Annotated in this window: 51 protein-coding genes, 2 pseudogenes and 1 riboswitch (2 of these 54 only partly in view); of the genes and pseudogenes, 26 read left to right on the forward strand and 27 right to left on the reverse strand. The window is 58.5% G+C overall.

Going from position 1 to position 55,973, the window contains the following annotated elements; genetic code table 11:
• From PspCFBP13508_RS14825 to PspCFBP13508_RS14840, 4 genes are all read left to right on the forward strand, one after another.
• A protein-coding gene (locus tag PspCFBP13508_RS14825) for a DUF637 domain-containing protein (RefSeq protein ID WP_137214945.1) crosses the window boundary here: on the forward strand, positions 1-5,333 show its 3' portion. 2,944 nt of this gene lie to the left of the window's left edge; only the last 5,333 of its 8,277 coding nucleotides appear in the window; the start codon falls outside the window, past its left edge; its stop codon occupies positions 5,331-5,333.
• A gap of 3 nt (positions 5,334-5,336) precedes the next feature.
• Positions 5,337-5,969: an SMI1/KNR4 family protein gene (locus tag PspCFBP13508_RS14830; RefSeq protein WP_241669519.1), complete on the forward strand. Its 633-nt coding sequence runs from the start codon at positions 5,337-5,339 to the stop codon at positions 5,967-5,969.
• A 222-nt stretch (positions 5,970-6,191) separates the two neighbouring features.
• A complete protein-coding gene (locus PspCFBP13508_RS14835; protein WP_122691844.1) occupies positions 6,192-6,884 on the forward strand; it encodes a transposase in 693 nt (230 codons plus the stop codon).
• Positions 6,885-7,138: 254 nt separating this feature from the next.
• The gene (locus tag PspCFBP13508_RS14840) at positions 7,139-7,504 is read left to right on the forward strand and encodes a hypothetical protein (RefSeq protein ID WP_137214946.1); all 366 of its coding nucleotides are present in this window, start codon (positions 7,139-7,141) and stop codon (positions 7,502-7,504) included.
• Positions 7,505-7,968: 464 nt separating this feature from the next.
• On the opposite strand, the gene PspCFBP13508_RS14845 is transcribed toward PspCFBP13508_RS14840, so the two are convergent.
• A complete protein-coding gene (locus PspCFBP13508_RS14845) occupies positions 7,969-8,307 on the reverse strand; it encodes a hypothetical protein (protein ID WP_024013217.1) in 339 nt (112 codons plus the stop codon).
• A 397-nt stretch (positions 8,308-8,704) separates the two neighbouring features.
• Here PspCFBP13508_RS14845 and PspCFBP13508_RS14855 point away from each other — a divergent pair, with 397 nt between their 5' ends.
• Together PspCFBP13508_RS14855 and PspCFBP13508_RS14860 are read left to right on the forward strand one after the other, a co-directional pair.
• Positions 8,705-9,097, forward strand: coding sequence for a hypothetical protein (locus tag PspCFBP13508_RS14855; RefSeq protein ID WP_137214948.1), 393 nt, complete (start codon positions 8,705-8,707; stop codon positions 9,095-9,097).
• Positions 9,098-9,140: 43 nt separating this feature from the next.
• A complete protein-coding gene (locus tag PspCFBP13508_RS14860; RefSeq protein ID WP_178084491.1) occupies positions 9,141-9,692 on the forward strand; it encodes a hypothetical protein in 552 nt (183 codons plus the stop codon).
• Between the two features lie 54 nt (positions 9,693-9,746).
• Here the strand turns inward: PspCFBP13508_RS14860 and PspCFBP13508_RS14865 are convergent, their stop codons facing one another.
• Positions 9,747-10,790 carry an LLM class flavin-dependent oxidoreductase gene (locus PspCFBP13508_RS14865; protein WP_137214949.1) on the reverse strand — a complete coding sequence of 348 codons (1,044 nt, stop codon included), beginning with the start codon at positions 10,788-10,790 and terminating at the stop codon, positions 9,747-9,749.
• Positions 10,791-10,993: 203 nt separating this feature from the next.
• On the opposite strand from PspCFBP13508_RS14865, the gene PspCFBP13508_RS14870 reads away from it, so the two are divergent.
• A complete protein-coding gene (locus PspCFBP13508_RS14870) occupies positions 10,994-12,940 on the forward strand; it encodes a methyl-accepting chemotaxis protein (protein ID WP_137214950.1) in 1,947 nt (648 codons plus the stop codon).
• 139 nt (positions 12,941-13,079) lie between these two features.
• On the opposite strand, the gene PspCFBP13508_RS14875 is transcribed toward PspCFBP13508_RS14870, so the two are convergent.
• On the reverse strand, positions 13,080-13,565 hold the full coding sequence (locus PspCFBP13508_RS14875; protein WP_042606747.1) for a flavin reductase family protein: 486 nt from the start codon (positions 13,563-13,565) through the stop codon (positions 13,080-13,082).
• Positions 13,566-13,888: 323 nt separating this feature from the next.
• Between PspCFBP13508_RS14875 and PspCFBP13508_RS14880 the strand changes: the two genes are divergently transcribed.
• Positions 13,889-15,295 carry a cytosine permease gene (locus tag PspCFBP13508_RS14880; protein WP_137214951.1) on the forward strand — a complete coding sequence of 469 codons (1,407 nt, stop codon included), beginning with the start codon at positions 13,889-13,891 and terminating at the stop codon, positions 15,293-15,295.
• Between the two features lie 249 nt (positions 15,296-15,544).
• The gene (locus PspCFBP13508_RS14885; protein ID WP_137214952.1) at positions 15,545-16,645 is read left to right on the forward strand and encodes a polyamine ABC transporter substrate-binding protein; all 1,101 of its coding nucleotides are present in this window, start codon (positions 15,545-15,547) and stop codon (positions 16,643-16,645) included.
• A gap of 123 nt (positions 16,646-16,768) precedes the next feature.
• Here the strand turns inward: PspCFBP13508_RS14885 and PspCFBP13508_RS14890 are convergent, their stop codons facing one another.
• Positions 16,769-17,743, reverse strand: coding sequence for a TerC family protein (locus PspCFBP13508_RS14890; RefSeq protein ID WP_137214953.1), 975 nt, complete (start codon positions 17,741-17,743; stop codon positions 16,769-16,771).
• A gap of 239 nt (positions 17,744-17,982) precedes the next feature.
• Positions 17,983-18,771, reverse strand: a complete 789-nt coding sequence (locus PspCFBP13508_RS14900) for a helix-turn-helix transcriptional regulator (protein WP_137214955.1) — start codon at positions 18,769-18,771, stop codon at positions 17,983-17,985.
• 82 nt (positions 18,772-18,853) lie between these two features.
• Between PspCFBP13508_RS14900 and PspCFBP13508_RS14905 the strand changes: the two genes are divergently transcribed.
• The 7 genes from PspCFBP13508_RS14905 (at position 18,854) to PspCFBP13508_RS14935 (ending at position 23,932) form a co-directional block, all read left to right on the forward strand.
• Positions 18,854-19,852, forward strand: a complete 999-nt coding sequence (locus PspCFBP13508_RS14905; protein ID WP_137214956.1) for a bile acid:sodium symporter family protein — start codon at positions 18,854-18,856, stop codon at positions 19,850-19,852.
• A gap of 425 nt (positions 19,853-20,277) precedes the next feature.
• Entirely contained in the window at positions 20,278-21,615 is a 1,338-nt protein-coding gene (locus tag PspCFBP13508_RS14910) for a saccharopine dehydrogenase C-terminal domain-containing protein (protein WP_137214957.1), read from the forward strand.
• Between the two features lie 41 nt (positions 21,616-21,656).
• On the forward strand, positions 21,657-22,379 hold the full coding sequence (locus PspCFBP13508_RS14915; protein ID WP_130910056.1) for a hypothetical protein: 723 nt from the start codon (positions 21,657-21,659) through the stop codon (positions 22,377-22,379).
• A gap of 26 nt (positions 22,380-22,405) precedes the next feature.
• Positions 22,406-23,119 carry a hypothetical protein gene (locus tag PspCFBP13508_RS14920; protein ID WP_241662851.1) on the forward strand — a complete coding sequence of 238 codons (714 nt, stop codon included), beginning with the start codon at positions 22,406-22,408 and terminating at the stop codon, positions 23,117-23,119.
• A gap of 14 nt (positions 23,120-23,133) precedes the next feature.
• Positions 23,134-23,472, forward strand: coding sequence for a hypothetical protein (locus PspCFBP13508_RS14925; protein ID WP_137214997.1), 339 nt, complete (start codon positions 23,134-23,136; stop codon positions 23,470-23,472).
• 17 nt (positions 23,473-23,489) lie between these two features.
• A complete protein-coding gene (locus PspCFBP13508_RS14930) occupies positions 23,490-23,654 on the forward strand; it encodes a rubredoxin (RefSeq protein ID WP_130910057.1) in 165 nt (54 codons plus the stop codon).
• 74 nt (positions 23,655-23,728) lie between these two features.
• Complete coding sequence (locus tag PspCFBP13508_RS14935) at positions 23,729-23,932, forward strand: hypothetical protein (RefSeq protein WP_130910058.1); 204 nt, start codon at positions 23,729-23,731, stop codon at positions 23,930-23,932.
• 70 nt (positions 23,933-24,002) lie between these two features.
• Here the strand turns inward: PspCFBP13508_RS14935 and PspCFBP13508_RS14940 are convergent, their stop codons facing one another.
• On the reverse strand, positions 24,003-24,608 hold the full coding sequence (locus tag PspCFBP13508_RS14940; RefSeq protein WP_137214958.1) for a response regulator transcription factor: 606 nt from the start codon (positions 24,606-24,608) through the stop codon (positions 24,003-24,005).
• Positions 24,609-24,721: 113 nt separating this feature from the next.
• On the opposite strand from PspCFBP13508_RS14940, the gene PspCFBP13508_RS14945 reads away from it, so the two are divergent.
• Positions 24,722-26,329, forward strand: coding sequence for a hybrid sensor histidine kinase/response regulator (locus tag PspCFBP13508_RS14945; protein WP_137214959.1), 1,608 nt, complete (start codon positions 24,722-24,724; stop codon positions 26,327-26,329).
• Between the two features lie 19 nt (positions 26,330-26,348).
• On the opposite strand, the gene yecR is transcribed toward PspCFBP13508_RS14945, so the two are convergent.
• Complete coding sequence (yecR, locus tag PspCFBP13508_RS14950; RefSeq protein ID WP_137214960.1) at positions 26,349-26,657, reverse strand: YecR family lipoprotein; 309 nt, start codon at positions 26,655-26,657, stop codon at positions 26,349-26,351.
• A 339-nt stretch (positions 26,658-26,996) separates the two neighbouring features.
• On the opposite strand from yecR, the pseudogene PspCFBP13508_RS14955 reads away from it, so the two are divergent.
• Together PspCFBP13508_RS14955 and PspCFBP13508_RS14960 are read left to right on the forward strand one after the other, a co-directional pair.
• Positions 26,997-27,214: pseudogene (locus PspCFBP13508_RS14955) on the forward strand (bile acid:sodium symporter); the annotation flags it as partial.
• A gap of 169 nt (positions 27,215-27,383) precedes the next feature.
• Positions 27,384-28,346 carry a toll/interleukin-1 receptor domain-containing protein gene (locus tag PspCFBP13508_RS14960; RefSeq protein WP_137214961.1) on the forward strand — a complete coding sequence of 321 codons (963 nt, stop codon included), beginning with the start codon at positions 27,384-27,386 and terminating at the stop codon, positions 28,344-28,346.
• Positions 28,347-28,357: 11 nt separating this feature from the next.
• On the opposite strand, the gene PspCFBP13508_RS14965 is transcribed toward PspCFBP13508_RS14960, so the two are convergent.
• Positions 28,358-29,002: a hypothetical protein gene (locus tag PspCFBP13508_RS14965; protein WP_137214962.1), complete on the reverse strand. Its 645-nt coding sequence runs from the start codon at positions 29,000-29,002 to the stop codon at positions 28,358-28,360.
• Here PspCFBP13508_RS14965 and PspCFBP13508_RS14970 point away from each other — a divergent pair.
• Positions 28,984-29,313, forward strand: a complete 330-nt coding sequence (locus tag PspCFBP13508_RS14970) for a hypothetical protein (RefSeq protein WP_137214963.1) — start codon at positions 28,984-28,986, stop codon at positions 29,311-29,313. The genes PspCFBP13508_RS14965 and PspCFBP13508_RS14970 overlap by 19 nt on opposite strands.
• Positions 29,314-29,543: 230 nt before the next feature.
• Here the strand turns inward: PspCFBP13508_RS14970 and PspCFBP13508_RS14975 are convergent, their stop codons facing one another.
• Both PspCFBP13508_RS14975 and PspCFBP13508_RS14980 read right to left on the reverse strand, forming a co-directional pair.
• Positions 29,544-30,716 (reverse strand): cystathionine gamma-synthase, encoded by a 1,173-nt coding sequence (locus PspCFBP13508_RS14975; protein ID WP_137214964.1) that lies wholly within the window; start codon positions 30,714-30,716, stop codon positions 29,544-29,546.
• Positions 30,713-32,089: a pyridoxal-phosphate dependent enzyme gene (locus tag PspCFBP13508_RS14980; protein ID WP_137214965.1), complete on the reverse strand. Its 1,377-nt coding sequence runs from the start codon at positions 32,087-32,089 to the stop codon at positions 30,713-30,715. Before PspCFBP13508_RS14980 ends, PspCFBP13508_RS14975 begins: the two co-directional genes overlap by 4 nt.
• 365 nt (positions 32,090-32,454) lie before the next feature.
• On the opposite strand from PspCFBP13508_RS14980, the pseudogene PspCFBP13508_RS14985 reads away from it, so the two are divergent.
• Positions 32,455-33,555: pseudogene (locus PspCFBP13508_RS14985) on the forward strand (5-methyltetrahydropteroyltriglutamate--homocysteine S-methyltransferase); the annotation flags it as partial.
• A gap of 127 nt (positions 33,556-33,682) precedes the next feature.
• On the opposite strand, the gene PspCFBP13508_RS14990 reads toward PspCFBP13508_RS14985, so the two are convergent.
• Genes PspCFBP13508_RS14990 through PspCFBP13508_RS15000 form a run of 3 tightly spaced genes read right to left on the reverse strand, consistent with a single transcriptional unit; the run spans position 33,683 to position 36,470 of the window.
• Complete coding sequence (locus tag PspCFBP13508_RS14990; protein WP_130910638.1) at positions 33,683-34,447, reverse strand: ABC transporter ATP-binding protein; 765 nt, start codon at positions 34,445-34,447, stop codon at positions 33,683-33,685.
• On the reverse strand, positions 34,444-35,460 hold the full coding sequence (locus tag PspCFBP13508_RS14995) for an iron ABC transporter permease (RefSeq protein ID WP_137214966.1): 1,017 nt from the start codon (positions 35,458-35,460) through the stop codon (positions 34,444-34,446). Before PspCFBP13508_RS14995 ends, PspCFBP13508_RS14990 begins: the two co-directional genes overlap by 4 nt.
• On the reverse strand, positions 35,457-36,470 hold the full coding sequence (locus tag PspCFBP13508_RS15000) for an ABC transporter substrate-binding protein (RefSeq protein ID WP_137214967.1): 1,014 nt from the start codon (positions 36,468-36,470) through the stop codon (positions 35,457-35,459). Before PspCFBP13508_RS15000 ends, PspCFBP13508_RS14995 begins: the two co-directional genes overlap by 4 nt.
• 138 nt (positions 36,471-36,608) lie before the next feature.
• Positions 36,609-36,803, reverse strand: a riboswitch (cobalamin riboswitch).
• 209 nt (positions 36,804-37,012) lie between these two features.
• Between PspCFBP13508_RS15000 and PspCFBP13508_RS15010 the strand changes: the two genes are divergently transcribed.
• Positions 37,013-37,240 carry a ParD-like family protein gene (locus PspCFBP13508_RS15010; protein WP_137214968.1) on the forward strand — a complete coding sequence of 76 codons (228 nt, stop codon included), beginning with the start codon at positions 37,013-37,015 and terminating at the stop codon, positions 37,238-37,240.
• Positions 37,237-38,028 (forward strand): type I methionyl aminopeptidase, encoded by a 792-nt coding sequence (map, locus tag PspCFBP13508_RS15015; RefSeq protein ID WP_137214969.1) that lies wholly within the window; start codon positions 37,237-37,239, stop codon positions 38,026-38,028. Before PspCFBP13508_RS15010 ends, map begins: the two co-directional genes overlap by 4 nt.
• A gap of 203 nt (positions 38,029-38,231) precedes the next feature.
• Here map and PspCFBP13508_RS15020 read toward each other — a convergent pair whose 3' ends face one another.
• The 5 genes from PspCFBP13508_RS15020 to ribBA all read right to left on the reverse strand — a co-directional run bounded on the left by PspCFBP13508_RS15020 (position 38,232) and on the right by ribBA (position 43,636).
• Complete coding sequence (locus PspCFBP13508_RS15020) at positions 38,232-39,386, reverse strand: ABC transporter ATP-binding protein (RefSeq protein ID WP_137214970.1); 1,155 nt, start codon at positions 39,384-39,386, stop codon at positions 38,232-38,234.
• Positions 39,387-39,403: 17 nt separating this feature from the next.
• Positions 39,404-40,213, reverse strand: coding sequence for an ABC transporter permease (locus tag PspCFBP13508_RS15025; protein ID WP_007918021.1), 810 nt, complete (start codon positions 40,211-40,213; stop codon positions 39,404-39,406).
• Positions 40,214-40,219: 6 nt separating this feature from the next.
• Positions 40,220-41,128: an ABC transporter permease gene (locus tag PspCFBP13508_RS15030; RefSeq protein ID WP_016775019.1), complete on the reverse strand. Its 909-nt coding sequence runs from the start codon at positions 41,126-41,128 to the stop codon at positions 40,220-40,222.
• A complete protein-coding gene (locus PspCFBP13508_RS15035) occupies positions 41,125-42,150 on the reverse strand; it encodes an ABC transporter substrate-binding protein (protein ID WP_122602413.1) in 1,026 nt (341 codons plus the stop codon). The genes PspCFBP13508_RS15030 and PspCFBP13508_RS15035 overlap by 4 nt, the downstream gene beginning before the upstream one ends.
• Positions 42,151-42,526: 376 nt before the next feature.
• Entirely contained in the window at positions 42,527-43,636 is a 1,110-nt protein-coding gene (gene ribBA / locus PspCFBP13508_RS15040) for a bifunctional 3,4-dihydroxy-2-butanone-4-phosphate synthase/GTP cyclohydrolase II (protein WP_016775017.1), read from the reverse strand.
• 68 nt (positions 43,637-43,704) lie between these two features.
• Here ribBA and PspCFBP13508_RS15045 point away from each other — a divergent pair, with 68 nt between their 5' ends.
• Positions 43,705-44,001, forward strand: a complete 297-nt coding sequence (locus PspCFBP13508_RS15045; protein ID WP_137214971.1) for a DUF1330 domain-containing protein — start codon at positions 43,705-43,707, stop codon at positions 43,999-44,001.
• A gap of 126 nt (positions 44,002-44,127) precedes the next feature.
• On the opposite strand, the gene PspCFBP13508_RS15055 is transcribed toward PspCFBP13508_RS15045, so the two are convergent.
• From PspCFBP13508_RS15055 to PspCFBP13508_RS15090, 7 genes are all read right to left on the reverse strand, one after another.
• Positions 44,128-44,691 (reverse strand): NUDIX hydrolase, encoded by a 564-nt coding sequence (locus PspCFBP13508_RS15055; RefSeq protein WP_024013191.1) that lies wholly within the window; start codon positions 44,689-44,691, stop codon positions 44,128-44,130.
• 1 nt (position 44,692) lies between these two features.
• Entirely contained in the window at positions 44,693-45,457 is a 765-nt protein-coding gene (locus PspCFBP13508_RS15060; RefSeq protein WP_016775014.1) for a GntR family transcriptional regulator, read from the reverse strand.
• 57 nt (positions 45,458-45,514) lie between these two features.
• Positions 45,515-45,904, reverse strand: coding sequence for a carboxymuconolactone decarboxylase family protein (locus tag PspCFBP13508_RS15065; protein ID WP_039763896.1), 390 nt, complete (start codon positions 45,902-45,904; stop codon positions 45,515-45,517).
• Between the two features lie 131 nt (positions 45,905-46,035).
• Positions 46,036-46,521, reverse strand: a complete 486-nt coding sequence (locus tag PspCFBP13508_RS15075; protein ID WP_137214973.1) for a flavin reductase family protein — start codon at positions 46,519-46,521, stop codon at positions 46,036-46,038.
• A gap of 12 nt (positions 46,522-46,533) precedes the next feature.
• Positions 46,534-48,015: an aldehyde dehydrogenase gene (locus tag PspCFBP13508_RS15080; protein ID WP_042606772.1), complete on the reverse strand. Its 1,482-nt coding sequence runs from the start codon at positions 48,013-48,015 to the stop codon at positions 46,534-46,536.
• Positions 48,012-48,845 carry an alpha/beta fold hydrolase gene (locus PspCFBP13508_RS15085; RefSeq protein ID WP_137214974.1) on the reverse strand — a complete coding sequence of 278 codons (834 nt, stop codon included), beginning with the start codon at positions 48,843-48,845 and terminating at the stop codon, positions 48,012-48,014. The genes PspCFBP13508_RS15080 and PspCFBP13508_RS15085 overlap by 4 nt, the downstream gene beginning before the upstream one ends.
• A gap of 31 nt (positions 48,846-48,876) precedes the next feature.
• On the reverse strand, positions 48,877-49,467 hold the full coding sequence (locus PspCFBP13508_RS15090) for an amino acid synthesis family protein (RefSeq protein WP_007968626.1): 591 nt from the start codon (positions 49,465-49,467) through the stop codon (positions 48,877-48,879).
• A gap of 462 nt (positions 49,468-49,929) precedes the next feature.
• Between PspCFBP13508_RS15090 and PspCFBP13508_RS15100 the strand changes: the two genes are divergently transcribed.
• Both PspCFBP13508_RS15100 and PspCFBP13508_RS15105 read left to right on the forward strand, forming a co-directional pair.
• Positions 49,930-50,973, forward strand: coding sequence for a YCF48-related protein (locus tag PspCFBP13508_RS15100; RefSeq protein WP_137214976.1), 1,044 nt, complete (start codon positions 49,930-49,932; stop codon positions 50,971-50,973).
• Positions 50,970-53,354 (forward strand): RND family transporter, encoded by a 2,385-nt coding sequence (locus PspCFBP13508_RS15105; RefSeq protein ID WP_137214977.1) that lies wholly within the window; start codon positions 50,970-50,972, stop codon positions 53,352-53,354. Before PspCFBP13508_RS15100 ends, PspCFBP13508_RS15105 begins: the two co-directional genes overlap by 4 nt.
• A 348-nt stretch (positions 53,355-53,702) precedes the next feature.
• On the opposite strand, the gene PspCFBP13508_RS15110 is transcribed toward PspCFBP13508_RS15105, so the two are convergent.
• Together PspCFBP13508_RS15110 and PspCFBP13508_RS15115 are read right to left on the reverse strand one after the other, a co-directional pair.
• Positions 53,703-54,422 carry a FadR/GntR family transcriptional regulator gene (locus tag PspCFBP13508_RS15110; RefSeq protein WP_024013185.1) on the reverse strand — a complete coding sequence of 240 codons (720 nt, stop codon included), beginning with the start codon at positions 54,420-54,422 and terminating at the stop codon, positions 53,703-53,705.
• Positions 54,423-54,609: 187 nt separating this feature from the next.
• A protein-coding gene (locus PspCFBP13508_RS15115) for an IlvD/Edd family dehydratase (protein ID WP_041480068.1) crosses the window boundary here: on the reverse strand, positions 54,610-55,973 show its 3' portion. 373 nt of this gene lie beyond the right edge of the window; the window shows 1,364 of its 1,737 coding nt (coding positions 374-1,737); its start codon lies off the right edge, out of view — the gene reads right to left on this strand; its stop codon occupies positions 54,610-54,612.

Here is a 55,973-nt window from a genome sequence, read left to right on the forward strand (position 1 = left end):
CAGCCAGCGGCAAAGCCGGGCTGATTTCCAGCCTGATTGATGACTTGACGCTGACCGTGACGCGCCTGGCTAACCGCGCCGGCAAGATGTTCGGCAAGGATCAGGTGATCTTCACTGGTGCCAGCCTGGACAACACCAGCGGCGAGATCAGCGGTAATCAGCTGGGGCTCGAAGCCGTCGGGCAGGTTCTCAATCAGGGCGGCCTGATCGAATCGGCAAACAGCCTCAAGCTGACTGCCTACGGCTTGGATAACAGCGCCGGTGGCCAGCTCCGCGCCCTCGGTGGCGCTGCGAGTCAGATCAAGCTGACCGGCAATCTGAACAACCAGAGCGGCGTGATCGAAATCGGCAGTCAGGACCTGCTGCTGTCGGGTGCCGAAATCAATAACTTCAGCGGCAATGTGCGCCACGCGGCGCAGGGCCTTTTCGACCTGGATGTGAGCCAACTGGCCAACAACCAGGGCAGTCTCACCGGGCTGGGCAATGGTGTATGGGATGTCGGCTCGGTCAACGGTGTTGGTACCTGGCAACTGAACGGCGGGCTGACCTACACCAGTGCGCAGAACCTGACGCTCAATGCTGGCGAACGGATCGCCAGTACTTCGGGGCTCAGCCTCAACGTGGCCAACCTGAACAATGCCGGACAATTGCTCAGCGGCGGCGATCTGGCGCTGACCCTCGGCGGTAATCTGCTCAACAGCGGCAAAGCCTCCGCGCAGCAGAAACTCACGATCAGCGCCAACGACGTGATCCAGCAGGACGGGCGACTGGTCAGCGGCGGCGACACCGTGATGACCTTGCGCGGCACACTGGACAATCTCGGTCGCCTGATCGCCAACCAGAACCTCACGGTGACGGCGGCACGGATCAATAACAAAGGCACCCTCGGCGCCCAAGGCAATCTCGAATTCACCGCCGCCAACGGTCTCTACAACGATGCCGACACGCTGCTGTTCAGCGGCGGCACGATGAAGCTGCACGGCAACAGCCTGAATAACTATTACGGCGATATTTACAGCCGCGGCAACATGAGCTTCGACGCTGTCGATGGCGGGCGCGCGGCGTTGTTCAGCAACTTGTCGGGCACCATCGAAGGCGAGGGTGACGTCGACATCAACGCGGTTTCCTTCGAAAATGCCAAAGCCGAGTTCGAGCTGACTTCCGGTCAGTCGTCCGGCAGTTTGAGCTGGGTGTGCGGTCAGCACTGCGATGGTGGTGATGGCTGGAAGCGCGGCACCATCACCATCACTACCCAATTCAACGACGAGGTGCTCAAGGACTCGCGCGCGGCGCGATTCGTGGCAGGCAAGAACTTCACCATCCACGCCAACCAGTTTGAAAACCGTTACAGCCTGCTGGCCGCCAACGGCGACCTGACCGTGACGGCTGACAGCCTGCTGAACCAGGGCGCGGAGTCGCGTTCGGGGACGCGCGTGGTGAAAAGGGGCACCCCTGGGCGTATCGACAACAGCCTCTGGGACAAGATGGAGTTCGTCGATGTTCCGGCGTTCAACGCGGCTACCGCGGCCGGCAACTTCGATCAGGCGCGGTTCGATGAACTGATCAGTCGCTCCAGTGATTCGCGATTCTCTTTGATGAGTGACGTCACCACCTGGAATGCAAACGGCAACGCCGTTTACGCTGCGGTGATGCAGGCCGGCGGCAAGGTCAAGCTCGACGTCACCAACAGCATCCAGAACGGCACGCTATACGACAACACTTATGATCAACTGACAGGTTCCCTGGCCAGCGACCAGACAGACGCGGTCGGCGGCATCAACATCAACCTGGGCAAACATAGCACCGACGCTGTCGCCCAAACCTCCAGATCCGTTACCCGTATCGAGCATGTCGACGCCGATGGCGTGAAGCAGATCAGCTTCACGCCGGTGGACTTCAAAGGTGTGCCGTTCGCCGCAGTCGACCCGACGGCTTCCTCGACCTTCCGGTTGCCGAAAGGCCCGTACGGCATGTTCGTGCAAAGCACCAATCCGCAGAGCCGTTATCTGATCGAAACCAACCCAGAGCTGACTCAGACGACCGCGTTCATGAGCTCCGACTACCTGCTCGGTAAGCTCGACTTCAGCGCCGACGAAGCGGCGCGTCGCCTCGGTGACGGTCGCTATGAATCGCGGCTGATCAGCGACGCCGTCATGGCCCAGACCGGCCAGCGTTTTCTCGCCGGTGGCCTGGAGAACGACTACGAGCAATTTCGTTATCTGATGGATAACGCGCTCGCCAGCAAAAATCAATTGAACCTCTCAGTCGGCGTCAGCCTGACCTCGGCGCAGGTCGCTGCGCTGACCCACGACATTGTCTGGATGGAAGAGCGCATCGTCGACGGCCAGAAAGTGCTGGTGCCGGTGTTGTATCTGGCGCAGGCCGAGTCGCGCAACGTGCGCGGTGGCAGCCTGATTCAGGGCCGAGATCTGGAAATGCTGGCCGGTAGCGATCTGGTCAACGTCGGCACATTGAAGGCCAGCAACGACGTGTCCGTCGACGTCAAGGGCAGCCTCTATCAGGGCGGTCTGGTGGAAGCCGATGAGCGCATCAAACTCATGGCCACCGACAGCATCCGCAACGCACTTGCCGGCGAAATCCGCGGCAATCAGGTCGAACTGACGACACTCAAGGGCGATATCGTCAACGATCGCACCGCCATCGCGGTGCGTGATGGCAACGGCATGCGCACCCTCGTCGACGACGGCGGCATCATCAGCGCCCGCGACAGCCTGACCATCAAGTCCGGACAGGATCTGATCAACGCGTCTGCCATCAGCAGCGGCGGTGACGCCAGCCTGAGTGCAGCGCGCGACATCAACCTGTTGGCGACACGCGACGAAGACGAACTCCACGAATCCTTCGATGGCGGCCACCGCTCAGTCATTACCACCACCGTGGAAAACCTCGCGTCGACAGTGAAAACCGGCGGCGACCTGAAGCTCGATGCCGGTCGCGACATCAACGTCGTCGCCAGCACAGCGGAAGCCACCGGCAACCTCACCGCCGAGGCCAAGCGCGACATCAACATGTCCTCGGCCGGAGATGAACACAACGTCGAAACCCATAGCAAGGACGGCAAGAAACGTGTCCATGAACAGGATGACCACACTGTTCAGAAAGCAGCTGAGTTCATCGCCGGCGGCGACGTAAAAACCAGTTCCGGGCGTGACACCACACTGGTCGCGAGCAAGATCAGCGCAGGCAATGAAGCCTACGTCTACGCCGGTAACGACCTCAGTCTGCTGGCTGCGCAGAACAAGGACCACACGCTCTACGACACGAAGGAGAAGGGCGGTTTCGGCAACCTGAAACTCCAGCGCGACGAGGTCACCCAGGTCACCCACGTCGGCAGCGAAATCAAGACCGGCGGCAACCTGTCTCTGGTCAGCCTGGGCGACCAGCATTACCAGGTGGCCAAACTCGACAGCGGCAAGGACATCCTCCTCGACAGCGGCGGCGCCGTCACCTTCGAAGGGGTGAAGGATCTGCATGACGAGAGCCATACCAAAACCAACAACAACGCGGCGTGGGTCTCGGCCAAAGGTCGCGGCAACAGCGACGAAACCCTGCGCCAGACGCAGATGATCGCCAAGGGCAACATCGTCCTGAAAGCGGTCGATGGGCTGAAGATTGATATCAAGGATGTGAGTCAGGAGTCCGTCAGCCAGACCATTGATGCGATGGTCAAGGCTGATCCGCAACTGGCGTGGTTGAAGGATGCGGAGGCTCGGGGAGATGTTGATTGGCAGCGCGTGAAGGAGATTCACGAGTCGTTTAAATACGAGAACTCGGGCGTCGGGCCAGCGGCGCAAATTGCCATCGCCATCATGATGTCTTTTGTGATGGGGCCGGCAGGACTGGGCTTGGTCGGCGGTGGCTTCGGCGGCGCATTCGCCACAACCCTCGCTACGACGGGCGTGACAAGCACGATCAGCAACAAAGGGAACCTCGGCGCTGCTTTCAAGGAAACATTCAGCGCCGACAGTCTCAAGAACGCAGCTATCGCTGGCTTCACCGCAGGCATGCTTGATTATGCCGATGCCAATTGGTTTGCAGCGGGGGGCAGCAAAGCCGCAAGTATTCTGACCAGCAGTAATTTTACCGACGTAGCGATCCGAACTGCAGGTCGCGCGGTCATTTCCAGTGGCATCTCTACCACCATTGGTGGCGGTAGCTTTGGTGACAACTTTGGTTCCGCGTTGCTGGGAGAAGCGGGCAGTGTCGCGATGGCGACCGGGTTCAATTTTGTTGGCGATCAAACGATCAAGTTCCCGGAAGGTGGCGTAGTAAAAGTTGTCGCGCATGCGCTGATGGGAGGCTTGCTTTCCGAGGCGATGGGTGGGGATTTTGCTACTGGTGCGGCGGCTGCCGGGCTGAACGAAGCGGCGATGAATGTCCTTGTGAAGTTCGCTGGTGGCAATGATCAGATGCAGGTGATGCTGTCGCAGCTGACGGGCGTGTTAGCGGCTGCCGCCGTGGATGAAAACACCCAGCTAGGGGCCGCCATCGCAGGGAGTGCGACGACCTATAACTACCTCTATCACCGTGAGGTGAAAGAGATGCTGGCCGAAATGGACAGCAAATCCACTGATGAGGAAAAGCTGGCGGTCAGGGATAAATACGAAGCGCTCGACAAGCAACGAGAGTTGGAGCGTGACGAGTTTTGTAAAGGAGCAGCTGATACTTGCCGTCAGATCTCACGCGATTTGGCCGACGATGACGAAAAATTTTCAGAACTCATAAACAAACTGAGGAGTGAAGGCAACGGAGCAGAGGCCTATTGGGTAAGCTCTGTTCAAGAAGGGAATTTATATTCTGCTGGATCAATGGCTTCCGTTGTGAAAGCACAGGAGGGTGGCTTCTTTGCAAAATTGGGCGCTGTGGTTTTCGAGATGGGCGCCGGAATTTTTCCGGGGCGGGCTATCGGAAAAGGCACGACGGCTAAACATGTGGATGATGAAAAGGTTGTTGATGTAAAAGGGGTTGCTGGCGGCGCAGGCGGTACTGAAAAAATCGTCACGATCAGCAAAGATCGCTACCCCGAGTCGGCGCAACATATTGAAGATGCCATCGGGGCAGGAAAGCCTGACACGTTGACCATAGATCGAGATAATGCGGCAACGCGCAGGCGTGATTCTTTGCGCGGAATTGAAACAAAACCGGGCCTCGACCGTGATGAATATCCGCCCGCCATGTTCCAGGAAGGGGGGCAGGGAGCCTCAGTAAGGCATATCCCCGCTGGTGATAACCGTGGGGCGGGCGCTTGTATTGGCGCTCAATGCAGAGAGTTGCCTAACGGGACGAAGGTTAGAATAGAGGTGATAGATTAGATTATGAATAATCTGGATAAGTTGTTATCGATTGCAAGTTCGTCCTTGAGTGAACGTGAGCCAGAACTGTCTGGGCCAATACGCAAACTGGCAGGGACTTCGGCGGAACAACTTGTTAATGTGCTGCGTCAGCGCAATGGCTTCTATGCTTTTGAAGGCGCGCTGCATGTTTTTCCAAGTGACTCCAGTCAAAGTGAAATGGGAATGTCTGATTGGAATCACGCTGACCTGTGGCGCAGTAGCTACAATGGCCTAGCCGATAACGTTGTCTTTTTTGCTGAAGATATCTTTGGTGGACAGTTCTGTATTAAGGATGGCAGTATCTACATTTTTGATCCGGAAACTGGCTCGTTAGAGTACTTGGCTGCGGATGTTGAAAGCTGGGCTGAAGTAGTTCTGCACGACTATGAAGTATTGACAGGCTATCCGTTGGCTCATCAGTGGCAAAAGCGCAATGGTCCAGTTCGTGCGGGGATGCGTTTGCTGCCCAAAGTGCCTTTTGTAATGGGCGGCGATTTTTCCTTGGATAATTTATATGTTGCCGATGCTGTAGAAGGCATGCGGCTCAGAGCCGATATAGCCGATAAGATTAAAAATTTACCAGACGGTACTCAGGTTAAATTCAGTCTGGACTGACAGGAGAAAATAAATGGGGGCGGACCACGTTTAGAAAGGGATAAATGGGGACAGACCACGTTTAGAAAGCACTCCACTCCAAGAACGTGGGTCTGTCCCCGGGAAAAAGGGTGGCAAACCACGTTTTAATGTAATTGACTGCAACAATACGTGAAAATTTGCCGTCATGTTTACCTTGCGGCCCGCTAAGCTTTCAGTTCGACCAATTGAAAGGATTCATCAATGCCGCGTAGAGCCCGAGTTTTGATACCAGGCGTACCGCTCCACTTGATTCAGCGAGGAAACAATAGATCTGTCTGTTTTTTTACCGAGGAAGACTACCATTTTTATCTGGAGCTGTTGGCTGAGCAGGCGTCGAAAAATGACTGTGATGTTCATGCGTGGTGCTTAATGACCAATCACGTTCATTTGTTAGTCAGTCCTCATCATGCCAATAGCGCAAGCCTGCTGATGAAAGGTATTGGCCAGAGATACGTTCAATATATAAATCGCGTGTACAGACGCAGTGGAAGTTTGTGGGAAGGCCGGTATCGTTCATGCCTTGTTGAGAGTGAGCGATATTTATTGTGCTGTTATCGGTACATCGAAATGAATCCGGTGAGAGCGAAAATGGTAGTTCATCCAGCCGAATATCGCTGGTCAAGCTACCGTGTTAATGCACAATCAGAGCGCTCGCACATTGTTACCCCTCATGCTCAATACTTGGCGCTTGGAGTGCAGGGCGGGCAACCGGCAGATGCCTACCGCGAACTGTTCAATAAAGACTTAGAGTCAGAAGTGGTTGACCAGATTCGTGCCGCGACCAATGGGAATAATGTTTTTGGCGGTTCAAAGTTTGCTGTTGAAGTGGAGGCAATGATCGGTCGTCGTGTGCAGCGAGGGAGCCCGGGACGGCCGAAAAAATCGACCATTTAGTAAAAGGTGGTCTGTCCCCGTTTTTTACTCGTGCCGCGACCAATGGGAATAATGTTTTTGGAGGTTCAAAGTTTGCTGTTGAAGTGGAGGCAATGATCGGTCGTCGTGTGCAGCGAGGGAGCCCGGGACGGCCGAAAAAATCGACCATTTAGTAAAAGGTGATCTGTCCCCGTTTTTTACCGTTTTTTACTTTTTAATCATCCTGATATGGCGAATCAGGGAACATTTAAAGTGTTTAATCCTGGGAAACCGCAATGAGCAAGCAGTGTTTTATGGGGTGCGAGCAGTGTGGAGGGGAGCTGTCTGTCTACAGAGAAGGCAGCGCCCAAGGAGTAAAATGTTCTCAGTGCGGTTGGTCGGTAGTTACAACCCACATTCCAGAGATTAAGGTGGACGAGACTCAGTATGAGGTGCGCTGCCGGGGTGACTATCAGAATAAAGCCCATGTAAAAGCTGTTTCTGAAGTTACAGGCCGTAATTTCTTGTCTTCCAGAACTACTCTCCAGCAAGATCTTGCTCTGGTGTTTGTCGGTCAAGCGGAGAAGGTTTTGCAGGTTAGAAATACTCTTGTTTTTGCGGGAATGACGTGTGAGATTACGCCTGATTTTCGCTGGGTATGAACGTTGCAAATAACCTCGGACAGATCACGTTTAGAAAGCGTTGCGAAAACGTAGTCTGGGTAAATGGGGACAGACCACGTTTAGAAGGCACTCCAAAACGTGGTCTGTCCACGTTTCCTTCCAAAACGTGGTCTGCCCCCGTTTCCTTCCCCCGGAATGAAATCAGTAAAAGAGGTGAAATAATATGAAGCGCGCTCTCTCTCTTGGACGGTCGGTTTTGGCGGAACCTGTGAAGGTGGCACGCAAAGAGATCCATCTTGGAATGATGTAGTTGCGCACCTTGAAGAATCCTGCCGAAGTTTGGGGAGTGTAACCCTGGATATTGAAGAATTAGCAGGCTTCGAACTATTGACATTGCAGGTTGTTGCAGAGAGAAACAAGTACGCGCTGACTCTCGGCGTTGATGATGGCGATGACAACGATGTCGAAGTATTTTGCGGCGATAAAAATCGTGGCGGAATCATTCATATCCAAGGCGACGCCGTTGCTGGTTCAGCCATCTGCTCAAATTTTGAGATTGTCGTAGAGATATTCAACCAGCTCTTCGACAGTGGCCGAGTGTCGCCAGCGCTCATGAACTGACGTTTGGAGATAAACGGGGATAGACCACCTTTCATTTCGCGTCGAGCGTATAACGCGATGGTGACCTGAAGCTCGATGCCGGTCGCGACATCAACGTCGTCGCCATCGCCGAAGCTACCGGCAACCTTACCGCCGAGGCCAAGCGGGACATCAACATGTCCTCGGCCGGTGAGGAACACAACGTCGAAACCCATAGCGAGGACGGCAAGAAACGCCTCCATGAGCAGTACAACCACACCGTTTAAAAAGCTGTTGAATTAATCGCTGGCGGCGACGTAAAACCCAGCTCGGGCCGTGACATCACTTTGATCGCGGGTAAGATCTGCGCAGGCAACGACGTCTACACCGGCAATGACCTGAACCTGCTGGCCGCGCAGAACAAGGACCATACCCTATGCGACATGGAGGGGTAAAACGTGGTCTGTCCCCCGTTTTCAACAATATTTCTGACATGCTGGGAGGCTATAAAAACGCCAGCGGGACGATAGATATTTTTAGTGAGCTAAAGGTTTGCGCTAGCTGCAGCAATGCTATTGCACAATTCATGGATCGCTTTCCCAATATCAATGTGAATGTGATCGCGAACCCTAATGGTCATAGAATTTTGAGAGACTGATCATGTCAGCGATTTTAAGTTATAAAGAAATAATGCAGCGAATGTTTTACTACTATCCCATTTACTGCAGGACTAAGATCAGGAAGAACAAAAAATCAGGTTTTTCCTGGGTTGAAGGGGAACTTGAAGTCGGCTATGCATTAAATGAGATGGGAGAAAGTTTTGTTACTCCAGTTGAAAAGCTAATGCTCCAGACTGCCGGGCTTGTGTTGTCGGCGGGAAGAGAGCCCAAGGTCGCTTTTGATTTTTCGGTTGACCATATAAAAGGGATTATTGAGGTGCATGGGTTAGCGTCTCTTATGTCACAGTTGTCTGAGCAAGATGCTGTGCAGGTCGAGTCGGACTTAAAGCTTTTAGACATTATTTTAACGATTGCTGCAGGGCAGGTTTATTGAACTCGATAAGTCTGCCCGCTAAGTCTTTACGGGGTAATAAAAAGTGATTAGAGCGGGAATTTTGCTTTCACTGGTTTTCCTGATTGCAGGCTGCCATTCCAACGTCAGAGACTCTTCCCCCAGTCTTTTAAAGGAGGGTGTCCAACTTCAGCAAAAAACGGTAACACCAGATGCACAACACGCCAAAATCATCATGAAAGCGACAGGTTACACATACCCTGTCGAGTTCTCGGTTCGCCGGGCTTCAGATCCCGATCAACGAATGGAAGTGCTGGGTACTGTGGTGGATTCCGGGCGGGGTAAGGTATTCGGCTGGATCGCCAAGCTTAACGAAGCGGCCAACAGCGCCACATTCAAGCACTTCCCTCAGTTGGAAGCGCAAGCCAATGCCGACGAACCCTTCGAAGTGTCGGGGCGTTCCAACGGCATGGGCACCGGCAACACTTATAGCTGCGGGCCGCTGAGCAGTACCTTTACGCCGGAGCGAAGCAAGGTCTACCTGGTGGAGTTTCAGTTTGTTGGACGGGGTTGCGAGCAGCGTGTTTACGATGTCACCCAGCCAGGCCAGCGCATTCCCGTGATCTCTAAAAACTAAAGCCCCGGACAAGTCCGGGGCCTTTTAGTGGGTCAGAGACCGTCCGCCGAGTAATCAACGAAACGCCGGCACCACATGCTTGATAAACAACTCCAGCGACTTCTTCTTCTCTTCATGCGGCAAACTGTTGTCACACCAGAAACTAAACTCATCCACCCCCAGTTCCTGGTAGTACTTGATCCGCGGAATGATCTCTTCCGGCGTACCAATCATCGCGGTCTTGTGCAGACTCTCCAGTTCAAACTCCGGACGTCCGGCAAACTTCTCTTCCGGGCTTGGCGCGAGGAAGCCATTGACAGGGGTTTGCTTGTTGCCGAACCACGCATCGAACGTGCGATAGAAACGTGAGATGGCTTTGGCGCCAACTTGCCAGCCGTCCGGGTTATCAGCGGTGTGCACGTGGGTGTGGCGCAGCACCATCAATTGTGGGCGCGGTACGTCTGGGTTGTTGTCCAGTGCAGTCTGGAATTTGTTCTTCAGGTCGAGGACTTCTTCGTCGCCTTTCATCAATGGCGTGACCATGACGTTGCAGCCGTTGGCCACGGCGAAGTTGTGCGAATCCGGGTCGCGGGCGGCGATCCACATTGGCGGGTTGGGCTTCTGGATCGGCTTCGGCACGCTGGTGGAGGTGGGGAATTTCCAGATGTCGCCTTCGTGGGCGTAGTCGCCTTGCCACAGGGCGCGGACCACCGGGACCATTTCGCGCAGGGCCTGGCCGCCGCTGGAGGCGGGCATGCCGCCGGCCATGCGGTCGAATTCAACCTGATAGGCGCCACGGGCGAGACCGACTTCCATGCGGCCGTTGCTGATCACGTCGAGCAGGGCGCATTCGCCGGCGACGCGCAGCGGGTGCCAGAACGGCGCGATGATGGTGCCGGCGCCGAGGTGGATGGTCGTGGTTTTCGCTGCGAGGTAGGCCAGCAGCGGCATCGGGCTTGGGGAGATGGTGTATTCCATGGCGTGGTGTTCGCCGATCCACACGGTGCTGAAACCGCCGGCCTCGGCCATCAGGGTCAGTTCGGTCAGGTCTTCGAACAGTTGGCGGTGGCTGACGCTTTCGTCCCAGCGTTCCATGTGTACGAACAGGGAAAATTTCATGACGCTACCTCGAGTCTTTTGTAATTGGCCGGTCGTATGCGGGCCTGTCGAACTGACGTGAGCGCTGTGCGCTCGCGAGTCTTCTCACCATTCAGGCACGCCTTCGAGGACGGCTGTTCGGTTGATTGAATATTGGTATACCATAATACGGAATATCCGCAAAATATTTCTGACCGACACTTCGAACAAGGAAGGCGCAAGCAATGAACATAAAACAAAAACTGACTCTGGCGTTTGCGGTAATCGCCAGCCTGCCGGTGTTGCTGGTGGCAGCGCTGATCATCCTCAATGTCCGCGAGGGCGCGCGCGACACCTTTACTGACAGCACCGGGCGCGAAGTGCGTCAGGTGGAAAACGCGATGCAGCTGTTTTTCGAGGGCATCAGCCAGAACGTTGCTTACCTGGCCGAGCATCCGCAACTGCAGAGCATCGACACCAGCCTCAAACGCTACCTGAGCAGTGACGCCGCGCAAGTGCCGATGGGGCCGCAGGATCAACAGCTGTTCAAACTGTTCGACGGTCTGGCCAAGGCCCATCCGGCCTACACCTATCTATCTGTCGGCACCGAGCAGGGCGGTTATCTGTTCTGGCCGGGCGATGCGAAGTTGGCGAACTACGATCCGCGCACCCGCCCCTGGTACAAAACCGCGATGGCCAATCCCGGCAAAACCCTGCGCACCGAGGCCTATTACTGGGCGGCGGATGACGTGGTGCTGGTGAGCACTGTGCGCAGCTTCAACAACCAGTTGGGCAGCAATGCTGGCGTGGTCAACATCGATGTGTCGCTCAAGCAATTGACCGATCTGGTTAAGCAGATCCGCCTCGGCGAGAGCGGTTATCTGATGCTGATGGAAGCCAACAACACCGTGCTGGTCGACCCGAGCGATCCGGCGCACAACTTCAAGAAACTCAGCGATCTCGGCGACGGTTATCAGCAACTGGCCGAGGCGGGCAAAGGCCTGGTCGAGGTGCAGCTGGCCGGCGAGGATTACATGGCTCTGGTCTGGCCCTCGCAAGCGTTGGGCTGGCGGTTTGTCGGCTTGGTGAAAGCCAGTGAAGTGATGGCGGGGGCAACCCGTTTGACTTGGCTGATTGGCGCTATCGCTGTGGTTTGCGCTCTGCTGTTCGCGACGGCTGGCGCGTGGTTCGCGGGTTTGATGGTCAAGCCGATTCGTGGTGTCGCCAGTGGTCTCGAAGGTATTGCTCAAGGCGAGGGCGATCTGACTGCGCGACTGGAAGTCCGTGGGCAGGATGAAACCGCGCAACTGGCCGGCTGGTTCAACCAGTTTCTTGAAGCGATTCGTACGTTGATTCAGCGCATCGGCCAGGCAGCGGGGCAGATTCACAGCAGCTCTGGCAGCGCCACCGAAGTCTCGGCGGAAATGGCCGACGTCGCTTCGCGTCAGCGTGAGGCGGTGGACATGGTGTCGACCGCATTCCACGAAATGGTCGCCACTTCCAACGAGGTTGCGCGCTCGTGCAGTCAGGCGGCCGACTCGGCAGACAACGGTCAGCGTCAGGCTCACACCGGGCAGCAGCAGATCGACGCGGCGGTGAGTAACGTCGGGCGCTTGAGTCAGGAGATCGGCCACAGCGCCGAGTCGATGCAGCAACTGGAGCAGGACAGCAACGACATCCAGTCGATCCTCGGCACCATCCGATCGATTGCCGAGCAGACCAATCTGCTCGCGCTCAACGCCGCCATTGAGGCCGCGCGCGCCGGTGAACAGGGCAGGGGCTTTGCCGTGGTCGCCGATGAAGTTCGCGCGCTGGCCAAACGCACTTCCGACTCCACCGGTGAGATTGACGCACTGCTTGGCAATCTGGCGCGGCGCACCCACCAGATGGGCAAGCAGATGCACGCCAGCCTCGAGGTCTCGCAGGAAACCGTGGTGTCGATCAACGAGGCGCGGGCGAGTTTTGAATTGATCCGTGAATCGGTTGACGTGATCCGCGACATGAATACGCAGATCGCCACGGCGGCGGAGGAACAGCATCAAGTGGCGGAGGACATCAATCGGCACATCAGCCAGATTCATGGTGATGCGCAGTTGGTGGCGAGCCTGGCGGATTCAACTCGCCAGGATGCGCAGAACCTGACGGCGTTGTCGCAGACGTTGAATCAGTTGGTGAGCCGGTTTCGGACCTGACACAGTCGCCCAGGCAATACCAAAACCTGTGGGAGCGAGCTTGCTCGCGAAGGCGTCAGATCAGTCAAAAATGTAACAACTGACCCATCGCTTTCGCGAGCAGGCTCGTTCCCACATGGCTTTTCGGCGGTTTTGAAAATCAAGCCACAACCGGCAACGCGCCCATCTTGCCGTGGCAATACACCAGCGGCCCGGCGACCTGCTCGGGGACGATCAGGTTCTTCACCGCGCCGACCATGATCGCGTGGTCGCCACCTTCGTATTCACGCCACAACTCGCACTCGATCACCGCCGTCGCATTGGCGAGGATCGGGTTGCCCAGTGCGCTCAATGTCCACTCGATGCCCTGCGCCTTGTCCTTGCCTTTGCGGGCGAAGGCATAGGCCTCGCTCTGCTGCACGCTGGACAACAGGTGAATCGCAAAGCGTTTGTTCTTGATCAGCACGGGATAGGAATCGGAGCTGTAGTTGGGGCAGAACAGCACCAGCGCCGGGTCCATCGACAGGGAGCTGAACGCGCTGGCGGTCAGGCCGACGATCTGACCGTCGTCGTCCAGCGTGGTGATGACGGTGACGCCGGACGGGAACGAGCCCATGACTTGTTTGTAAATGGCAGCATCGATCATTGGGTGGTCCTCGGGTGGTGTGACGCGGTTTTTATGGTTTGTAGGTCTGATGGTATACCGTAATACATATCTTGCAAGAGCTTTTCTGGTGAACCGATAAACGTGCCACTTTCGTCGGAAACTCAGTGTTTACGGGGCTTTCAGCTAGCCGGTCAGGGGTGGGATCAGCGAGGATAGCGGATCTGAGAGCAACAGATTCAGCGGATCAGGCTTGTGCAAAGTCTGGAATACCATAATATGGTCTGCATCTGAGGGGCGACCCAAGAGTCCTCCCGGTTTGGCTTCATACAAAGATAAAAACAGACAAACTCGAGTTCATGCATATGTCCCAGATGTCCCGGCAAGATCCGTTGATCGAGAATCATACGGTCGATTACGTCCCACTCGCGGAACGCCACGGGAAGGCCCGCGATCTGTTCACTCTTTGGTTCAGCACCAACATCGCGCCACTGCCCATCGTCACCGGCGCCATGGTGGTCCAGGTGTTCCATCTGAATCTGTTCTGGGGGCTGCTGGCGATTGCGCTGGGGCATATGATCGGCGGCGTGGTGATTGCGCTGGCCTCGGCGCAGGGTCCGCGCATGGGCATTCCGCAAATGGTCCAGAGTCGCGGTCAGTTCGGTCGTTATGGCGCACTGCTGATCGTGTTCTTCGCGGCTCTCATCTACATCGGTTTCTTCATTTCCAACATCGTGCTAGCCGGCAAATCCATCGTCGGCATTGCGCCGTCAGTGCCAGCGCCGCTGAGCATTCTGATCGGCGCGCTGGCCGCCACCGCGATCGGTGTGATCGGCTACAACTTCATCCATACGCTCAACCGCATCGGCACCTGGGTGATGGGTGGCGCGTTGCTCGCCGGGTTCATCTATATCTTCGCCCATGAACTGCCAGCGGACTTTTTGACGCGCGGCAGTTTCAATCTGTCCGGCTGGCTGGCGACGGTGTCGCTGGGGATCATCTGGCAGATCAGCTTCTCGCCGTACGTCTCCGACTATTCGCGTTATCTGCCAGCAGACATCGGTATCGCCAAACCCTTCTGGGCGACGTATCTGGGCGCGACGCTGGGCACGATTCTGTCGTTCAGTTTTGGCGCGGTGGCAGTGCTGGCGACGCCGGAAGGCACTGAAGCGATGGCGGCCGTCAAGCAGTCCACCGGCTGGCTGGGGCCGATTCTGATGGTGCTGTTTCTGCTCAACATCATCAGCCACAACGCGCTCAATCTGTATGGCGCGGTGCTATCGATCATCACCTCGATCCAGACGTTCGCCAGCCAGTGGACGCCGAGCATCAAGGTGCGCGTGGTGCTGTCGAGCGTGATCCTGGCCGGATGCTGTGTGGTCGCCCTCGGTGCCTCGGCGGATTTCATTTCCGAATTCATAGGACTGATTCTCGCGCTGTTGCTGGTGCTGGTGCCGTGGGCGTCGATCAACCTGATCGATTTCTATCTGATCAAGCGCGGTAACTACGACATCGCCTCGATCTTCCGCGCTGACGGTGGCATCTACGGGCGCTTCAACCTGCACGCGATCATTGCTTACTTCATCGGCATCATCGTGCAACTGCCGTTTGCCAACACCTCGCTGTACGTGGGGCCGTACGCCAATCTGGTGGAAGGTGCCGACCTGTCGTGGCTGGTTGGCCTGGTGGTGACCGTGCCGCTGTATTACTGCCTGGCGACTCGCGGTCAGGCGCAGCAGAGCAGGGCGGCCAGACTCGGCTATACCGACTGATCCCAACGGCAACCCGACAATGCCCGGCCCAGCGCCGGGCATTTTTGTTTGCGTATTTCAGCGGTCACGGAAATTGGCCATATCGATCCCCTTTTGGCCTGCCGCCTACTGTCATCGCGCTACGCTGTCAGCAAGAATCGAAACCATAACAACAGGCTCGACCTTTTTTGCCCTTGGCTACCGTTACAGCCACTGCCGTGTACAGAACATAAAAACCATCGATCTCACGTCGCATTCGGGGAAACAACCATGGTCACGATCAAACGCATTCTGGGCGCCACCGTGTGTGGTCTGACGCTGCTGGCCGGCGCCGTCCAGGCCGAGCAGCGCGAATTGCGGGTGTACAACTGGGCGGATTACATCCTGCCGGCAGTGCCCAAGGACTTCGCCGAGCAAAGCAAGATCAAAGTGACCTGGGACACCTTCGACACCAACGAATCCCTGGAAGCCAAACTGCTCACCGGCAACTCCGGTTACGACCTGGTGGTGCCGTCCAACCAATTCCTCGAAACCCAGATCAAGGCCGGCGTGTTCCAGAAACTCGACAAGTCGAAACTGCCGAACTGGCAGCACCAGGATCCGGCGTTGCTCAAGTTGCTCGACGCCAACGACCCCGGCAACCAGTACGGCGTGCCGTACATGTACGGCACCGTGCTGATCGGCTTCAACCCGGCCAAGGTCAAGGCTGCCCTGGGCGAAAACGCGCCGGTGGACAGTTGGGATCTGGTGTTCAAGCCCGAGAACATGGAAAAGCTCAAGGCCTGTGGCGTGGCGATGCTCGATTCGCCGTCGGAGATCCTGCCGCTGGCCCTGCATTACCTCGGCCTCGACCCGAACAGCCAGAACCCGGCGGACTATGAAAAGGCCAAGGCCTTGATGATGAAGATTCGTCCTTACGTGACCTACTTCAACTCGGCCAAGTACATGACCGACATCGCCAACGGCGACATCTGCGTGGCGATCGGTTATTCCGGCAGCTTCTACCAGTTCGGCAATCGCGCCAAAGAGGCGGGCAACGGCGTGGTGGTCGACTGGCGTCTGCCAAAGGAGGGCGCGCCGATCTGGTTCGACACCTTCGCCATTCCGAAGAGCGCGAAGAACGTCGCCGAGGCCCACGAATTCCTCAACCACTTGCTCGACCCGAAAGTGATCGCACCGATCAGTGACTTCCTCGGTTACCCGAATGCCAACAAGGACTCGATGCCGCTGGTCAACAAGGACATCACCGACAACCCCAACCTGACCCCGAACAGCGAAGCGCTGAAAACCCTGTATGTGGTGCAACCGTTGCCGCAGAAAATGGAGCGGGTGCGCACGCGGGTGTGGACCAGTATCAAGTCCGATAAATAAGAGCACCGCACTTCAAATGTGGGAGCGAGCCTGCTCGCGAAAGCGGTGTGTCATTCAACTCCTATGTTGAATGATCCGGCGTATTCGCGAGCAGGCTCGCTCCCACAGGTGGGTTGTGTTGTGTCATTCAGGGCGGCGTTCTGCCTCGCGGCTGGTCACCAGGCTCAACAGCACCGACCCGAGAATCACCGTCCCGACGATTGCCAGCGACCATTCCACCGGCATGTGGAACCACGGCATCAGCACCATCTTGCCGCCAATGAAAACCAGCACGATCGCCAAGCCATACTTGAGCAGGTGAAAGCGGTCAGCCATGTCTGCCAGCAGGAAGTACAACGCACGCAGGCCCATGATCGCGAAGATGTTCGAGGTGAAGACAATGAACGGGTCGGTGGTGACGGCGAAGATCGCTGGAATGCTGTCGACGGCGAACATCAAGTCGCTGGCCTCGATCAGCACCAGCACCAGGAACATCGGCGTCGCCCAGCGCACGCCGTTCTGCAGGATGAAAAACTTCTCGCCGTGAAAGCCACTGGTGATGCGCATATGCCCGCGAACCCAGCGCAATAACGGATTCTTTTCCAGATCCGGTTGATGATCAGCGAACACCAGCATCTTGATCCCGGTGATGATCAGGAACACACCGAATGCATACAGCAGCCACTCGAACTGCGACACCAGCCACACACCGGCAAAAATCATGATCGCGCGCATGACAATCGCGCCCAGCACGCCGTACAGCAGCACTCGTCGTTGCAATTCCGGCGGCACGGCGAAGTAGCTGAAGATCATCACGAAGACGAACATGTTGTCGATCGATAGCGACTGCTCGATCAGATAACCGGTGAGAAATTCCAGGGTTTTCTGTCGGGCGATTTCACCGCCGAATTCGCCGTGCAGATACCACCAGAGCAATCCCGCGAAGCTCAGCGCCAACAGGCACCAGGCAACCACCCAGGCCGACGCTTCCCGCACCGACACCCGGTGCGCCTTGCGCCCGCCGAAGACAAACAAGTCCAGGGCCAGCATGGCCAGAACGAAGACGATGAAGGCGCCCCACATCCAGGGTTCGCCGATGTTGATGTTCGTGGCAGGCATGGCACGCTCCCCTGTCTTTTTATTTGCAGCAAGCACCTCTCCTGTGGGAGCGAGCCTGCTCGCGAATGCGGTGGATCAGTGAGATGGAGGTTGCCTCACACCCCGCATTCGCGAGCAGGCTCGCTCCCACAGGCATCACTGCACCCTCTCGATAAAGTCTGACGGGGCCATGCTAGCGACGGATCTGGAGCAAAGAAAAATCGTTTATTCCTGACGGACAGTTCGGCAAAAACGAAGTGTCAGCGGAAAAACTCTCCCGGCGTTTCGCCAAACTGCTGACGAAACGCGGCGATAAACGCCGAGGTCGAGTCGTATCCGCAGGCCAGCGCAACATCGGTCACTCGCTCGCCTTTTTCCAGCGGGGTCAGGGCGCCAAGCAAGCGCAGGCGTTGACGCCAGGCGCGGAAGGTCAGGCCGGTGTCGCGCAAAAACAGGCGGGTCAGAGTCTTTTCGGTGATGCCGAATTTTTCGCTCCAGTGGCTCAGGGTGGTCTGCTGTTCCGGGTGTTGTTCCAGGCTCTGGTAGATCTGCTTCAGGCGAGCGTCCTGCGGCAGCGGCAGCATCAGGTCGATGGTCGGCGCGTCGCCGAGTTGATCAAGGATGACCTGGGCTAGGCGTCCGTCAGGGCCGTTCTCGTCATAGTCGACCGGGACCTGACTGAAGGCGCGGATCAACTCCCTGAGCAGATCGCTGACGCCCAGCACATGGCAATGCCCGGCGGCCCAACCGGTGACGCTGCTGTCGATGTACAGGCTGCGCATTTCCGTATGCGGTGCGCTGAACACCCGGTGCGGCACGCCGGCCGGGATCCACACCGCACGCTCCGGCGGCGCGACGAATCGGCCGGCGCTGGTCTGCACTTCGAGCACGCCCTGAATCGCGTAGGACAACTGCACCCACGGATGACTGTGGCGGCGGGTGAGGGCGCGATTCGGCAGCGATTCGGTGCGTCCGTACACGGGGCGCGGCAGGCTGGGCAGCCCGGGAACGCTGCGGCGAACACTCTTGGCATGTCCTTTAGGCGGCATCTTGCGGCTCTTCGGCGTTAGTCGGTAATTGCCAGTCACGTTAGAGTCGTCCGCACGTACTGGCAACCTCCGGATGAATCTTATGACGCGCCCACGTTTTTTGCCCGATAACTTCACCCTGACCTTGATCGGCGTCGTCTTGCTGGCGAGCTTTCTGCCCGCCAGCGGCCAGGTCGCGGTCGGCTTCGGCTGGCTGACCAACATGGCCATCGCCCTGCTGTTTTTCCTGCACGGCGCCAAGCTGTCGCGAGAATCGATCATCGCCGGCGCCGGCCACTGGCGTTTGCATCTGCTGGTGTTTGGCCTGACCTTCGTATTGTTCCCGATCCTCGGTCTGGCGCTGAAGCCATTGTTGTCACCGCTGATAGGCGATCAGCTGTACATGGGCATGCTCTATCTGTGCGCGTTGCCGGCCACTGTGCAGTCGGCGATTGCCTTCACTTCGCTGGCGCGGGGCAATATTCCGGCGGCGATCTGCAGTGCGGCGGCTTCAAGCCTGTTCGGGATTTTTCTCACGCCGCTGCTGGTGACGCTGCTGCTCAACGTTCACGGTGACGGCGGTTCGACCCTCGATGCCATCGTCAAGATCAGTGTGCAATTGCTCCTGCCATTTATTGCCGGGCAGATCGCCCGGCGCTGGATCGGCGCGTGGGTAGGGCGCAACAAGAACTGGCTGAAATTCGTTGATCAGGGTTCGATTCTACTGGTGGTGTACGGCGCATTCAGCGAAGCGGTCAACGAGGGCATCTGGCAGCAGATTCCGTTGTTCGAGTTGCTCGGTCTGGTACTGGTCTGTTGCATCCTGCTGACGTTGGTTCTGGTGGCATCAATTCTGTTGAGCAAAGCGTTCGGCTTCAACCAGGAAGACCGCATCACCATTCTGTTCTGCGGCTCGAAAAAGAGCCTGGCCACCGGCGTGCCGATGGCGCAGGTACTGTTTGCCGGCAGCACTATCGGCGTGCTGATTCTGCCGCTGATGCTGTTTCACCAGATTCAGCTAATGGTCTGCGCGGTGTTGGCGCAGCGTTATGCGCGCCGGCCGGAGTCGGTGCCGGAGCTGATGGCGCAGGTTGACCCTTAGTCCAGAGCACATGTGTGGACATAACGAATCGAAGCATCGCAGCTCCAGCGGCTACCGAGGTGAGGTTGTTCACGGAAGTGATGCAACGGTCTTATCGTGTTTAATTCATTTTTATCAATTAGTTAGTGATTGCCAGGTTTGAGAGCAAGCATTTTGTCCGTGAAAAACGTTCAAAAATATTCTTGTTTTGGGGTTGCCATGCCGCAGTCGGCTGTTTAGGATCCAATCTTCGCAAGCATGGATACCGGGCATGAAGCTTGGTACTACGAGAGTTATAAGGACATCGTCTTCGCAGACATCAACCTATAGTGGTCAGTCGCAGACTCAGCGATTATCGACTGCCGAGTGTCGATACTTTTTGCAATATTGGTACTTCGCGACCGCGCGCCTGTATGTGAATAGGATTTACGTAAAGGACTCTACGTATGCAAACTATAAGTCGGATTGTCATTGTCGGATTTGGTAGCATTGCCCAGGCCTTGCTGCCCCTGATTAATGAACGTTTTCAGGTCGATGTTGTAATCTTTGATAAAGATCTGGACGTCTCCAAACAGGCCATTGCGCAAGAATATTCAGCGACTTTGATAAAGAAACTGATTACCCCGCATAACTTTGAAGAGGTTATAGGGCCTTTTCTGAATGACCAGGTTTTTTTGTTGAATCTGGCTGTTTCGGTCTCCACTCAATCATTGATAATGTTGGCTCAGAGGCACGATGCACTGTATTTGGATACTTGCATCGAACCTTGGGAATACACAGCCGAAGTCGAATCAGGCCTGACCAGCAATTTTGCTTTGCGGGAGGGTCTCAAGCGTTTTACAAAACAGCAACGCCCTGATGGTGCAACGGCTGTTGTCGCTCACGGTGCCAATCCGGGATTCATTTCCGTGTTGCTGAAAAAAGCATTGACGCAAATGGCCGCGGTCAATGACGTTGCTTATAAAACCGGGGATCGCGAAGATTGGGCTGAACTGGCCGAGCGCTTGGGTATCAGGGTCATCCAGATATCCGAGCGCGATACTCAAGTCTGCGGAGATCAGCGTCCGGAACAGCACTTCATGTGCACTTGGTCGGTGGACGGTTTGATTACCGAATGCCTGCAGCCAGCAGAACTGGGCTGGGGCAGTCATGAGGTCAGATTGCCTGAAGCGGCGATTCGCAACGATTACGCGATAGCCATGAGTGAGCAAGGGCGTGAGGTCAGAGTCAGAAGCTGGTCTCCGAACTATCTGGACTTTTCCGGTTACCTGTTGACCCACAATGAGTCGCTGTCGATTGCCGAATATCTGACCGTAGGCGATGGCGATAACCCCCGCTATCGCCCTACCGTTTATTACGCATACCACCCCTGTGACCAGGCCGTGGCTTCAATGTCCCTGCTGGACAATGGAAATGAACAGCGGGTGTTAACCAAGGAGGTATTAAAAGACGGCATTGTTTCCGGTATCGATGAACTGGGCGTGTTTCTGATCAGTGACAAGTATCCGTCAGTGTGGATGGGCTCGAATCTGTCCATTGGCAAGGCACGCAAGATGGCCAAATACAACAGCGCTACGAGTCTGCAGGTGGTGTCCAGTATTGTCGCTGGAATGGCGTGGGCGCAGGCCAATCCTCGGGCCGGAATTCTGGAAAGTGAATATCTGGACTGGGAGTTCATCTACGGAATCGTTGAAAAGTACTGGCAGCCGATTGTTTTTCAGCAGACCGAATGGCGACCGGATGCCGCCACTGATGCACTTTTGTTTGGCAATTTTCTGGTCTGAGTGTTTTCCAGGTTCTTGTTCAATCTATCAAGGAAGAATGTATGTCGATGGCAACCGGCGCGATCACGCGCACCACTCCCGATGCTTCCGCAGTCTTGTCTGGTTTCAGCTTTCCCGCAGTGGAACTGAACGAGTCGGAGCGCGAGGAATGGAGGGAGATATTTTTCGATTCGGTAATCACAGAATATGACGCGCGCCGGTTGTACTGGTATCTGGAAGGTAATTATCCAGAGGTCTTCAAATCCCTCGAAGACGTGCTCAATCCTTGGTTGAAAGATGAAATTGACCATGCCTACGGTTTTGCGCTTATTTATGCTTCGTATTCGGCTATTCCTTTTGATGAAGTTTCACTGAGTGTTGAGCTGCGCAAGCCGGACTTCAGCATTGTCGATAACATTGCGGCTGATCCGCTAAAGCTGTTGGTGACTCTTGCTTATGACGAGATCATCACGACGCACGTTTATCATCGCAGCATCGCAAGCTACGATAACTTCAATTCGGAACAGTTGTCGGCATGGATACGTAAAACCAAAAAAGACGAAGTAACGCACTTCTTCGCCTTCGTAAAAAAAGCCAGGGAATTGTATCCGCGAAGAATTCAGGAAGTGCCTGCGATACTCGAGGAGATTTTTCAAATTGATTTCGAGAAGCCCAGTTACACCGGAACATTCGTTTTGGATCATAACGCGCCGGATTTCCCGATTTCCCGGCAGGAAATCAAGGACATGATTATTCCGGCAATTGTAAAAAAATTCAGTGAATGACTGCATGAAATCGGGAGAGAAATAGCATGGAAGCGGCTTTCTTGAAAAAGCGTAACTGGAGTTCAAGGGCTATTTTCGAAGATGTCGCTACCAGTGGATGGATCAATCCTGGCATCGATCAGTCTTTTAAGGCGTTTTTTATGGCCGATCTTGTGTCTGAATACGACTCTGTGAATCTCTATAATTTTTTGTACACCCGGCGTAGAGAATTTTCCCCTTATTTCGTTCAGTACCTGGATTTCTGGTATGCCGATGAGCGCAATCACGCGGACGGATTCTTCGAGCTGAACCGGCTGGTCTTTGGCGCTGACGAACGTGAACTCATCAATTACCTGAAAGGTCGTGTTGGCGATTTCACAGGGCTTGAAGACATACTTGCCAGTGAATTCAATCTGCTCCTGTTATTCGCTTACGACGAATACGTTTCGGTGAAAACGTACAAGAAAGACACCTTTTACCAGGACTTCGGCCATCCCGGATTCAACTTGTGGATCAAGAACCTGATCGCCGACGAAGCCATTCATTTTGGCAATGCGATAAAAATTTTAAAGACCTTTCACGCCGATAAGCTTGATCGGGCGGAGAGCATACTGCGAAAAATTGGTGGCTTTGAAGGTGCAGAGTACAAAAACACGTTTCTGTTTGACCACGATGGCCCACATTTTCAGTTGGACAGCGACGAAGTAGGCGAAATTGTTATCAATGAAATCCTGTCAATCCTGCAGAAGAGATCTTTGTGAAAAAAGAACATTACATAATCATCGCTCTTTTGCTGATGGTCTTTGGCGAGATACTGACAATCTACAGTGAGGTCTACGCCTCCAAGCTTCCGGGCAAGGTCTTGGAAACCCCCGGCATGTTCATCAAACCGATGTTCTTGATATGCATAGCCGGGATCAGTTTGGTTCTGGCTTATTGGCTCGGCTATCAAGGTACCGGGAATATCTGGGTGGTAACGGTCGCTTCATTGACGTTGTTGCTGGTGCTGGAGCCTATTGTGATCTACGCCATGCTCCGCGAGTTGCCGCAACGCGGCGCATTGATTGGCTTCATCCTTGGCGCTGCCGGCCTGATTTCAACCGTCGCACTTTAAACAGAAGGAGATCGATGATGTTGACGCAAGAACAGACTAAAACCTGCACCGTTTGCGGTTACGAATACGATCCGGCGACCGGAGATCCGGAAAACGGAATTGCGCCCGGTACGGCCTGGCAAGACGTTCATGAAGACTGGCTATGCCCGGACTGCCAAATGCCCAAAGCAGATTTTGCCTGATTGGCGCGATTAGCCGAGTGGCTCATCTGGCCCGTTGAATCTTTACAGGCAGGCGAAACAGGCCTGTCTGAATCATGCTGGAACCTGCGGCATCAACCCAGGACATCGAGTCACGCAATTACAACGCCGCCGGTGCGGTCACCTCCAGATACAGCGACAACGCCACCACGCCGTCGGTCAGCACGTTGGTCAAACCCTGGGGCGACGGCTGCCTTTACTACGCCTGTGTTCAATGCTTGAGCCAAGGCGACATTGCTGGCTTTACCACTCACCAGTGACGCGATCTATACCGATCGCCAGTAAGCCAATCAGGTTAATACCCAAGAGCCGGGGCTGCACGGCTGAGCCTCAGAATCCTGCGGAAAACTTTACTGCCGCGGCCGCCCGCGTCGGCACATCCAGCGTACGCAACAACGAGGACACATGGATGCGTACCGTGAACGGGGAGATATCCAGTTCACGGGCGATTTCCTTGTTGGTTTTGCCTTGCGCGATCAAACGCAGCACGTCTTGTTGACGCGGCGTCAGCGTTGTCGCAGTTTCCAGCGGCAACAGGCCGGACGGCGCCGACTTCACCAGCACCTCACCATTGCGGATCGCCAGAATCGCCTGGCCGATTTCATCCGGCGCAATGTTCTTGCCGATAAAACCGTCAATGCCCGCCGCCATGACTTCACTGATCAGCGCTTGATCGTCGACCATCGACACCACGATCAGCGTGGTGCGCGGCAATCGTTGGCGCAAGTCGGCGAGCTGGCTGATGCAGGTCAGCCCGGGAAAACGCAGATCGAGCATCAACGTGTCCGGCTCGTTACCCAGCGCCAACAGCCCCAGCACAGCGTCGAAGTCTCCGGCTTCTTCGGTATCCGCACTCGGCAGCAAGCGCTGCACAGTACGCAACATCGCTTCGCGAAACAGTGGGTGATCGTCGGCTATGATGATCCGGCACGTCATGATGCGACCCTCCCTGGGTCAGGCGTGATTCAAGGCCTGCACCTTAGCACTGGACGCGAAGGTTGCCTGTAGGCTGCTTCCGAAACTGCAATTGCTGCACAAGGACGTTTCCCATGAAGTTCGAGAAAAACACCGAACTCGACCAGGCCAACCTGCGCATCATCATCGCCGCCATCGCGGTGGTTTACATGGTCGTACTGGTCTTTTTGCCGGGCCATCGCTTCGAGACCTACCTGCCGGTCATCACCTACATCAGTCTGTTCCTGCTGGCGTCGATCGTGTTTCGGCAAGCCATTGCGCGTTGGCCGGGGCATTACCCGGCGCGGCGGATTTTTGCCATGGTCCACGATTACACCGGTACCTGTTTTGGTCTGGTGATTGGCGGCGAGGCGGCGCTGCCGCTGTATGCGGTGATGGTCTGGGTCAACCTCGGCAACGGCATGCGCTACGGCTCGCGCTATCTGGCGATCGCCACCGGCCTGGCGCTTACGGCGCTGCTGGTGGTCTATCGCCTGACGCCCTATTGGCAGGCGCAGCCGTTCATGGTGTTGATGCTGCTGATCACCAGCACGGTGATCCCGTTTTATGCGCACTTGCTGTTGGAGCGTACGCGCAAGGCGTCCGAAGAAGCGGTGGCGGCGAATCTGGAAAAGTCGCGCTTCCTCGCGCAGGCCAGTCATGACCTGCGTCAGCCGATACATTCGATCGGCTTGTTTACTGCCTGTCTGCGTGAGTCGCGCCTGGGCGAAGACGAGCGCCGGCTGGTGGATAACATCGATCGATCGCTGCTCAACGTCTCGCAGTTGTTCCGGTCGATTCTCGACCTTTACACCCTGGATAACGGTCGGGTCGAGGCGAAAATGCAAACGCTGAACCTCGGCGAATGGCTCGCGGACATAGTCCGCCAACATCAGGAAGCAGCGCGTTGGGCGGGCGTCGAGCTGCGCCTGCGACCGTGCACCTATTGGGTCAGAACCGACCCGGCGCTGCTGGCGACCATGGTGCAGAACGTGCTCTCCAACTGCTTCAAGTACGGCGCCCAGCGTCCGGTGTTGATCGGCGTGCGTAGACGCGGAGCAGGGCTGGCGATCGTCATTTATGATTGCGGCAACGGCATCGCCGAAGAACATCTGCAGAAGGTCTTCGAGGAATTTTATCGCGTGCGGCAAGTGCGCGATAAAGACGTCGAAGGCGTGGGGCTGGGGCTGTCGATCATCAAGCGTCTGAGTGAACTGATCGGTCTGCAAGTGGCGCTGCGTTCAAAGTTGGGGCGCGGCACGGCGGTGACCCTTGGCGGTTTGCCGATCGTAGCGGCACCGCAGTCACTGGTTGTCCGCGGTGAAGCGCGGCAAGCGGGTTTGCTGACGGGGCTGAAAGTGTGCCTGGTGGAGGATGACCGCAACGTGTTGCTGGCAACTTCAGCATTGCTTGAACGCTGGGGCTGTGTGGTGCAGGCCGAGTGGTCTGCTGAAGATCTGCACACCGACTGCGACATCATCGTCGCCGACTATGACCTCGGCACCCACGCTACCGGCATCGAGTGCATCGATGAGGTGCGCAAGCAACGCGGCTGGGCAGTGCCGGCGATGATCATCACCGGGCATGACGTCGAAAAGATCCAGGCTGCCTTGCACGATCGACAGATTGCGATTCTGTCGAAGCCGGTGCGTCCCGCCGAGTTGCGCGCAACTCTGCGCGGGTTGCGCGACCGGCAGCTTTAGCGTCGAAATAATCGAGCTGTCATCGCTTGCAGAGGTAGTCCTGAGTAATGGTGGTTTGCAGGCAATTGAACTTGCCCATGGTGCGGCAGATGTTTTTTTCCGAGCCGGTGATCTCGGCAGTTTTATAGCCCCACGTTTTGCAGCGTTGCTCGGCGATAGTCAGGCCTTGCTCGGCGTTGGTCTGGCCGCTTTCGAATTGGCCCAGTTCATAAGAGACCTGGACGACGCCATCGGTTTTGCTACCGCCGGTGGCTTCCCATTGTTTCGGCGTGGCGCAGCCAGTAAGGAAAAGTGCGCTAAGGGTGAGTGTTGCGATCAGGGATTTCATGAGTGTTTCTTCCTTGGTGTCGTTCTAAATTGCGGGCACAACGATCCCGCGCGCTGCGAACGGGCAACGATGGGAGCGTCTTGAGGGTGCAGGGAATATAGCGCCGAGGGGGCGAAGGGTCGACTAGCACAAATGTACTAGTGCAACGTCGGGCGACTCGAATGAGGCGCCCGCCATTGAGGTATTACACCGGCGCGGTGCTAGATTTTCGCCAGTGCCTGCGCCAGGTCGGCACGCAGGTCTTCGACCCCGACCGAAAGCCGCACACCGCTGCTCTTGACGCTGCTGCTCAATGTCCTCGGCGACGGCGGCGCGACCCTCGACGCGATCGTCAATCACGAAGACCGCACCACCATTCTGTTCTGCGGCTCGAAAAAGAGCGTGGCCACCGGGGAACCGATGGCGCAGGTGTTGTTTGCCGGCAGCACTATCGGCGTGCTGATTTTGACGCTGATGCTGTTCCATCAGATTCAGTTGATGGTCTGCTCGGTACTGGCGCAGTGTTATGCGAAACGGCCGGAGCCGGGTCGGATCTGATGGCGCAGGTTGACCCATAACCCTTTTCAGTTCCGGACAAGATGCCATGCATAGCGGCAGACGGCGAAATCAATCAGATGCCGCGTGCGATGCCTTGAACGAAAGTGGCTTGCAGACCGTTGATCGGCCATTATCCTGCTCGGAAAGTTGTGGCTGCCAGTGCCACTGATATCAAAGGGATCTGGTCGAATGCTGGAAGAAAAAAAGAAGGACGCGATTTTTATTTCTTACGCGTGGGGCGGGCCGCTGGAGCACAAAGAGTGGTTACGCCAGCGCATCATTAAGCCTTTGGACTGGAAATATCGCGTGTTCTGGGATCGGGACAGTATCGGTTTCGGTGAGTCGATCGACAAAACTATTGCCCAAGCGCTGGGGCAACGCCCTGTCAGCGTGTTCTGCATCTGTGACAGCGACTACCTCGTCGCGGCACAACGGGTCAATTCAGGCTTATATCGGGAACTCCAGATGCTGACGCAAATCGCTGACCATGACGGCGTCAGGATAATTCCGGTGATTTTCGATGCTGACAGCGCGGCGGACTTGCCCGAGCCGCTGGCAGGCAGGGCGTATCTGAATATTCACCCGCTGCTTGAACGCGGCCTGGATTTGAGCACCGTATTGCTGGGTGTAGCTGAAGGCGCGACACAGGCACAAGTGAACACTTACATGGCCGGAAGGCTCAGGGCTAATGACCTGCGTCAGCGCGCCGTTCACTATTTTAGCCGACAGAAAATGGAGCTCTGGGGGAATGCACTCACTCATGAGGTGCGGGTATGTCAAGCCGGAAGGCCTCCGCGTTTGCTGCTCCCCGCGCAGTGGATGTGCGACAGCGACGAGTGGGGGTTCATGCTCGATGACGATAATCCCACGTACTGCCCTTCGAAGGGACGCTGGCATTGGGATTATTCCAGCCCGTCCCGGGGCATGCGTGCTCTGGGGACAGCGACCATTTCGGCTTTTTTCCCGGATCGAAAGGCTCCGGACGATCAAGTTATGTTTGCAACGGCAGGTGCTGTTCTAGCCCGAAGCGTATTCGCCATGACCTACAAGACCGAGGCTTTCAATCTCGCACCTGCCGAGTTGATCAATCTCATGATCAATGACGCCGAAGGCTATGCCGCGCTGGAGCACCTGTTGCCCCCAGCTACATAACCTCTCGCCCGCTACTGTACAGGCAGCCCGTGCTGTTGAGTGCTGCTTGCCGGAGGGGCGGATAATGTTGACTGGGCGCTCGTTGCTGCAGGCGGCAAGGGTGAATTTAGGGACACCAATGGATATACGGCAAAAGCGAGGCCGAGAATGCCGACGAAGAACCCGCCGGTGGTGTAGTACTTCTGCTGCCTTTTCTCTTTATCATTTACGGAGAGCAGTTCACGTATTTGGTCGGCTAACGGTTCCATGGACTGCGCAGGGGTCGTCAACTGCTCCCGCAGACGCTCGAGGTGGATTCTGATTTCCTTGGGCATGCCTTCGAAAGGTTCCGTCTCTTTCATCTGTTTGATATAGCTCTCCACCAGATCCCGATGAGATGCCAACTCGGTGTTCCGGCCCGTTAGTATTTCCCTGAGCAGTCGTTGAAGAATCCAGTAGATGCGCTCATTCCTGACCTGACGAGAAGCGGCAATCTGCAAGATTTGCGGCCATGAAGGCTGACTGATTTTGATGGCCAGGATCAAGTCCACTTCAAACTCCTTTTCCCATTTTGATTTGAAATATTCTTCAAGTGCAGACGTCAGGATCCAGGCAAGAAACATGAATGCACAAATGAGGAGGGCGAAAGCTATAGTGATTGCTATCCAGTCTGGCATTAACGTTCCATTTTTTTCATTGCGTAGGTAAAAGTGGTTTAGAGCTCGAAGTAGAGTTGGATCAGCGTTGCCGACCAGCCGAATCTATCACACGGGCACTTGATTCTGCCCGGCAGCAAGGCAAAGCGCCATCGTCTACCCCGCACGGTGAAAAGTGGCTGCTGGTGGAAACAGTGGATGGGAAAGATTTGAGACAGGCAAATTGGGCGTTGGCTGCTATGCAGTCGTCGTTGACAGCCTATCAGCCTAAAAAAGCCTGTGCGATTGGTAGCTTTGTTAGGCTCAAAGATTTAGGTGAAGATGCAGACTGATGCGCAATCGGCTAGCTAGGGACCGTGGGGACGCTCCAAAAAACACACGGTTAGAAAGAACTCCGTGCTGGATCCAGCCCTTACGCCGTGTAAAACAGCCGAGGCCGTACTTTTTCAATTTGGCCCACTACTCTGAGAAGCTCGGTCAACCTTGGAAGCCAGAAATCAGTACTGGCCGCCTAGTCGAACGATAAAGCCCGCCTTGTGCGGGCTTTATCGTTTTTGTAACGTCAGATCGATCGTAGTGCCTGTGCCAGGTCGGCACGCAGGTCTTCAACATCCTCAACCCCCACCGACAACCGCACCAGCCCATCACCAATCCCCAGCTTTGCGCGGGTTTCCGGTGGAATCGTCGCGTGGGTCATGATCGCAGGGTGCTCGATCAGGCTTTCCACACCGCCCAGACTTTCCGCCAATGCGAAGATCTGCACGTTTTCCAGAAACCGCCGTGCGCCGGCCAGGTCGCTGTTCAGATCAACAGAAATCATCCCGCCAAAACCACGCATCTGCCGCTTGGCCAGTGCGTGCTGTGGATGCGAGGGCAGGCCCGGATAGTAGACGCGTTTGACCTGCGGTTGCTGCTCCAGCCACTGCGCCAGGTCCAGGGCGTTGCTGCAATGGCGCTCCATGCGCAGCGCCAGGGTCTTCACCCCGCGCAAGGTCAGGAACGCATCGAACGGCCCGGAAATCGCGCCGACGGCGTTCTGCAGGAAACCGAGTTTTTCCGCCAGTTCGGCGTTCTGCCCGACCACGGCAATGCCGCCGATCACGTCGGAGTGGCCGTTGAGGTACTTGGTGGTCGAGTGCAGGACGATGTCGAAACCCAGCTCCAGCGGGCGCTGGATGTAGGGGCTGGCGAAAGTATTATCGGCGACGCAGATGATCCCGCGCGCACGGCAGATGCGCGCGATCGCGGCCAGATCCGACAGGCTCAGCAGTGGGTTGGTCGGCGTTTCGACCATGACCATGCGCGTGTCGTCCTGCAGCGAGGCTTCGAACGCCGACAGATCGGTCAGGTCGACGAAGCTGAAACGATGCCCGGCGCTGCGCTGACGAACCTTGTCGAACAGGCGGAATGTGCCGCCGTACAGGTCATTGCCGGAAACGATGTGCGAGCCGGCATCGAGCAGTTCCAGCACCGTGGAAATCGCCGCCAGGCCTGAGGCGAAGGCGAAGGCGCGAGTGCCGCCTTCGAGATCGGCGACGCAGCGTTCCAGGGCAAAGCGCGTCGGGTTGTGTGAGCGGCCGTAGTCGAAACCCTTGTGCACACCGGGGCTGTCTTGCAGGTAAGTGGAGTTGGCATAGATCGGCGGCATCAGCGCGCCGGTGGTCGGGTCCGGCTTTTGCCCGGCGTGGATCACCCGCGTGGCGAAGCCTTGGGATTTATCGTCGTGCTGACTCATGCAAGGGATCTCCGTAATTGGTTGAGCATGTCGGTGCGGGTGATCAGGCCATGGAAGCCGGAGGCGTCGGCGATGATCGCGACGAGGCCACGGCTGAGCACCGATTCCAGCTCGGCCAGGCTCGCAGTCGGGGCGAGGGTTTGCAGTTTGTCGGTCATCACACTCGACACCGACTGGCTGAAACGTGCGGCGTCTTCGTGCACGCCGAGGAGGATGTCGGACTCATCGATCACGCCCACCAGTTGCTTGCCTTCGACCAGCACCGGCAGTTGCGAAACGTCCGCCAGGCGCATGCGCTGGAACGCTGTGAGCAGGGTGTCGTCCGGGCCGACGCTGATCACTCGACCATCCTCGAAACGCCGTGCGATCAAGTCGCGCAGGTCGCCATAGCCTTTGCGTTGCAACAGGCCTTGATCGGTCATCCACTGGTCGTTGTAGACCTTCGACAGGTAGCGCGTGCCGGTGTCGCAGACGAAGCTGACCACGCGTTTCGGCTCGGTCTGTTCGCGGCAATAACGTAGCGCGGCGGCGAACAGGGTGCCGGTCGATGATCCGCCGAGAATGCCTTCGGCCTTGAGCAACTGGCGCGCGTGATCGAAGCTTTCTGCATCGCTGATCGAATAGGCGTGGCGCACGCTGGACAGGTCAGTGATCGACGGAATGAAGTCTTCGCCGATACCCTCGACCGCCCACGAGCCGGGCGTCGGCAAGGTGCCGTCGCGGCTGTATTGCGCCATCACCGAGCCGATCGGGTCGGCGAGGACCATTTCCAGATTCGGTTGCACACGTTTGAAGAAACGACTCAATCCGGTCAGGGTTCCGGCCGAACCGACGCCGACGACGATGGCGTCCAGATCATGTTCGGTCTGCGCCCAGATCTCTGGGGCGGTGCTGCATTCATGGGCCAGCGGGTTGGCGGGATTGTTGAATTGGTCGGCGAAAAACGCGCCGGGAATGTCCTTGGCCAAGCGGGCGGCGACGTCCTGGTAATACTCGGGATGGCCCTTGCCGACATCGGAGCGGGTGATGTGCACTTCGGCGCCCATGGCCTTCAAGTGCAGGACCTTCTCGGTGGACATCTTGTCCGGCACCACCAGCACCACACGATAGCCTTTGGCGCGGCCGACCAGCGCCAGACCCAGACCGGTATTGCCGGCAGTGGCCTCGACAATCGTCCCGCCCGGTTGCAGGCGACCGTCACGTTCAGCAGCGTCGATCATCGCCAGACCGATACGGTCCTTGATCGAGCCGCCGGGGTTCTGCGATTCGAGTTTGAGAAACAGCGTGCAGGGTCCGGTATCGAAGCGGGTGACCTGAACCAGCGGAGTATTGCCTATCAGCCCAAGCACGGCAGGGCGTGATTCCTTCGACATTTCTTCACCTCTTTATGGTGTTGATCGCGTTCCGATCGCGGGGAAAAGACTCGCGTGCAAATTAGGCGCAGACATCTTCTCTCGCAACCTTTAATCCTTGGAAAATCCAGCCATTTGGATCTAACGATAGAACGAAAACCGGTTTGTCGCCCTGAGGCGTTCTGATCGTTCCCACGCTCCGCGTAGGAATGCAGGCGGGGACGCCCTGCGTCTCTACGGGCTGAAGATCGCAGCCTTCGGCAGCTCCTACACGGCCGTCTTTACATGAGTAGAACTTGTGATGATCAAGAGTTTATTGAGTTTGTTTCATCAGGCCTCGTTCCTGACAATACCCGCCATCGAATAAGCACCTGGAGTTGTTTGTCATGGCACTGGCCCATTCCCTTGGATTTCCGCGCATCGGCCGCGACCGCGAACTGAAGAAAGCGCAAGAGGCGTTCTGCAAAGGAGAACTCAACGAGGCGGGCCTGCGTGACGTCGGGCGTAAGCTGCGCAAGGCCCATTGGGACTTGCAGAAAAACGCCGGCATAGACTTGCTGCCGGTGGGCGATTTCGCCTGGTACGACCAGGTGCTGACCCACTCGCTGATGTTCGGCGTGATCCCCGAGCGCTTCCGCCCGCATGACGGCAAAGCCACGCTGCAAACCCTGTTCAGCATGGCCCGAGGCAACAGCGGCGACGGCCACGGCCTAGAGATGTCCAAGTGGTTCGATACCGACTATGACTACCGCGCACCGGAATTCAGCGCCGACCAGCAATTCCAGCTCGCTTGGGAGCAGCTGTTCGAAGAAACCGCAGAGGCCCGTGCGCTGGGTCACAACGTCAAACCGGTGATCATTGGCCCGTTGACCTACCTGTGGCTCGGCAAAACCAAAGGCGCCGACTTCGACAAGCTCGATTTGCTTGATCGCCTGCTGCCGCTGTACGGCCAGATCTTCGCCCGACTGGCGGCGTTGGGTGTGGAGTGGGTGCAGATCGATGAGCCGATTCTGGTGCTCGATCTGCCGCAGGACTGGAAGAATGCTTTCGAACGCGCCTACAACCAGATCCAGCGCGATCCGCTGAAAAAACTGCTCGCCACATACTTCGGTGGTCTCGGAGAAAACCTCGGTCTGGCGGCGAACCTGCCGGTCGATGGCCTGCACATCGATCTGGTGCGCGCGGCGGATCAATACCCGACCATTCTGGATCGTCTGCCGGCCTATAAAGTGCTGTCGCTGGGTGTGGTCAACGGTCGTAACGTCTGGCGCTGCGATCTGCAAAACGCGCTGGCGACGCTGCGCCATGCTCATGAGCGCTTGGGTGATCGCTTGTGGGTGGCGCCGTCCTGCTCGTTGCTGCACAGCCCGGAGGAGTTGAGCCGGCAAGACCACCTCGATGCGGAACTGAAAAGCTGGCTGGCGTTCGCCGTACAGAAATGCGAGGAGGTGGCCGTGCTCGCCGGGGCGGTCAGCGAGCCGCAAGCGTTGCGTGCGTAGCGCTTCGCAGGACTGAGCCTGCACAGTTCGCGTTTTACTCGGCACTCACTGCAATACACAAAACCCCTGTGGGAGCGAGCCCGCTCGCGAAAGTGGTGTGTCAGCTACACATGCATCAAGCGAGGAAGCGCAATATCGGCGCACCATCGAACGGGTCCGTCAGATAGTGCGCCCTGACCCCGAAAGTCGTCTGTAAACGCTCCGGCGTCAGCACTCGCAGCGGCTCGCCCAATGCCACCAGACGCCCGCGCTCCAGCACCGCCAGGCGATCACATTTGAGCGCCTGATTGAGATCGTGCAAGGCGATCAGCGTGGTCACCGGCAGTGCGCGCACCACTTGCAGAATGCTCAACTGATGCTGGATATCGAGGTGGTTGGCCGGCTCGTCGAGCAGCAGGATCTGCGGGCGCTGCGCCAGTGCGCGGGCGATGTGCACGCGCTGGCGTTCACCGCCGGAGAGGCTGCGCCAGAGGCGGTTGCGCAGGTGCACGGCGTCGACGTCGACCAGCGCTTGCTCGACGATGGCGTCATCGGCCGGCGACCACGGTTGCAGCGCCGACAACCACGGCGTGCGCCCCAGCGCCACCGCGTCGAACACGCGAATGCCATCGTCGGTATCGGCCTGTTGCTCAACCACTGCGAGTGTCTGCGCGATGCTGCGCCGTGACATCTTGCCCAGCGCCTGACCGTCGAGCTGCACATGGCCCACGCTCGGGTCACGCAGTCCGGCCAGCAATTTGAGCAACGTGGATTTACCCGAACCGTTCGGCCCGACAATGCCCAGGGTCTCGCCGCGCTGAACATCGAGACTGACACCATTGAGCAACTCGGCGCCGCGCACTTTGAAGCCCACACCCGCACAACTCAGAACCGTGTTCATCGCGCCGATCTCCGGCCTACCAGAATCAGCGCGAACACCGGCGCGCCGACCAGTGCGGTGATCACGCCGACCGGAATCACCTGACCCTTTATCAGGGTGCGCGACAGCACATCGGCGGCGATCAGAAACACCGCGCCGCCCAGCGCACTGGCCGGCAGCAGACGCGCATGACCGGTGCCGAGCAACAACCGCGCTGCGTGGGGAATCACCAGCCCGACAAAACCGATCGAGCCGACGATCGATACCATCACCGCCGTTACCAGCGCGGCGCAGCCGATCAACAGAATCTGCACGCGGCGCACGGCAATGCCGAGGGATGCCGCCGAATCCGCGCCAAAGGTGAACGCATCCAGTGCTCGCCGGTGGCACAGACAAACGACCAATCCCAATACAGCCACAGGTACTGCCAGCCACACCGACGGCCAGCGCACGCCGCCGAGATTGCCCAACAGCCAGAACATGATCCCCCGCGCTTGTTCGGAGCTGGCCGAGCGGGTGATCAGAAACGCGGTGAGGGCATTGAACAATTGCGAGCCGGCGATCCCGGCGAGAATGATCTGCCCGGTGCCGCTGGCCGAGCCGCTGACTCGCGCCAACAGAATCACCAGTACGAACGCTGTCACCGCGCCGGCAAAGGCACCGACCGACAATGAAATCGCCCCGGCACCGACGCCGAGGAGGGCGACCATCACCGCGCCGGTCGAGGCGCCTGCAGAAATACCCAGCAGATACGGATCGGCCAACGGATTGCGCAGCAGCGATTGCAGGATCACCCCGCACGTCGCCAGGCCGGCGCCGCAGGCCGCCGCGACCAGCGCGCGGGTCAGGCGATAGTTCCAGACAATGCCTTCGTCGATCGGGTCGAGCACATAACCGGCGCCCCACAGCTTGTTGGCCAGCACCTGCAACACTACGCTCGGCTCGATCGAAGTCTCACCAATGGCCACGCCGCCGATCAGCGCGACCGACAGCGTCAACAGCACCAGCAGCAAACGGATCAGGCGTCTGCTCATGGCAACAGGTCGTAGCCGTTGATCGCGCTGGCCAATTGTTCGAGGCCGTCGAAGGTGCGCAGGCTGGCCTGCATGGCCATGGCGTCAAGGATGATGATGCGGTTGTGCTTGACCGCGTCCATGTTGCGCGTCACCGGATCACTGCGCAGGAAGGCGAGTTTCTTCTGATAGTCGTCCGCCGGGAAACGTCGACGATCCATGCGCGCGATGACCAGGAAAGTCGGGTTGGCCTTGGCGATGGTTTCCCAGCCGACGGTCGGCCATTCTTCATCCGACTCGACCACGTTGCGCACGCCGAGGGTGCTGAGCATGAAATCGGGAACGCCTTTGTGCCCGGCCACGAACGGCTCGATGTCCATCTCGGCGCTGGAGAACCACACCAGGGCGCTGACGTCTTTGCGCTGCTGCTTTTTCGCCGTGGCGATCGACTGCGCGAGGCTGGCTTTGAGCTGCTCATTGAGCTGCTCGCCACGCGCCTGCACATCGAAAATCGCTGCGAGCTGGCTCACGGCTTTGTAGATGCTGTCGATGCGAAACGGCGCCAGCCGCGTGCCGTCCGAGCCGACGAGGTTGTCCTTGGCTTCGCAATCGGAGGGGAGCAGGTAGGTGGGAATCTTCAGTTCATGGAACTGCTCACGAGTGCCGACCGCGCCTTGCGGCCCGACCATCCATTCCAGCTCGACGGCAACCAGCTCCGGGCGTTTGGCGATCACCGCTTCGAAACTCGGCTCGTTGTCGGCGAGGCGCTCGATCCTGTCGTTCTGCGCTTTGTATGTGCCCAGCACGTCGTTGAACCAAAGCGAAGTGCCAACGACCTTGTCGCCCAGACCCAAGGCGTAGAGCATTTCGGTGCCGGCCTGGCCGATGGTCACCGTGCGATCGGGCGCGTGCTGAAAGGTCAGGCTGCTGCCGCAGTTTTCGACGGTCAGCGGATACGCGGTCGGCGCCGCTTGTGCCAGAGCGCAGAAGCTGAGAGCGGTGAGCAGGGTGGCAAGGCGGGGCAGCAGCATGGGGCAGTCTCCAGGAGAACCGTACGGGAGCGGGCGGGTACGGTTGGAAACACACCTCGGGCGCGGTCGTGGAAACTGCGCAAGGCCGGCACGGGGAAAATGCGCACGGCACGATGTCCTTCCCGGACACCCCGCCGGTTAGTCAGTCACTGTGCCGGCAGGTCTCCTGACTGATGCGTCATCGCCACGCTCCGGCCTTCCCGGGGTTCACCCAGTGGCAGTCGAGGAGCAGGCTCGGCACCTACAGTTGCGGGGGCAGTTCCGATTGATGCTGTGCAAGCATTTCGGATTCCCTATTAATTCCGTGTGGAAACCGGCGCGGGCATGGTAGTCGATCAGGCCGCTCAAGGGGAGCCGAATCTGCCTTTGTAGGAGCTGCCGAAGGCTGCGGTCTTTTGATCTGGTCTTTAACGTGCAAGATCAAAAGATCGCAGCCTTCGGCAGCTCCTACACGGGCGCATGTTTCCGTGGAGGAGCGTTTGCAATCCGGGGGTAAGCTTGGCTAATATACGATCTATATACACATCGTATCGGATTCATATATGGGCATCGTAAAGATTTCAGAGGACATGCACGAGAACCTGCGCATCTCCAGCAACGCCCTCAGCCGCTCGATCAACGCGCAGGCCGAGCACTGGATGCGCATCGGCATGCTCGCCGAGCTGCATCCCAACCTCGACCACAGCGCCATTTGCCGCCTGCTGATCCGCGCCGAACAGAGTGGTGGCCTGGATCTGCAACAACTGACTCAGGAAGCCGTCAGCGCATGAAAAACCAGATCAAGATCAATACCCCGGCCGACATCGAAAAATCCCGCGCCGCTGGCAAGCTCGCCGCTGAAGTACTGGCGATGCTGGTGCCGCATGTGAAGGCCGGGGTGACCACCGATGAGCTGGACCGGTTGTGCAACGATTACATCGTCAATGTGCAGAAAGCCGTGCCGGCCAATGTCGGTTATCACGGCTTTCCGAAAACCGTCTGCGCGTCGGTCAACGATGTGGTGTGCCACGGCATTCCATCGGGTACGCCATTGAAGGATGGCGACATCGTTAATCTCGACATCGCCGTGATCAAGGATGGCTGGTTCGGTGATACCAGCCGCATGTACGTCGTGGGTGAGGCGACTCCTGAAGCGCAGCACCTGATCAAGACCACTTACGACGCGATGTGCGCGGGCATTCGCGCAGTGAAACCGGGCGCAACGCTGGGCGATATCGGTTACGCGATCCAGAGCCTGGCGGAGGCGGAGGGCTTCAGCGTGGTGCGCGAGTACTGCGGCCATGGCATCGGCAAGGTCTATCACGACGAACCGCAAATCCTGCATTACGGCTTTCCCAATCAGGGTCTGAAGCTCAAGGCCGGGATGATTTTCACCGTGGAACCGATGCTCAATGCCGGCAAACGCCATGTGAAGAACATGCCGGATGGCTGGACGGTGCTGACCAAGGATGGCTCGTTGTCGGCGCAGTGGGAGCATATGGTCGCGGTGACGGAGAGCGGGTTTGAAGTGCTGACGGCTTGGCCGGATGAGATTGAAGGTTACCGCGCTATTGTCTGATACCTCGTCGTCTGTTTCCCTCACCCTAGCCCTCTCCCAGAGGGAGAGGGGACTGACCGAGGGTGTTCTTTCGAGGTCCGCCGACCTGGCATACCGAGTCGAACTCAGGTTTTGAACAGCACAAAGATCGGCTCCCTTTCCCCTCGCCCCCCGTGGGGGAGAGGGCTGGGGTGAGGGGGGTAGATCCAACTGACTCAGCGCAATCAATGAGCACCGGCAGCCTTGTTCAAATCGCTCTCGGTCCATTCGGTATAAACACAAGCATCCGCCGTCGCCCAGCGCACCCGGACCGGATCGCCAGCCTTGAGTGGCATGCCCGCTGCCGACAGCGCTTTCACCGTCATCGACGTCCCGCCCGCAGTGACCACGCTGCAAGTCTGGCTCTCACCGAGAAACAGCACTTCCACCACCTTCGCCGACACCTCATTCCAGCCCGCCGCCAGCGGCTCATCGAGCGCCTGCTGCGTGCTCAACGCCAAGGCTTTTTCCGGACGCACCATCAGCAGCACATCCTGATCAGTGTGCAACCCGGACGTCAGCCGAATCGACAATGACTGCCCCTCGAAACTCGCTGCCGCATTCCCTTGCGCCTTGAGCTTGAGGAAGTTCGAATTGCCCAGAAACGACGCGACAAACGCATTCGGCGGATTCTGATAAAGGTCATACCCGCTGCCCAAGCCGACAATCTTGCCGTGGCTGAAAATCGCGATGCGTTGCGACAGCCGCATGGCTTCTTCCTGGTCGTGGGTCACGTAAACGATGGTGATGCCCAGGCGCCGGTGCAGTTGGCGCAGTTCATCCTGCAAGTCCTCGCGCAGCTTCTTGTCCAGCGCGCCCAGCGGTTCGTCCATCAGCAGGATGCGTGGCTCGTAAACCAGCGCCCGGGCGATGGCGACACGTTGTTGCTGACCGCCGGACAGTTGCGAAGGGCGGCGATGGGCGAACTGTTCGAGTTGCACCAGCTTCAACATCGCATCGACGCGTTTTTCGCGCTCGGCCGTCGCCAGTTTGCGAATGGCCAGAGGGAAGGCGATGTTGTCGCGCACCGACAGATGCGGGAACAGCGAGTAACGCTGAAAGACCATGCCGATGTCGCGCTTGTGCGGCGGCACGTTGACCAGCGACTGGCCATTGACGAGGATCTCGCCGCTGCTCGGTGTTTCAAATCCGGCGAGCATCGACAGCGTGGTGCTTTTGCCCGAGCCGCTGGAGCCCAGGAATGTGAGGAATTCGCCGTCCTTGATGTCCAGCGAGATATTGTCGACGGCAGCAAAATCGCCGTAATGCTTGTTCAGGTTGCGCAGGCTGACCAGGGGTTTGTCGCTCTGCTGGGATGCGTCTTTGATCACGGCACTCATGTCGTACTCCTGGGCGCTCAGGCGCTGATTTCGTTGCGCCGGCGCAAGGCGGCGGCGATCACCATGACCAATACCGACAGGCCGATCAGCAGCGTCGAAGCGACGGCGATCACCGGGGTCAGGTCCTGGCGCAGGGTGGTCCACATTTTCACGGGAAGGGTTTGCAGAGTCGGGCTGGCCATCATCACGCTGAGCACCACTTCGTCCCACGAAACGAGGAAGGCGAAGAGGGCGCCGGCGACCATCCCCGGACGAATCGCCGGGAACGTCACCTTGAACACCGCTTGCAAGCGCGAGGCACCGCAAATCACCGCCGCGTCTTCAATCGACTGATCGAACAGCTTCAGCGAGTTGATGATCGAGATGATGGTGAACGGCAGCGCGACGATCACGTGGCTGACGACGAAAGCGAACATCGTCCCGGTGTAGCCGAGCTTGAGAAACAGCGCGTACACCGCCACGGCGATGATCACCAGCGGCACGATCATCGGCAGGGTGAACAGGCCGTAGAGCATCTCGCGGCCGGGAAAGCGTCCGCGCACCAGCGCAAACGCGGTCGGCAAACCGAGGGCCACGGCGCAGATCGTGGTCAGCACGGCAACCTTGAGGCTGGCGGCAGCGGCGTTCATCCAGTCGGGGTTGGAGAAAAACTGGCCGTACCATTTCAGCGTCCAGCCCGGTGGCGGGAACACCAGCCACTGCGAGGAGCCGAACGACAGCAGCACGATGAACACGATCGGCAACAGCAGGAACAGACCGATCAGCCCAGTCGTGGCGTAGAGGCCGAAACGCATGCGCCGGCTCATGGCATTTGGGGTCAGGAGCATGTCGGCTTACCTCGCGTTACTGGCGCCAACCGGGGATTCCGGTTGAAGCTTCAGGTAGAAGTAGAACAGCACCAGGGTGATTGCGATCAGCAACGCGGCGCCGGCACTGGCCAGGCCCCAGTTGAGGAACGATTGCACCTGCTGAATGATGAACTCCGGCAGCATCATGTTCTGCGCCCCGCCGAGCAGTGCCGGGGTGACGTAATAACCGAGCGACATCACGAACACCATCAAACCGCCGGACGCCAGACCCGGCCGGCACAGCGGCAGGAACACCCGGAAGAAGTTGGTCCACGGACTGGCGCCGCAGATCGAGCCGGCCTGCAGGATCATCGGGTCGATGGCCTGCATGGTTGCCTGCAACGGCAGCACGATGAACGGAATCATGATGTAGCTCATGCCGATCACCACGCCCGTGAGGTTGTGCACCATCTCCAGCGGTTGATCGATGATGCCCATCGCCATCAGCGCCTTGTTGATCACCCCCGAGGCTTGCAGCAACACCAGCCACGAATAGGTGCGGGCGAGCAGGCTGGTCCACATCGACAGCAGCACGATGTTGAGGATCCAGCGCCCCCAGCCGCGCGGCACCAAAGTGATCGCCCAGGCCAGCGGAAAGCCCAGCAGCAGGCTGAACAGCGTCACCAGCCCGGCCACCGAAAAGGTGTTGAGCAGCACCCGCGCATAGGCCGAGTTGGCGAACAACTGTTCGTAGTTGCCAAGGCCAGGCACAGGTTCCAGCACACCGCGCAGCAGCAGGCCAATCAACGGCGCGAGAAAGAACAGGCCGAGGAACAGCAGCGCCGGGACGAGGTTGCCGGCGCCGCGCCAGCGTTGCTTGAAAGCCGAACCGGCAGCGCCGGCGGCGCTCCCGGTGGCAGTGGAAGGACGAGGCGCAGTGGCCGCGATTTTCATTTGACCAGCCATTCGTTCCACCGTGTCGCGATAGCCGGACCGTTCTTGGCCCAGTAAGCGAAATCAAGGGTGATCTGATCCTTGGCGTAAGCCGTCGGCAGGTTGGGGGCCAGCGTCGAATCCAGACGCTCCACACTGTCGAGGTTGACCGGCGCGTAGGCGGTCAGGTTGGAGAAGTCGGCCTGGCCTTTGGCGCTGCTGGCATTGGCGAGGAACTTCATCGCCGCGTCCTTGTTTTTCGAGCCTTTTGGGATGACCAGAATGTCGGCCATGACCAGGTTCTGTTTCCAGCTCACGCCGACCGGTGCGCCGTCTTCCTGCAAGGCGTGCACACGGCCATTCCAGAACTGGCCCATGCTCGCTTCGCCGGACGCCAGCAGTTGCTGCGACTGCGCGCCGCCGCCCCACCAGACGATGTCTTTCTTGATGGTGTCGAGTTTCTTGAAGGCGCGATCCAGATCCAGCGGGTAGAGCTTGTCAGCCGCAACGCCGTCGGCCAGCAGCGCCAGTTCGAGCACGCCGGGGCTTGGCCATTTGTACAGGGCGCGTTTGCCGGGGTAGGTCTTGGTGTCGAACAGCGCGCTCCAGTCCTGCGGCTTGTTGGCGCCCAGCTTGCCCTCGTTGTAGCCGAGGACGAAGGAGAAGAAGAACGAGCCGACGCCGTGATCGCTGACGAAACGCGGGTCGATCTTGTCGCGCTGAATGACTTTGAAATCGAGCGGTTCGAGCAGGCCTTCGGCAGCGGCGCGCAGGGCGAAATCGGCTTCGACGTCGACCACGTCCCACTGCACGTTGCCGCTTTCGACCATGGCCTTGAGTTTGCCGTAGTCGGTGGGGCCGTCCTGGACGACGGTGATGCCGCTGGCCTTGCTGAACGGATCGGCCCAGGCCTGTTTCTGCGCATCCTGGGTGCTACCGCCCCAGCTGACAAAATTCACGCTTTCGGCAGCCATTGCAGCCTGGCCGGTAACGCTGAGCAGTCCCGCGAAAAAGATCGCAGTTGCAGCTTTGTTCAACACCATGTTCACGCCCTCATTGTTGTGTTTTTGAGCGGGCCTTGCGTTGTTGCCCGCCTGTCGGGAGCAGTAGCTGGACGGTTTTTCAGGTCGTCCGGTCTATGGAATATCATATTATGGTATTCCAAACTTTGTGCAAGCACTTTGCCTTACCGGTTATCTGGCAGGTTGGTTTTTTTGAGCCGTTCGGCCTGAGATATTTTGTGAATGTGAGATCCAGCCCCTCACCCCAGCCCTCTCCCAATGGGAGAGGGGGAAAGGGAGCCAATTTTTGTGCTGTTCAAAATTTGAGTTCGACTCGGTATCTCAGGTCGATGTATAGCGACCGGTCAACGCGGTCGGCTCCCTCTCCCTCTGGGAGAGGGCTGGGGTGAGGGCGGCGTCATTCAGTGAACGGAATGCTCTCAACCACCTCAAGGTCATACCCGGTCAACCCCGCATACTTCAGCGGTGGGCCGAGGTGGCGCAACTTGCCCACCCCAAGGTTCTGCAGAATCTGCGCCCCAGTCCCGACCTCGGAATAAATCCGCGATTGCGAACGGCTGAACTGCCGTGGCGGCTGGGTCAGCTGCGGCACGCGTTCGAGCAACGCCTGCGACGATTCATGATTGGCCAGCACCACCACAACCCCATGACCTTCCGCCGCGACCCGTTGCAGCGCCGCCCACAGAGTCCAGTTCGTTGGCCCGCTGTACTCGGCGCCGACCAGGTCGCGCAGCGGATCGATCACATGCACACGCACCAGCGTCGGCTCTTCACGGCGCAAGTCGCCCATGACCATCGCCATGTGCACGCCGCCTTCGATGCGATCCTCGAAAGTGATCAAACGGAACGTGCCATGCACCGTCGGCAGCTCACGTTCACCGATGCGTTCGATGGTGTGCTCGGTGCTTAGGCGATAGTGGATCAGGTCGGCAATGGTGCCAATCTTGATCCCGTGCTTGCGCGCGAACTGCTCCAGATCCGGGCGGCGCGCCATGGTGCCGTCGTCGTTCATCACTTCGACAATCACCGAGGCCGGGGTGAAACCGGCCAGACGCGCCAGATCGCAACCGGCCTCGGTGTGCCCGGCACGGGTCAGCACGCCACCTTCCTTGGCGCGCAACGGGAAGATGTGGCCGGGCTGCACCAGGTCTTCGGCGCGGGCATTCGGCGCGACGGCGGCGGCAACGGTGCAGGCCCGGTCGGCGGCAGAAATGCCGGTAGTCACGCCGACCGCCGCTTCGATCGACACGGTGAATGCAGTGCTGAACACACTGCCGTTGGCGGGTACCATTTGCTCCAGGCCCAGACGCTGACAATGTTCGTCGGTCAGGGTCAGGCAGATCAGCCCGCGTGCCTCGCGGGCCATGAAGCTGATAGCCTCCGGTGTGCAACGATCAGCGGCCAGCAGCAGGTCGCCTTCGTTCTCGCGGTCTTCGTCATCGACCAGCAGGACCATTTTGCCGAGGCGATAATCTTCGATGATTTCTTCGATGCTGTTGAAGGCCATGCTGGACTCTCAGGGTTCGTTGGAAATATATTGGTATACCATAATACAAAATCAACAAAGAGGTCACTATGAAGGCGTACTGGATTGCACATGTGGATATAGCCGATGCCGAGCACTACAGCCAATACACCCAGCGCACCCCGCAGGCGATTGCTGCTTTCGGCGGCAAGTTTCTGGCCAGAGGCGGGCGCAGCGAAGCGATGGAAGGACGGCAGACGCCACAGCGCACCGTGATCATCGAGTTTGAAAGCTACGAAACAGCCGTGGCGTGCTACCACTCGGCGGCGTATCAGGAGGCGAAGAGTTATCGCGAGGAATGGGCGAAGGCGGAGATCATTATCGTCGAGGGCGTTGCCCCGAACTGAGCCACACCACCATCCTGTGGGAGCGAGCCTGCTCGCGAATGCGTTCGAACATTCAACATTTGTATTGACTGACACGACGCCTTCGCGAGCAGGCTCGCTCCCACAGGTTTTGTGTTCAGGCAAATGTCAGCGCATGAAATGAATCTTGCCGCTGTCATCATTCCCCATGTAAATCCCGTAGACCCCAGCCTGGCGCTCTTCGATATAGCGCTCGAGAATCTGCCGGATCGCCGGGTAGTAGATCTGCTCCCACGGAATCTCTTCCGGGGCGAAGAACTTGTAATCCATGGTCTCCGGCCCGTACTGCCCGGTGATTTCCAGGGCGATGGCGCGGAAGATGATGTACACCTCGCTGATCTTCGGCACGCTGAAGATCGAATACGGCGAGACGATTTCCGCGCGCACGCCGCTTTCTTCCCAGACTTCGCGCAGCGCCGCCTGCTCGGTGGTCTCACCGCTTTCCATGAACCCGGCCGGCAGCGTCCAGGTGCCCGGGCGTGGTGGGATCGCCCGTTGGCACAGGAGGTATTTGCCGTCCTGCTCAATGATGCAGCCGGCAATGATCTTCGGATTGACGTAGTGGATATAGCCGCAGCCGCGGCACATCAGGCGCTCGTGCGTATCACCCGGCGGCGTCTGCTGACCGAGGTCAGGGCCACCGCATTTCGGGCAAAAGCTCGGGCTGAACATGTCATTGACCTATGCGGGGTTCTTTCAGCGCGATCGGCAGGGTGATCGCCGGGGTACCTTTGACGGCGACGCCTGTCTCTTCCTGCTTGCGCTTGAGGTAATCGAGGGCCACGGCGGCGGCCGCGCGGACGTGATCGACACAGGCCTGATGCGCCGCCAGCGGATCGCCGCTCTTGATCGCCTCGACCATTTTTTCCATCTCGTGATTACTCGCGCCGCGTCGGTTTTCCTGGGAGACCGAGGTCGCGCGCAGATAGCTGATGCGTGCCTGCAACTGGCGCAATTGGGTGGCGGCGACATGGTTGCCCGAGCCTTCGAGCAGCACGTCGTAGAAACCCTGCACCGAGTCGATGACCTGTTGCAGCTCGCCGTCCTTCAACGCCTTGCGGTTGTCATCGAGGGCTTTTTCCAGGGCTTTGATGTCCTTGGCTTTGGCGCGCAGGGTGAACAGCTGGACGATCAGGCCTTCGAGCACACAACGCAGTTCGTAGATATCGACGGCGTCGTCGAGGGTGATGATGGCTACGCGCGGGCCTTTGGCGTCGGCGAATTCCACCAGGCCTTCGGATTCGAGGTGACGCAAGGCTTCGCGCACCGAGGTGCGGCTGACGCCGAGGCGATCGCAGAGGTCGCGTTCGACCAGACGATCACCTGGCATGAGCTGGAAATTCATGATCGCGCTACGCAGTTTGTCCAGCACGATTTCGCGCAGGGTAACGGGGTTGCGATTGACCTTGAAGCTGTCGTCGAGTGGCTGGCGTTTCATGGGGTCCGCTCTTGAGCTTGGCTGTCCATGCCAGACGGGCATCAAAACAGCCGAGGGTTAACTGGAGGCCTCGGCGTCGGCTTCGGCAAAGGCTTCACGGGCCAGCCGGAAACTGTCCACGGCCGCCGGAACGCCGCAATAAATGCCGACCTGAAGCAGAATTTCGCGTATTTGCTCACGACTCAGGCCGTTACGCAAGGCGCCACGCACATGCAGCTTGAGTTCATGCGGGCGGTTGAGCGCCGAGATCATCGCCAGGTTGATCATGCTGCGCTCCTTGAGCGACAGACCCTCACGCCCCCAGACATGGCCCCAGCAGTATTCGGTGACCATTTCCTGCAGCGGGCGGGTGAAATCGTCGGCGTTGTCTATCGAACGCTGAACATAGGCTTCGCCGAGTACCTGCGTGCGGATTTGCAGGCCTTTTTCATACTTCTCGTTACTCATAAATCCTCCTGTCACCACAGATCCCTCGTGTAGGAGCTGCCGAAGGCTGCGATCTTTTGATCTTGCTCTTGAAAATCAAAGTCAAAAGATCGCAGCCTTCGGCAGCTCCTACAGGGATTTGTGTGAATTCGTCAGGCCAGAGTCGGCAACGGGCCGAGCTTGCCCTTGTGATAAATCATCGGCGTCACCGGTTGCTCGGGCAGGATCAGGTTCTTCACTGCGCCGACAATGATCGCGTGATCGCCGCCGTCGTATTCACGCCACAATTCGCACTCGATGATCGCCGTGGCCTTGGCCAGGATCGGGTTGCCCAGATCGCTCAGGTGCCACTCGATGCCCTTGGCCTTTTCCTTGCCCTTGCCGGCGAACGCGTAGGCTTCGGCGGTCTGCTCGGCGGAGAGCAAATGGATGGCGAATTTCTTGCTGTCGCGCAGCACCGGGTAGGTGTCGGACGCATAGTTGGGGCAGAACAGCACCAGCGCCGGGTCGATCGACAGCGCGCTGAACGCGCTGGCGGTGATGCCGACAATGCCGCCTTCCGGGTCGAGGGTGGTGACCACCGTGACGCCGGACGGAAACGAGCTCATGACGTCTTTGTAAATGCCGGGTTCGATCATTTCGCAGGACTCCTAGCGCATCACAAACGGATCAGGCATTGGCGCCTGGGAGAGGTTGATCCACACCGTTTTCAGTTCGGTGTAGGCCAGCACCGAATCGATGCCGCTTTCGCGTCCATAGCCACTGTTCTTGAAGCCGCCGATCGGCGCCATCGCCGACACCGCACGGTAAGTGTTGACCCAGATGATCCCCGAGCGCACATCGCGCGCCAGACGATGGGCGCGACCGAGGTCGCGGGTCCAGATGCCGGCGGCGAGGCCGAACTGTGAGTCGTTGGCGATCGCCAGTGCTTCGGCTTCGTCTTTGAAGCGAATCACCGAAGCCACCGGGCCGAAGACTTCTTCCTGCATGATCTTCATCGAATTGCGGTCGCACTCGAACAGCGTCGGCTCGTAGAACCAGCCTTCACCGAGATCCGCCGGACGCTTGCCACCGGTGCGCAAACGCGCGCCTTCGGCGATGGCGTCAGCGACCAGACCTTCGACCACCGCCAATTGCTGGGCGGTGGCCATCGGGCCCATCTCGCTGTGGTCTTCCTGCGGGTTGCCGATGCGGATGCGCTGGGCGCGTTCGACCAGACGATTGACGAATTCGTCGTAGATTTCGTCCTGCACCAGCAAGCGCGAACCTGACACGCAACTCTGCCCGGACGCCGCGTAGATGCCGGCAATCGCACCGTTGATCGCGCTGTCCAGATCGGCGTCTGCGAAGATGATATTCGGCGACTTGCCGCCCAGCTCCAGCGACAGCTTGGCGAAGTTCTCGGCGCTGCTGCGCACCACATGCCGTGCCGTGGCCGCGCCGCCGGTGAAGGCAATCTTGCGGATCAGCGGATGGCGGGTGAGGGCGGCGCCGGTGCTCGGGCCGTAACCGGTGACGACGTTGACCACGCCCGGCGGAATCCCGGCTTCGAGGGCCAGGCGTGCGAGCTCGAGAATGGTCGCCGAGGCGTGCTCGGACGGCTTGATCACGATGGTGTTACCAGCGGCGAGGGCCGGGGCCAGTTTGATTGCGGTCAGGTACAGCGGGCTGTTCCACGGAATGATCGCGGCGACCACACCCATGGCTTCGTGCACGGTGTAGGCAAACAGGTCAGGCTTGTCCAGCGGCAGGGTGCCGCCTTCAAGCTTGTCGGCGAGGCCTGCGGTGTAGTGGAAGAACTCCGGCAGATAGCTGACCTGGCCACGGGTTTCGCGGATCAGCTTGCCGTTGTCGCGGCTTTCCAGCTGCGCCAGGTGTTCCTTGTTTTCTGCGATCAGATCACCGAGGCGGCGCAGCAGTTTGCCTCGCGCGGTGGCGGTCAGACCGCGCCACGCCGGGCTGTCAAAAGCAGTTTGCGCTGCTTGCACGGCGCGTTCGACGTCCGCTTCATCGGCGTCGGGCAGTTCCGCCCAGGCCTGCGCGGAGGCCGGGTTGAGGCTTTCGAAGGTCTTGCCGGAGAGGGCGTCAACCCAGTCTCCGCCGATGCACATCTGGAAGCGTGCGAGTGTCATGCAACGATCCCCTTTATATGGTTTTGTCGGGCGTGTGCGAATTGGAGAAATTCCAGCAGCATCTGGTTGACCAGACGCGGCGACTCTACCGGCATCATATGCCGTTGCTCGGGCAGCACGGCAACCTTCGCACCGGGGATGCGCCGGGCCAGTTGCTCGGCCATTTCCGGGGTCGAGCCGGGGTCGAGTTCGCCGGTGGCGATCAGGGTCGGCGCCTGAATGCTGCTCAGGTCGTCGGCGCGGTACATGTCCTGGGTGGCAAACAATTCATAAGTGGTCAGGTAGCCCTGCGGATCGTTGTTGGCCAAGGTCTGGCGCAATGCGGCGATCTGCGCCGGGTTGGCCGCCTGATATTCACGGCTGAACCAGCGTGACAGGGCGGCTTCGGCATTGGCGTCCGGGCCGTGTTCGGCAGCCTGCGCAGTGCGCGCAATCACGCCGGCACGCTGTTCTTTGCTGCGGTTGAACACACTGTTCAACACCACCAGACTTTGCAGGCGCTCCGGGTAATGCAGGGCGAAGGCCCGCGCGACCAGTCCGCCCATGGAGAAACCGATCACCGCTGCCTGCGGCACGTTCAAGTGATCGAGCAGCTCGAGCAACTGATCGGCGTAACCGAGCAGGTCGGTGCCGCTGGCCGGGCGCGGGCTGGCGCCGTGGCCGAGCATGTCGTAGGCGATCACCTGGTATTGGCTGGCGAGGCCGACAATCTGCCCGCCCCACATTTCTTTGTTCAGGCCCACGCCGTGGATCAAGACCACGGGCTGGCCTTGGCCGGTCGCCAGGTAACTGGTGCCAGCCGGGGTGAGTTCAGCGGTGAGCCGAATCATGGAGCGCTCCTGCAATGCCTTTTTATTGTGATTACTGGGCTTTTTCGGCAGCCAGTTCTTCCAGATCGATGTAGCGGTTGCCGATGCGCGGATGCAGGCGGCCACCGTCGGCGCAACCCAGCACGACGACGATTTCGTCGGCACGCGGCGCGTCTTCGATCTGCATTTCCAGGGTGATGTAGTGCGAACGCAGGCCTTCGTCGTCCTTGTGCATCATCGGGATCTGAATCGAAGTGCCAGGGCCGCCGCGCTTGTTGGTAAAGCTCAGGTAGCTCTTGGCTTTCACTGCTTCGCGATAGTGGTTGCCAAAGCGCAGGGTGTGGATCACCGCCGACGCGTGCTCGATTTCGCCATCAGCGCCGACTACGGCCGCTTTGCCGTAGGCCTCGATTTTCTCGGCACCGCCGATGATGCCGACCAGGCGTTCGACCATCATTGCGCCGAGGTCGGAGCAGTTGGCGCGGATCTGCGGCTTGAGGTCTTCGACAAAACCGTTGCCCACCCACGGGTTCTTCATCACCACGGCGAGGCCGACCATGGTCACCGGCTTGTCAGTAGCCTTGCCGCCTTCAATGAAGGTTTCTTCGACATAGCTGACGATCTTGCGAATTTCGAAACTCATGAGCTGCTCCGTTGGGGGATTGAGAGTGTCTGTGCGTCTGATGGTATACCATAATACCAATCCTGCAAGTCCCCTTCGCAAGATTTGCCGTATCCATCCGGCGAATGGCGCTGCATTCACTGACAACTACAAATACCAAGACCACCCCTAACCCCTGTGGGAGCGAGCCTGCTCGCGAAAGCGGTGGGTCAGCCAATAAACAGGGTGACTGGTACATCGCATTCGCGAGCAGGCTCGCTCCCACAGGGAAAATGATTGGTTACAGAGGGCCGCTTTCGGTTAACAAAAGATAACGTGGCGCTGATTGTCAGACATTTGCAAAGCCCGATAGGATGAGCCAGCTTCCGAAGGGGCTCTGGATTGCGGGTTTCAGGATGATGCTTCTGATCTGCCACTAGCCGAGCACCCTTGCGGCGCCCTTGAAGGCCCGATGGCCCAACAATAATAAATAGGGGAAGGTCTATGAGTCGTTGCCGCCCGCCGGCGTTACGCAACACCGCGTTGCTGGCCACAGCACTCTCACTGCTGGGCTTTGCCACGTTATCGGCACCTGTGATTGCCGCCGAGGCCCCGGCTGACGTGGTCTATGCCACCGAATCGGCCAAGGCCGCAAAAAGCCTGATTCTTGATGTCGTCCACGCTGGCGCGCGTCTGGTCGCGGTCGGCGATCGCGGGCACATCGTCTATTCCGATGACCAGGGCAAGACCTGGACCCAGGCCAAGGTGCCGACCCGACAACTGCTCACCGCCGTGTATTTCGTCGACGACAAAAACGGCTGGGCCGTGGGCCACGACGCGCAGATTCTCGCCAGTGCAGACGGCGGTCTGACCTGGACCAAGCAATTCGAAGACCTCAAACGTGAATCGCCGCTGCTCGACGTCTGGTTCAAGGACGCCAGCAACGGCTTTGCCGTGGGCGCCTACGGCACGCTGCTGGAAACCACCGACGGCGGCAAGAACTGGGAAGACGTCAGCGATCGCCTCGACAACGAAGACCAGTTCCACCTCAACGCCATCGCCGCCGTGAAAGACGCCGGGCTGTTCATCGTCGGCGAGTCCGGCAGCATGTTCCGCTCTGCCGATGACGGCCAGACCTGGGAAAAGCTTGAAGGCCCGTACGAAGGTTCGCTGTTCGGCGTGATCGGCACGGCGCAGCCGCAGACCCTGCTGGCGTACGGCTTGCGCGGCAACCTTTATCGCTCCACTGATTTCGGCAGCAACTGGGAGCAGGTCGAACTCAAAGCCGCACGCGGTGCGCTGGAGTTCGGCCTGTCCGGCGGCACGCTGCTGGAAGACGGCTCGATCGTCATCGTCGGCAACGGCGGCTCGGTGATCAGCAGCAGCGACAACGGCGAAACCTTCAGCGTGTTCAACCGCCCGGATCGCATTTCGCTGTCGTCGGTCACCGCCGCCGGCAACGGCAACCTGATTCTGACCGGGCAGGGTGGCTTGCACATCACCCAGCCAAACGGTGCCGAGACCAATAACAAGAAGGCGGGGCTATGACTTCCTTGATCACTCCTCAGCAGGAAAAGGCGACGGTTCTCGAGCGCCTGATCTTCAACAACCGCCCGGCCGTGATCCTGATCTGCCTGGTGGTGAGCATTTTCCTGTTCTGGCAGGCCACGCTGATTCGGCCGTCGACCAGTTTTGAAAAAATGATCCCGCTGCAGCATCCCTTCATCGAAAAGATGATGGAGCACCGCAACGATCTGGCGAACCTCGGCAACACCGTGCGTATTTCGGTGGAAGCCACCGACGGCGACATTTTCTCCAAGGAGTACATGGAGACCCTGCGCCAGATCAACGACGAAGTGTTCTACATTTCCGGCGTCGATCGTTCCGGCCTCAAATCGCTGTGGAGCCCGAGCGTACGCTGGACCGAAGTGACCGAAGAGGGTTTCGCCGGCGGTGAAGTGATTCCGCAGAGCTACAACGGCTCCCAGGACAGCCTCGATCTGCTGCGCAACAACGTGCTCAAGTCCGGCCAGGTCGGGCGTCTGGTGGCCAACGATTTCAAGTCGAGCATCGTCGACATCCCGCTGCTGGAGGCCTATCCGGACCCGCAGGATCAGGGCAAGTTGCTGGCGCTGGACTATCGCCAGTTCTCCCATGAGCTCGAAGACAAGATCCGCAACAAGTTCGAAGCGCAGAACCCCAACATCAAGATCCACATCGTCGGTTTCGCCAAGAAGGTCGGTGACCTGATCGATGGTCTGGTGATGGTGGTGCTGTTCTTCGGTGTCGCCTTCGTCATCACCCTGATTCTGCTGCTGTGGTTCACCAACTGCCTGCGCAGCACCATCGCGGTGTTGAGCACGACGCTGGTGGCGGTGGTCTGGCAACTGGGGTTGATGCACTTCTTCGGCTTCGGCCTCGACCCGTATTCGATGCTGGTGCCGTTCCTTATTTTCGCCATCGGCATTTCCCACGGTGTGCAGAAGATCAACGGTATCGCCCTGCAATCCAGCGAGGCCGATAACGCCCTCACGGCTGCACGACGCACCTTCCGCCAGTTGTTCCTGCCGGGGATGATCGCGATTCTGGCCGATGCGGTGGGCTTCATTACCCTGCTGATCATCGACATCGGCGTGATCCGTGAACTGGCGATCGGCGCGTCTATCGGCGTTGCGGTGATCGTGTTCACCAACCTGATCCTGCTGCCGGTGGCGATTTCCTATGTCGGCATCAGCAAGCGCGCGATTGCCAAGAGCAAGAAAGATGCGAACCGCGAACACCCGTTCTGGCGTCTGCTGTCGAACTTCGCCAGCCCGAAAGTTGCGCCGATTTCGGTAGCGTTGGCGCTGATCGCCTTCGGTGGCGGCCTCTGGTACAGCCAGAACCTGAAGATCGGCGACCTCGACCAGGGCGCGCCGGAACTGCGTCCGGACTCGCGCTATAACAAGGACAACAACTTCATCATCAGCAACTACTCGACCAGTTCCGACGTGCTGGTGGTGATGGTCAAGACCAAGGCCGAAGGCTGCTCGCGCTACGAAGCCATGGCGCCGATCGATCAGCTGATGTGGAAGATGCAGAACACCGAGGGCGTGCAGTCGGCGATCTCGCTGGTGACCGTGTCCAAGCAGATGATCAAGGGCATGAACGAGGGCAACCTGAAATGGGAAACCCTGTCGCGCAACCCGGACGTACTGAACAACTCGATCGCCCGCGCCGATGGCCTGTACAACAACAGCTGCTCGCTGGCGCCAGTGCTGGTGTTCCTCAACGACCACAAGGCCGAAACCCTCGACCGTGCGGTGAGTGCGGTTCAGGAGTTCGCCAAGGAAAACAACAAGGACGGCCTGGAATTCATCCTCGCCGCCGGTAACGCCGGGATCGAAGCGGCCACCAACGAAGTCATCAAACAGGCTGAGCTGACCATCCTGATCCTGGTGTACATCTGCGTGGCGGTGATGTGCATGATCACCTTCCGCTCGTGGGCCGCGACCTTGTGTATTGTCCTGCCGCTGGTGCTGACCTCGGTGCTCGGCAACGCGCTGATGGCGTTCATGGGCATCGGCGTGAAAGTCGCGACGCTGCCGGTGGTGGCGCTGGGTGTGGGGATCGGCGTCGACTACGGCATCTACATCTACAGCCGTCTGGAAAGTTTCCTGCGTGCCGGGCTGCCGTTGCAGGAAGCCTATTACCAGACGCTGAAGTCGACGGGTAAAGCAGTGCTGTTCACCGGCCTGTGCCTGGCGATCGGCGTGTGCACCTGGATCTTCTCGGCGATCAAGTTCCAGGCCGACATGGGTCTGATGCTGACCTTCATGCTGCTGTGGAACATGTTCGGTGCGCTGTGGCTGCTGCCGGCGCTGGCCAAGTTCCTGATCAAGCCTGAAAAGCTGGCAGGGCAGAAGGGCAACTCGTTGTTTGCCCACTGATCTGACAGGCTGAAACGATAAAGCCGCAACCTTTAGGGGTTGCGGCTTTTTTTGTGGTTCAAGATCAAGAGCCCCTCACCCTAGCCCTCTCCCGGAGGGAGAGGGGACTGACCGCGGTGTCTTTCGCCATACACCGACCTGAAAGACCGAGTCGATTATGGATCCAAAGCAAAGCGTTCGCCCCGAGATGCCAGTCGATTATGGACACAGCAAATCGTTCGACTGGAGATGTCGAGTCGATTACGGATTCAAAGCTAATCGGTCAAGTCGGCGTAACTCTCGAATATCCCCCAATCGGTCCCCTCTCCCCTGGGAGAGGGCTAGGGTGAGGGCAAGCGGTCTCAAGCCTCAAGAAAGCTCAGCACCCAGCACCACACTCAACGCACTGCGCGCATCATCCAACTGCACCAGCGTCGCATGCCGGGCTCCCAGGGCATCGCGGTTCTCGATCGCGGTCAAAATCGCCTTATGCCTCGGCAACGCCAGTTCATGCAGATTCGGCCGTTGATTGGAATGCTTCAACGCCTCGGCAATCGCTACCGCCAACATGTTGCATAGATTGGCCAGCAAATCATTGTGCGTCGCATCGGCGATGCGGCTGTGGAAGTCCAGGTCCGGTTGCAACAGCGCTTCCGGGGTCGGCGCGGCTTCCATGCGTTGGTAGGCTTCGTTGATCGCAGCGATGTCGGCATCGGTTGCATGCTGGGCGGCGAGGGCGGCGGCTGCCGGTTCGATGATGCTGCGCACGCTGGTCAGCACGTTGAAGAATTCATTCTGTGGGCTGCTCTGCATCAGCCAGTGCAGCACGTCCGGGTCGAGCATGTGCCATTCGCGGCGGGCCTTGACCACTGTGCCGACGCGCGGTTTGGAATACACCAGCCCCTTGGCCACCAGCACTCGGGTGGCCTCGCGCAACACCGGCCGACTGACCGCGTACTCCTCGCACAGCAGGGCTTCGGCGGGCAGTTTGTCGTCGGGCAAAAAGCGTCCGGAGACGATCTGCATGCCCAGTTCCTGGACGATGCGCGAGTGCATGCTTTTACGGTCGGAAGGTTTGCGGTAATCCATGGGGAGTGGCGCGATCCTGAGCGATGGAGATGCCGCGCATCATAGCAGGCACGGCACAGATTTGAGGCGATACGCAAAAGCAACTGTGGGAGCGAGCCTGCTCGCGAAGGCGGCATATCAGTCAAATAGATGTCGACTGACACTCCCTCTTCGCGAGCAGGCTCGCTCCCACAGGGGAATTGCGCTGTTAGTGAGAGTGGCGCGGAACCTCGGCACCTCGGCAGCCAACCAGGAAGTCAAAGTCGCAACCCTGATCCGCCTGCAGCACGTGATCGATGTACAGCTGACGATAACCGCCCACCAGCAATTGCTGCGGTGCTTGCAGATCGGCCATGCGCGCGGCCAGTTCAGCATCCGGAATGTCCAGATGCAGACGGCCGCTGGCGCAATCGAGTTCGATCCAGTCGCCTTCCTTTACTGCCGCCAAAGGCCCGCCCGCTGCCGCTTCCGGGGCAACGTGCAAAACCACCGTGCCGTAAGCGGTGCCGCTCATGCGTGCATCGGAAATGCGCACCATGTCCGTCACGCCTTGCGCCAACAGCTTGGCCGGCAGGCCCATGTTGCCGACTTCAGCCATGCCCGGATAACCCTTCGGCCCGCAGTTCTTCATCACCAGAATCGAATCCTTATCGACGTCCAGCTCCGGATCGTTGATCCGCGCCTTGTACATGTCGAAGTTCTCGAACACCACGGCGCGACCGCGATGCTGCATCAGTTCAGCGCTAGCGGCGGACGGCTTGAGCACCGCGCCCAACGGCGCCAGATTGCCGCGCAACACACAGATGCCACCGTCAGCGCGAATCGGATTGTCGAGGGTGCGGATCACTTGGTCTTCGCCGTAGATCGGCGCGTCCTTGGTGTTTTCGCCGATGGACTTGCCGTTGACGGTCAGTGCGTTCGGGTTGGGGATCAGATTGGCTTCACCGAGGCGACGCAGTACCGCTGGCAAACCACCGGCGTAGTAGAACTCTTCCATCAGGAAACGCCCGGACGGTTGCAGGTCGACGATGGTCGGCATGCCGCGACCGATGCGGGTCCAGTCGTCCAGGTCGAGCTCGACGCCGATGCGCCCGGCGATGGCTTTCAAGTGGATCACGGCGTTGGTCGAACCGCCGATGGCAGCGTTGACACGAATAGCGTTTTCGAAGGCTTCCTTGGTGAGGATCTTCGACAGTTTCAGGTCTTCACGCACCATCTCCACCGCACGCATGCCGGACATGTGCGCCAGCACATAACGGCGTGCATCTACGGCCGGAATCGCCGCGTTGTGCGGCAGCGAAGTGCCCAGCGCTTCAGCCATGCACGCCATGGTCGACGCGGTGCCCATGGTGTTGCAGGTGCCCGCCGAACGCGACATGCCGCCCTCGGCTGCGAGGAAGTCATCGATGGTGATGGTGCCGGCCTTGACCTGTTCGCTGAGCTGCCAGACCACGGTGCCGGAACCGATGTCCTTGCCTTTGTGCTTGCCGTTGAGCATCGGCCCGCCGGTGACGACGATGGCCGGCACGTCGCAACTGGCCGCGCCCATCAGCAGTGCTGGAGTGGTTTTGT

Source organism: Pseudomonas sp. CFBP13508, assembly GCF_005233515.1.
Taxonomy (GTDB): domain Bacteria; phylum Pseudomonadota; class Gammaproteobacteria; order Pseudomonadales; family Pseudomonadaceae; genus Aquipseudomonas; species Aquipseudomonas mercuritolerans.

Bases quoted from the DNA above. Each gene is read 5' to 3' on its own strand.
- PspCFBP13508_RS14830 (WP_241669519.1), top strand. From the start codon at position 5,337: ATGAATAATCTGGATAAGTTGTTATCGATTGCAAGTTCGTCCTTGAGT.
- PspCFBP13508_RS14835 (WP_122691844.1), top strand. From the start codon at position 6,192: ATGCCGCGTAGAGCCCGAGTTTTGATACCAGGCGTACCGCTCCACTTG.
- PspCFBP13508_RS14840 (WP_137214946.1), top strand. From the start codon at position 7,139: ATGAGCAAGCAGTGTTTTATGGGGTGCGAGCAGTGTGGAGGGGAGCTG.
- PspCFBP13508_RS14845 (WP_024013217.1), bottom strand. From the start codon at position 8,307: ATGGAGGCGTTTCTTGCCGTCCTCGCTATGGGTTTCGACGTTGTGTTC.
- PspCFBP13508_RS14855 (WP_137214948.1), top strand. From the start codon at position 8,705: ATGTCAGCGATTTTAAGTTATAAAGAAATAATGCAGCGAATGTTTTAC.
- PspCFBP13508_RS14865 (WP_137214949.1), bottom strand. From the start codon at position 10,790: ATGAAATTTTCCCTGTTCGTACACATGGAACGCTGGGACGAAAGCGTC.
- PspCFBP13508_RS14870 (WP_137214950.1), top strand. From the start codon at position 10,994: ATGAACATAAAACAAAAACTGACTCTGGCGTTTGCGGTAATCGCCAGC.
- PspCFBP13508_RS14875 (WP_042606747.1), bottom strand. From the start codon at position 13,565: ATGATCGATGCTGCCATTTACAAACAAGTCATGGGCTCGTTCCCGTCC.
- PspCFBP13508_RS14880 (WP_137214951.1), top strand. From the start codon at position 13,889: ATGTCCCAGATGTCCCGGCAAGATCCGTTGATCGAGAATCATACGGTC.
- PspCFBP13508_RS14885 (WP_137214952.1), top strand. From the start codon at position 15,545: ATGGTCACGATCAAACGCATTCTGGGCGCCACCGTGTGTGGTCTGACG.
- PspCFBP13508_RS14890 (WP_137214953.1), bottom strand. From the start codon at position 17,743: ATGCCTGCCACGAACATCAACATCGGCGAACCCTGGATGTGGGGCGCC.
- PspCFBP13508_RS14900 (WP_137214955.1), bottom strand. From the start codon at position 18,771: ATGCCGCCTAAAGGACATGCCAAGAGTGTTCGCCGCAGCGTTCCCGGG.
- PspCFBP13508_RS14905 (WP_137214956.1), top strand. From the start codon at position 18,854: ATGACGCGCCCACGTTTTTTGCCCGATAACTTCACCCTGACCTTGATC.
- PspCFBP13508_RS14910 (WP_137214957.1), top strand. From the start codon at position 20,278: ATGCAAACTATAAGTCGGATTGTCATTGTCGGATTTGGTAGCATTGCC.
- PspCFBP13508_RS14915 (WP_130910056.1), top strand. From the start codon at position 21,657: ATGTCGATGGCAACCGGCGCGATCACGCGCACCACTCCCGATGCTTCC.
- PspCFBP13508_RS14920 (WP_241662851.1), top strand. From the start codon at position 22,406: ATGGAAGCGGCTTTCTTGAAAAAGCGTAACTGGAGTTCAAGGGCTATT.
- PspCFBP13508_RS14930 (WP_130910057.1), top strand. From the start codon at position 23,490: ATGTTGACGCAAGAACAGACTAAAACCTGCACCGTTTGCGGTTACGAA.
- PspCFBP13508_RS14935 (WP_130910058.1), top strand. From the start codon at position 23,729: ATGCTGGAACCTGCGGCATCAACCCAGGACATCGAGTCACGCAATTAC.
- PspCFBP13508_RS14940 (WP_137214958.1), bottom strand. From the start codon at position 24,608: ATGACGTGCCGGATCATCATAGCCGACGATCACCCACTGTTTCGCGAA.
- PspCFBP13508_RS14945 (WP_137214959.1), top strand. From the start codon at position 24,722: ATGAAGTTCGAGAAAAACACCGAACTCGACCAGGCCAACCTGCGCATC.
- yecR (WP_137214960.1), bottom strand. From the start codon at position 26,657: ATGAAATCCCTGATCGCAACACTCACCCTTAGCGCACTTTTCCTTACT.
- PspCFBP13508_RS14960 (WP_137214961.1), top strand. From the start codon at position 27,384: ATGCTGGAAGAAAAAAAGAAGGACGCGATTTTTATTTCTTACGCGTGG.
- PspCFBP13508_RS14965 (WP_137214962.1), bottom strand. From the start codon at position 29,002: ATGCCAGACTGGATAGCAATCACTATAGCTTTCGCCCTCCTCATTTGT.
- PspCFBP13508_RS14975 (WP_137214964.1), bottom strand. From the start codon at position 30,716: ATGAGTCAGCACGACGATAAATCCCAAGGCTTCGCCACGCGGGTGATC.
- PspCFBP13508_RS14980 (WP_137214965.1), bottom strand. From the start codon at position 32,089: ATGTCGAAGGAATCACGCCCTGCCGTGCTTGGGCTGATAGGCAATACT.
- PspCFBP13508_RS14990 (WP_130910638.1), bottom strand. From the start codon at position 34,447: ATGAACACGGTTCTGAGTTGTGCGGGTGTGGGCTTCAAAGTGCGCGGC.
- PspCFBP13508_RS14995 (WP_137214966.1), bottom strand. From the start codon at position 35,460: ATGAGCAGACGCCTGATCCGTTTGCTGCTGGTGCTGTTGACGCTGTCG.
- PspCFBP13508_RS15000 (WP_137214967.1), bottom strand. From the start codon at position 36,470: ATGCTGCTGCCCCGCCTTGCCACCCTGCTCACCGCTCTCAGCTTCTGC.
- PspCFBP13508_RS15010 (WP_137214968.1), top strand. From the start codon at position 37,013: ATGGGCATCGTAAAGATTTCAGAGGACATGCACGAGAACCTGCGCATC.
- map (WP_137214969.1), top strand. From the start codon at position 37,237: ATGAAAAACCAGATCAAGATCAATACCCCGGCCGACATCGAAAAATCC.
- PspCFBP13508_RS15020 (WP_137214970.1), bottom strand. From the start codon at position 39,386: ATGAGTGCCGTGATCAAAGACGCATCCCAGCAGAGCGACAAACCCCTG.
- PspCFBP13508_RS15025 (WP_007918021.1), bottom strand. From the start codon at position 40,213: ATGCTCCTGACCCCAAATGCCATGAGCCGGCGCATGCGTTTCGGCCTC.
- PspCFBP13508_RS15030 (WP_016775019.1), bottom strand. From the start codon at position 41,128: ATGAAAATCGCGGCCACTGCGCCTCGTCCTTCCACTGCCACCGGGAGC.
- PspCFBP13508_RS15035 (WP_122602413.1), bottom strand. From the start codon at position 42,150: ATGGTGTTGAACAAAGCTGCAACTGCGATCTTTTTCGCGGGACTGCTC.
- ribBA (WP_016775017.1), bottom strand. From the start codon at position 43,636: ATGGCCTTCAACAGCATCGAAGAAATCATCGAAGATTATCGCCTCGGC.
- PspCFBP13508_RS15045 (WP_137214971.1), top strand. From the start codon at position 43,705: ATGAAGGCGTACTGGATTGCACATGTGGATATAGCCGATGCCGAGCAC.
- PspCFBP13508_RS15055 (WP_024013191.1), bottom strand. From the start codon at position 44,691: ATGTTCAGCCCGAGCTTTTGCCCGAAATGCGGTGGCCCTGACCTCGGT.
- PspCFBP13508_RS15060 (WP_016775014.1), bottom strand. From the start codon at position 45,457: ATGAAACGCCAGCCACTCGACGACAGCTTCAAGGTCAATCGCAACCCC.
- PspCFBP13508_RS15065 (WP_039763896.1), bottom strand. From the start codon at position 45,904: ATGAGTAACGAGAAGTATGAAAAAGGCCTGCAAATCCGCACGCAGGTA.
- PspCFBP13508_RS15075 (WP_137214973.1), bottom strand. From the start codon at position 46,521: ATGATCGAACCCGGCATTTACAAAGACGTCATGAGCTCGTTTCCGTCC.
- PspCFBP13508_RS15080 (WP_042606772.1), bottom strand. From the start codon at position 48,015: ATGACACTCGCACGCTTCCAGATGTGCATCGGCGGAGACTGGGTTGAC.
- PspCFBP13508_RS15085 (WP_137214974.1), bottom strand. From the start codon at position 48,845: ATGATTCGGCTCACCGCTGAACTCACCCCGGCTGGCACCAGTTACCTG.
- PspCFBP13508_RS15090 (WP_007968626.1), bottom strand. From the start codon at position 49,467: ATGAGTTTCGAAATTCGCAAGATCGTCAGCTATGTCGAAGAAACCTTC.
- PspCFBP13508_RS15100 (WP_137214976.1), top strand. From the start codon at position 49,930: ATGAGTCGTTGCCGCCCGCCGGCGTTACGCAACACCGCGTTGCTGGCC.
- PspCFBP13508_RS15105 (WP_137214977.1), top strand. From the start codon at position 50,970: ATGACTTCCTTGATCACTCCTCAGCAGGAAAAGGCGACGGTTCTCGAG.
- PspCFBP13508_RS15110 (WP_024013185.1), bottom strand. From the start codon at position 54,422: ATGGATTACCGCAAACCTTCCGACCGTAAAAGCATGCACTCGCGCATC.